The sequence below is a fragment of the Cellulosimicrobium funkei genome (genome assembly GCF_001019615.1).
Classification (GTDB): domain Bacteria; phylum Actinomycetota; class Actinomycetes; order Actinomycetales; family Cellulomonadaceae; genus Cellulosimicrobium; species Cellulosimicrobium cellulans_E.
On record NZ_JNBQ01000003.1, the window covers coordinates 57172 to 112274 of the forward strand.

At 75.1% G+C, this 55103-nt stretch carries 56 protein-coding genes (2 of these 56 only partly in view); 36 read left to right on the top strand and 20 right to left on the bottom strand.

Annotated features, from left to right (window positions below):
• Together FB00_RS04700 and FB00_RS04705 are read right to left on the bottom strand one after the other, a co-directional pair.
• A protein-coding gene (locus FB00_RS04700; protein ID WP_082140998.1) for a sigma-70 family RNA polymerase sigma factor crosses the window boundary here: on the bottom strand, nt 1-23 show its 5' portion. It extends 1048 nt beyond the left edge of the window; the window shows 23 of its 1071 coding nt (coding positions 1-23); it begins with the start codon at nt 21-23; its stop codon lies beyond the left edge, outside the window.
• Nucleotides 24-174: 151 nt separating this feature from the next.
• A complete protein-coding gene (locus FB00_RS04705; protein WP_047231746.1) occupies nt 175-2322 on the bottom strand; it encodes a SpoIIE family protein phosphatase in 2148 nt (715 codons plus the stop codon).
• A gap of 165 nt (nt 2323-2487) precedes the next feature.
• Here FB00_RS04705 and FB00_RS04710 point away from each other — a divergent pair, with 165 nt between their 5' ends.
• Both FB00_RS04710 and FB00_RS04715 read left to right on the top strand, forming a co-directional pair.
• Nucleotides 2488-3249: a SigE family RNA polymerase sigma factor gene (locus FB00_RS04710; protein WP_331386737.1), complete on the top strand. Its 762-nt coding sequence runs from the start codon at nt 2488-2490 to the stop codon at nt 3247-3249.
• Nucleotides 3246-4403, top strand: a complete 1158-nt coding sequence (locus tag FB00_RS04715; protein ID WP_047231747.1) for a hypothetical protein — start codon at nt 3246-3248, stop codon at nt 4401-4403. Before FB00_RS04710 ends, FB00_RS04715 begins: the two co-directional genes overlap by 4 nt.
• Nucleotides 4404-4418: 15 nt before the next feature.
• Here FB00_RS04715 and FB00_RS04720 read toward each other — a convergent pair whose 3' ends face one another.
• The 3 genes from FB00_RS04720 to FB00_RS21925 form a co-directional block, all read right to left on the bottom strand.
• The gene (locus FB00_RS04720; protein WP_047231748.1) at nt 4419-5210 is read right to left on the bottom strand and encodes a 2,3-bisphosphoglycerate-dependent phosphoglycerate mutase; all 792 of its coding nucleotides are present in this window, start codon (nt 5208-5210) and stop codon (nt 4419-4421) included.
• Nucleotides 5211-5215: 5 nt separating this feature from the next.
• Nucleotides 5216-8152 (bottom strand): helix-turn-helix transcriptional regulator, encoded by a 2937-nt coding sequence (locus FB00_RS22960; RefSeq protein ID WP_269429992.1) that lies wholly within the window; start codon nt 8150-8152, stop codon nt 5216-5218.
• Between the two features lie 119 nt (nt 8153-8271).
• Nucleotides 8272-8415 (bottom strand): hypothetical protein, encoded by a 144-nt coding sequence (locus tag FB00_RS21925; RefSeq protein WP_156186302.1) that lies wholly within the window; start codon nt 8413-8415, stop codon nt 8272-8274.
• 237 nt (nt 8416-8652) lie between these two features.
• Between FB00_RS21925 and FB00_RS04730 the strand changes: the two genes are divergently transcribed.
• From FB00_RS04730 to FB00_RS20940, 6 genes are all read left to right on the top strand, one after another.
• Nucleotides 8653-9915 (top strand): GNAT family N-acetyltransferase, encoded by a 1263-nt coding sequence (locus tag FB00_RS04730; protein WP_052877444.1) that lies wholly within the window; start codon nt 8653-8655, stop codon nt 9913-9915.
• A 104-nt stretch (nt 9916-10019) separates the two neighbouring features.
• Nucleotides 10020-10712, top strand: a complete 693-nt coding sequence (locus FB00_RS04735; protein ID WP_231581721.1) for a hypothetical protein — start codon at nt 10020-10022, stop codon at nt 10710-10712.
• Between the two features lie 7 nt (nt 10713-10719).
• The gene (locus FB00_RS04740; protein WP_231581722.1) at nt 10720-11109 is read left to right on the top strand and encodes a UBP-type zinc finger domain-containing protein; all 390 of its coding nucleotides are present in this window, start codon (nt 10720-10722) and stop codon (nt 11107-11109) included.
• Between the two features lie 49 nt (nt 11110-11158).
• A complete protein-coding gene (locus tag FB00_RS04745; RefSeq protein ID WP_047231749.1) occupies nt 11159-11842 on the top strand; it encodes a VIT1/CCC1 transporter family protein in 684 nt (227 codons plus the stop codon).
• 225 nt (nt 11843-12067) lie between these two features.
• Nucleotides 12068-15634 (top strand): LamG-like jellyroll fold domain-containing protein, encoded by a 3567-nt coding sequence (locus FB00_RS04750; RefSeq protein ID WP_082140999.1) that lies wholly within the window; start codon nt 12068-12070, stop codon nt 15632-15634.
• 207 nt (nt 15635-15841) lie between these two features.
• Nucleotides 15842-18193: a GDSL-type esterase/lipase family protein gene (locus FB00_RS20940; protein WP_052877445.1), complete on the top strand. Its 2352-nt coding sequence runs from the start codon at nt 15842-15844 to the stop codon at nt 18191-18193.
• A 91-nt stretch (nt 18194-18284) separates the two neighbouring features.
• On the opposite strand, the gene FB00_RS04760 is transcribed toward FB00_RS20940, so the two are convergent.
• The 4 genes from FB00_RS04760 to FB00_RS04770 form a co-directional block, all read right to left on the bottom strand.
• Nucleotides 18285-18746 carry an ATP-binding protein gene (locus FB00_RS04760; RefSeq protein WP_047231750.1) on the bottom strand — a complete coding sequence of 154 codons (462 nt, stop codon included), beginning with the start codon at nt 18744-18746 and terminating at the stop codon, nt 18285-18287.
• 26 nt (nt 18747-18772) lie between these two features.
• The gene (locus FB00_RS04765; RefSeq protein ID WP_047231751.1) at nt 18773-19042 is read right to left on the bottom strand and encodes a GlsB/YeaQ/YmgE family stress response membrane protein; all 270 of its coding nucleotides are present in this window, start codon (nt 19040-19042) and stop codon (nt 18773-18775) included.
• Between the two features lie 93 nt (nt 19043-19135).
• Nucleotides 19136-19327: a hypothetical protein gene (locus tag FB00_RS21930; protein ID WP_144425397.1), complete on the bottom strand. Its 192-nt coding sequence runs from the start codon at nt 19325-19327 to the stop codon at nt 19136-19138.
• 40 nt (nt 19328-19367) lie between these two features.
• On the bottom strand, nt 19368-19718 hold the full coding sequence (locus FB00_RS04770; protein WP_082141000.1) for an STAS domain-containing protein: 351 nt from the start codon (nt 19716-19718) through the stop codon (nt 19368-19370).
• 200 nt (nt 19719-19918) lie between these two features.
• Between FB00_RS04770 and FB00_RS04775 the strand changes: the two genes are divergently transcribed.
• A complete protein-coding gene (locus FB00_RS04775) occupies nt 19919-20758 on the top strand; it encodes a VOC family protein (protein WP_047231753.1) in 840 nt (279 codons plus the stop codon).
• A 25-nt stretch (nt 20759-20783) separates the two neighbouring features.
• Here FB00_RS04775 and FB00_RS04780 read toward each other — a convergent pair whose 3' ends face one another.
• Nucleotides 20784-21203, bottom strand: coding sequence for a VOC family protein (locus FB00_RS04780; protein WP_047231754.1), 420 nt, complete (start codon nt 21201-21203; stop codon nt 20784-20786).
• A gap of 228 nt (nt 21204-21431) precedes the next feature.
• Between FB00_RS04780 and FB00_RS22275 the strand changes: the two genes are divergently transcribed.
• The 4 genes from FB00_RS22275 to FB00_RS04800 all read left to right on the top strand — a co-directional run bounded on the left by FB00_RS22275 (nt 21432) and on the right by FB00_RS04800 (nt 24484).
• A complete protein-coding gene (locus FB00_RS22275) occupies nt 21432-21773 on the top strand; it encodes an S-adenosylmethionine decarboxylase family protein (protein ID WP_047231755.1) in 342 nt (113 codons plus the stop codon).
• On the top strand, nt 21770-22525 hold the full coding sequence (locus FB00_RS04790) for a DUF4178 domain-containing protein (protein WP_047231756.1): 756 nt from the start codon (nt 21770-21772) through the stop codon (nt 22523-22525). The genes FB00_RS22275 and FB00_RS04790 overlap by 4 nt, the downstream gene beginning before the upstream one ends.
• A 76-nt stretch (nt 22526-22601) precedes the next feature.
• Nucleotides 22602-22835 carry a DUF350 domain-containing protein gene (locus FB00_RS04795; protein WP_047231757.1) on the top strand — a complete coding sequence of 78 codons (234 nt, stop codon included), beginning with the start codon at nt 22602-22604 and terminating at the stop codon, nt 22833-22835.
• A gap of 2 nt (nt 22836-22837) precedes the next feature.
• Complete coding sequence (locus FB00_RS04800) at nt 22838-24484, top strand: polyamine aminopropyltransferase (protein WP_231581723.1); 1647 nt, start codon at nt 22838-22840, stop codon at nt 24482-24484.
• On the opposite strand, the gene FB00_RS04805 is transcribed toward FB00_RS04800, so the two are convergent.
• Nucleotides 24478-25494, bottom strand: a complete 1017-nt coding sequence (locus FB00_RS04805) for an LLM class flavin-dependent oxidoreductase (protein WP_047231758.1) — start codon at nt 25492-25494, stop codon at nt 24478-24480. The genes FB00_RS04800 and FB00_RS04805 overlap by 7 nt on opposite strands.
• 99 nt (nt 25495-25593) lie before the next feature.
• Between FB00_RS04805 and FB00_RS04810 the strand changes: the two genes are divergently transcribed.
• Nucleotides 25594-26757, top strand: coding sequence for a serine hydrolase domain-containing protein (locus tag FB00_RS04810; RefSeq protein ID WP_047231759.1), 1164 nt, complete (start codon nt 25594-25596; stop codon nt 26755-26757).
• Nucleotides 26758-26808: 51 nt separating this feature from the next.
• Here the strand turns inward: FB00_RS04810 and FB00_RS04815 are convergent, their stop codons facing one another.
• On the bottom strand, nt 26809-27240 hold the full coding sequence (locus tag FB00_RS04815; RefSeq protein WP_047231760.1) for a YdeI/OmpD-associated family protein: 432 nt from the start codon (nt 27238-27240) through the stop codon (nt 26809-26811).
• 113 nt (nt 27241-27353) lie between these two features.
• Here FB00_RS04815 and FB00_RS04820 point away from each other — a divergent pair, with 113 nt between their 5' ends.
• From FB00_RS04820 to FB00_RS04860, 10 genes are all read left to right on the top strand, one after another.
• Nucleotides 27354-28088: a DedA family protein gene (locus tag FB00_RS04820; RefSeq protein ID WP_047231761.1), complete on the top strand. Its 735-nt coding sequence runs from the start codon at nt 27354-27356 to the stop codon at nt 28086-28088.
• Nucleotides 28089-28202: 114 nt separating this feature from the next.
• On the top strand, nt 28203-30017 hold the full coding sequence (locus FB00_RS20945) for a bifunctional lysylphosphatidylglycerol flippase/synthetase MprF (RefSeq protein ID WP_052877446.1): 1815 nt from the start codon (nt 28203-28205) through the stop codon (nt 30015-30017).
• Nucleotides 30014-30847 carry a hypothetical protein gene (locus FB00_RS04830; RefSeq protein ID WP_052877447.1) on the top strand — a complete coding sequence of 278 codons (834 nt, stop codon included), beginning with the start codon at nt 30014-30016 and terminating at the stop codon, nt 30845-30847. Before FB00_RS20945 ends, FB00_RS04830 begins: the two co-directional genes overlap by 4 nt.
• 94 nt (nt 30848-30941) lie before the next feature.
• Nucleotides 30942-32189 carry a MalY/PatB family protein gene (locus FB00_RS04835; RefSeq protein ID WP_047231762.1) on the top strand — a complete coding sequence of 416 codons (1248 nt, stop codon included), beginning with the start codon at nt 30942-30944 and terminating at the stop codon, nt 32187-32189.
• 100 nt (nt 32190-32289) lie between these two features.
• Entirely contained in the window at nt 32290-32580 is a 291-nt protein-coding gene (locus FB00_RS04840) for a DUF1905 domain-containing protein (protein ID WP_047231763.1), read from the top strand.
• A gap of 185 nt (nt 32581-32765) precedes the next feature.
• Nucleotides 32766-34265 (top strand): hypothetical protein, encoded by a 1500-nt coding sequence (locus tag FB00_RS04845; protein ID WP_047231764.1) that lies wholly within the window; start codon nt 32766-32768, stop codon nt 34263-34265.
• The gene (locus FB00_RS04850; protein WP_047231765.1) at nt 34262-34936 is read left to right on the top strand and encodes a hypothetical protein; all 675 of its coding nucleotides are present in this window, start codon (nt 34262-34264) and stop codon (nt 34934-34936) included. The genes FB00_RS04845 and FB00_RS04850 overlap by 4 nt, the downstream gene beginning before the upstream one ends.
• A gap of 143 nt (nt 34937-35079) precedes the next feature.
• On the top strand, nt 35080-37071 hold the full coding sequence (locus tag FB00_RS04855) for a penicillin-binding transpeptidase domain-containing protein (protein WP_231581724.1): 1992 nt from the start codon (nt 35080-35082) through the stop codon (nt 37069-37071).
• Nucleotides 37072-37215: 144 nt separating this feature from the next.
• Nucleotides 37216-37287: a putative leader peptide gene (locus FB00_RS23195; RefSeq protein WP_369799778.1), complete on the top strand. Its 72-nt coding sequence runs from the start codon at nt 37216-37218 to the stop codon at nt 37285-37287.
• Between the two features lie 400 nt (nt 37288-37687).
• Nucleotides 37688-39031 (top strand): dicarboxylate/amino acid:cation symporter, encoded by a 1344-nt coding sequence (locus tag FB00_RS04860; RefSeq protein ID WP_419865516.1) that lies wholly within the window; start codon nt 37688-37690, stop codon nt 39029-39031.
• A gap of 83 nt (nt 39032-39114) precedes the next feature.
• On the opposite strand, the gene FB00_RS04865 is transcribed toward FB00_RS04860, so the two are convergent.
• The 3 genes from FB00_RS04865 to FB00_RS04875 form a co-directional block, all read right to left on the bottom strand.
• On the bottom strand, nt 39115-39426 hold the full coding sequence (locus tag FB00_RS04865; protein ID WP_047231767.1) for an SHOCT domain-containing protein: 312 nt from the start codon (nt 39424-39426) through the stop codon (nt 39115-39117).
• A 160-nt stretch (nt 39427-39586) separates the two neighbouring features.
• Nucleotides 39587-40252, bottom strand: a complete 666-nt coding sequence (locus FB00_RS04870; RefSeq protein WP_047231768.1) for a response regulator — start codon at nt 40250-40252, stop codon at nt 39587-39589.
• On the bottom strand, nt 40249-41580 hold the full coding sequence (locus FB00_RS04875; protein WP_052877448.1) for a sensor histidine kinase: 1332 nt from the start codon (nt 41578-41580) through the stop codon (nt 40249-40251). The genes FB00_RS04870 and FB00_RS04875 overlap by 4 nt, the downstream gene beginning before the upstream one ends.
• A 204-nt stretch (nt 41581-41784) precedes the next feature.
• On the opposite strand from FB00_RS04875, the gene FB00_RS04880 reads away from it, so the two are divergent.
• From FB00_RS04880 to FB00_RS04890, 3 genes are all read left to right on the top strand, one after another.
• Nucleotides 41785-42384, top strand: a complete 600-nt coding sequence (locus FB00_RS04880; protein WP_047231769.1) for a carboxymuconolactone decarboxylase family protein — start codon at nt 41785-41787, stop codon at nt 42382-42384.
• Complete coding sequence (locus tag FB00_RS04885) at nt 42381-43253, top strand: RNA polymerase sigma-70 factor (protein ID WP_047231770.1); 873 nt, start codon at nt 42381-42383, stop codon at nt 43251-43253. The genes FB00_RS04880 and FB00_RS04885 overlap by 4 nt, the downstream gene beginning before the upstream one ends.
• Nucleotides 43254-43317: 64 nt before the next feature.
• Nucleotides 43318-43923, top strand: coding sequence for a VanZ family protein (locus tag FB00_RS04890; RefSeq protein WP_047231771.1), 606 nt, complete (start codon nt 43318-43320; stop codon nt 43921-43923).
• Nucleotides 43924-43932: 9 nt separating this feature from the next.
• On the opposite strand, the gene FB00_RS04895 is transcribed toward FB00_RS04890, so the two are convergent.
• From FB00_RS04895 to FB00_RS04905, 3 genes are all read right to left on the bottom strand, one after another.
• The gene (locus FB00_RS04895) at nt 43933-44415 is read right to left on the bottom strand and encodes an SRPBCC family protein (protein WP_047231772.1); all 483 of its coding nucleotides are present in this window, start codon (nt 44413-44415) and stop codon (nt 43933-43935) included.
• A 133-nt stretch (nt 44416-44548) separates the two neighbouring features.
• The gene (locus FB00_RS04900) at nt 44549-45010 is read right to left on the bottom strand and encodes a hypothetical protein (protein ID WP_144425402.1); all 462 of its coding nucleotides are present in this window, start codon (nt 45008-45010) and stop codon (nt 44549-44551) included.
• A 135-nt stretch (nt 45011-45145) separates the two neighbouring features.
• A complete protein-coding gene (locus FB00_RS04905) occupies nt 45146-46075 on the bottom strand; it encodes a quinone oxidoreductase family protein (protein WP_047231774.1) in 930 nt (309 codons plus the stop codon).
• 189 nt (nt 46076-46264) lie between these two features.
• Here FB00_RS04905 and FB00_RS04910 point away from each other — a divergent pair, with 189 nt between their 5' ends.
• Complete coding sequence (locus FB00_RS04910; protein WP_047231775.1) at nt 46265-46645, top strand: TraR/DksA family transcriptional regulator; 381 nt, start codon at nt 46265-46267, stop codon at nt 46643-46645.
• A gap of 3 nt (nt 46646-46648) precedes the next feature.
• Here FB00_RS04910 and FB00_RS04915 read toward each other — a convergent pair whose 3' ends face one another.
• Both FB00_RS04915 and FB00_RS04920 read right to left on the bottom strand, forming a co-directional pair.
• Complete coding sequence (locus FB00_RS04915; RefSeq protein ID WP_047231776.1) at nt 46649-47068, bottom strand: hypothetical protein; 420 nt, start codon at nt 47066-47068, stop codon at nt 46649-46651.
• A gap of 133 nt (nt 47069-47201) precedes the next feature.
• A complete protein-coding gene (locus FB00_RS04920) occupies nt 47202-48476 on the bottom strand; it encodes an amidohydrolase (protein WP_047231777.1) in 1275 nt (424 codons plus the stop codon).
• A gap of 87 nt (nt 48477-48563) precedes the next feature.
• On the opposite strand from FB00_RS04920, the gene FB00_RS04925 reads away from it, so the two are divergent.
• The 8 genes from FB00_RS04925 to FB00_RS04960 all read left to right on the top strand — a co-directional run.
• A complete protein-coding gene (locus FB00_RS04925; protein ID WP_156186303.1) occupies nt 48564-49166 on the top strand; it encodes a hypothetical protein in 603 nt (200 codons plus the stop codon).
• A gap of 41 nt (nt 49167-49207) precedes the next feature.
• The gene (locus tag FB00_RS04930) at nt 49208-49903 is read left to right on the top strand and encodes a Pr6Pr family membrane protein (protein ID WP_064316452.1); all 696 of its coding nucleotides are present in this window, start codon (nt 49208-49210) and stop codon (nt 49901-49903) included.
• A gap of 10 nt (nt 49904-49913) precedes the next feature.
• A complete protein-coding gene (locus FB00_RS04935) occupies nt 49914-50609 on the top strand; it encodes a hypothetical protein (RefSeq protein WP_047231964.1) in 696 nt (231 codons plus the stop codon).
• Nucleotides 50610-50697: 88 nt separating this feature from the next.
• Nucleotides 50698-51432: a copper resistance CopC family protein gene (locus tag FB00_RS04940; RefSeq protein ID WP_052877450.1), complete on the top strand. Its 735-nt coding sequence runs from the start codon at nt 50698-50700 to the stop codon at nt 51430-51432.
• Nucleotides 51433-51520: 88 nt separating this feature from the next.
• Nucleotides 51521-52057: a hypothetical protein gene (locus tag FB00_RS04945; protein ID WP_156186304.1), complete on the top strand. Its 537-nt coding sequence runs from the start codon at nt 51521-51523 to the stop codon at nt 52055-52057.
• Between the two features lie 167 nt (nt 52058-52224).
• Entirely contained in the window at nt 52225-52971 is a 747-nt protein-coding gene (locus FB00_RS04950; RefSeq protein WP_047231780.1) for a YcnI family protein, read from the top strand.
• A gap of 3 nt (nt 52972-52974) precedes the next feature.
• Nucleotides 52975-54702 carry a copper resistance protein CopC gene (locus FB00_RS04955; RefSeq protein WP_047231781.1) on the top strand — a complete coding sequence of 576 codons (1728 nt, stop codon included), beginning with the start codon at nt 52975-52977 and terminating at the stop codon, nt 54700-54702.
• Nucleotides 54699-55103: the 5' portion of a DUF1775 domain-containing protein gene (locus FB00_RS04960; RefSeq protein WP_047231782.1), read on the top strand. The gene runs 210 nt beyond the window's last position; the window shows 405 of its 615 coding nt (coding positions 1-405); the start codon lies at nt 54699-54701; its stop codon lies off the right edge, out of view. The genes FB00_RS04955 and FB00_RS04960 overlap by 4 nt, the downstream gene beginning before the upstream one ends.

Genomic DNA, 55103 nt, shown 5'->3' on the forward strand with positions numbered 1-55103 from the left:
GTGGGGGTGGCGAGGTCGGTCATGGTGCTGCCTCTCAGGACTCGATGGTCTCGACGTTCGCGAGGGGTGCCTGCGGGTGGACGCGAGATGCTGCGATCACGCGCACGGGACCAGGGGAGTGGTCCATCTCACACACGCTACCGCTGCCCTCCGACACGGCACAGGGGAGGGAGATCAGTCGTCGAGGTCGAGCTCGAACCACACGGTCTTGCCCGGGGCGCCGTCGAGGGCGTCGACGCCCCAGCGCGACGCGCAGCGCTCGAGGAACTGCACGCCCCGGCCGCCCGTCTCGTCCGGGCGGGGGGAGCGGAGCCGGGGGAGCACGGCCGAGCCGTCCCGCACCGCGACGCGCAGGACGCGGTGCCCCACCTCCAGCTCGGCCTCGACCGGGGCCGCGCCGTGCTGCACCGCGTTGGTCAGCACCTCGCTCGTGAGGAGCATGGCGATGCGGCGGACCGACGGGGCGACGTCGCAGCTCTCGAGGACGTCGTCCACCCAGCGGCGGGCGGGTCCGATCGCCGACGACACGTGCTCGACCTGCCGCGTCAGGACCGACGGCCGACCCGGGCCGGGTGGGCGCGCGACCGTGTGTCGCACGCGCAGCGCGAGGAGGGCGACGTCGTCGCGCTGGTCGGACACGAGCCGGCGCACGAGCGCGTCGGGGAGCGCGGACGTCGTGGTGGCCGTGTGCTCGGCGAGGGCGGCACGCACGGCGGCGAGCCGCTCCGCGTACGAGGTGCCGCGCCGCTCGACGAGGCCGTCGGTGTAGAGGAGGAGCGTGTCGCCGTGCGCGAGGTGGGCGCGGTGGTCGTGCCGCGTGGTCCCCGGCAGCACGCCGAGCATGAGGTCGGCGGGCGCGTCGAGGGTCTCCACGCTGCCGTCGGCGCGCAGCACGAGCGGAGCGGGGTGCCCGGCGTTGGACCACGTGACCTCGAACCCGTGCGGGGTGCGGTCGAGCCGCACGACCACCGCCGTCCCGCTGGAGTGCAGCGCGAGACCGCGGTTGGCCCGGTCCAGGAGCCGGAGCAGGACGGCGGGCGGCTCGTCCTGGCACCACGCGAACGTGCGCAGCATGGAGCGCAGCTGGCCCATCTGCGCCGCGGCCCGCATGTCGTGGCCGGTGACGTCGCCGATCATGAGGACGCACGCGTCGTCGTCGAGCACCACCGCGTCGTACCAGTCGCCGCCGACCTGGTCGGTGCGGGTCGCCGACGCGTAGGTCGCCGCCAGCTCCGCGTTGCGCACCGACGGGAGCTCGGTGAGCATCGCCGCCTGGAGCGTCGTCGCGACGCGGTGGCGCTCCTCCAGGAGCCGGACCCGGTCGAGCGCGTGCGCGACGTACGACGCGATCGCCGTCTTCGTCTGGACCGCGTCGTCGTCGAACTCGCGCGCCGCCTCCCAGGCCAGGGTGACGACGCCGAGCAGCCGTTCACCCGCGAGCACCGGCAGGAACGCGCGGGCCTCGACGTCGTCGGCCGCGATGAGGGCCGCGGCCTCGGGCAGCCGCGCGGCGTACTGGGCGTGGTCGTGGAAGAACAGGGGCTCGCGCGTGCGGGCGGCGATCGACGCGCCCCGCTCCGCGTCGACGCGCATCCGGCGGAACGATGCCGGGACGCCAGGCTCCAGGTGGTCCAGCGTCGTGTACTCGAGCCGGGTGCCGCTCGCGTCGAGCACGGCGAGGCCCGCGTAGCGCGCGCCGATCCCCGTGCCGACCGCCGAGAGCCGCTCGGCGACGTCGCGCACGGAGGTCGCGGCGGCGAACGACTCGGAGAGCTCCAGCAGGAGGCGGGACCGCCGGTTGGCCGCGAGCGCGACGCGCTGCATGCGCTTCGCCCGCGCCCGGGCGAGCCGGAGCCGCAGCTCGGAGGTGCACGCGGACGCGAGGTCGGCGAGGGTCGCGAGGTCCTCGTCGGACCAGGGGCGCGGCCGCCCGTCGAACGCGCACAGCGACCCGACGGCCTTGCCGTGCGGGTCGAAGATCGGGAAGCCGGCGTAGGACACGACGCCGATGTCGTCGACCGCGCGGAGCGAGGCGAGGTGCGGGACGACCCGTGCGTCCTCGACCACGAGCGGTCGCGCGTCGCTCGTGACGAACTGGCAGAACGTGTGGCTCAGGGGCGTGCGGCGCTCGGACTGGTACGGCTCGGGCAGACCGAGCGCGCCGGGCAGCACCGCCTCGTCGTCGAGGACCAGCGTGACCAGAGCCGACGGCACCCCCAGCTGCCGACGCACGAGGCGCGCGAACCGGTCGAACGACTCGTCCGCCACCGGCTCGGCGAGCCCCGCCTGCGCGAGCTCGTGGATCGCCTGGGCGTCGGTCATGGTCCAGTATCACCAGGACGAGGCCGGTCAAACAGTGCAAGCCGCGCCAGCCGGGCGCGGGGACGGGGTGAAATCGGGTAGAAGGGAACGTCGCGTGGGGATGCTGCGTGTACCGCTCGTGACACCACGACACGACGGCGGGCGCGGACCGCGAGGGGCGGCGACGTGACGGCGACAGGTTCGGCCGGCCCCGTCGGACGGACCGGGAGGCTCGAGCTGCTGCTCGACGTCGCAGCCGACCCTGACCGGGACGACGACCGGGACGGTGGGGCCGACGAGCCGGACGACTCGTCCGTGGTCGAGATCGACCTCGTCGCCCGGCGCACGCGCGACGAGGAGTTCTCCGCGTTCATGCGCGACGCCCGCGACCCCCTGCACCGCATGGCGTACCTGCTCTGCGGGGACCGGCACCGGGCCGAGGAGCTCACGCAGCACGCGCTCGAGCGGACGTACCGCGCGTGGACGCGGGCCCGCGACCGCGACCCGCTCGCCTACGCCCGCCGCGTGCTGGCCAACCTCCGCGTCGACACGTGGCGCCGCACGCGGCGGGAGGTGCTCGCCGGGCCCGACGAGCTCACGCAGGCGGAGGGTGTCCGACGACCGGGCCGTCCCGCCGCCGGGGACCGGACGGGCGACGTCGACGACCGCGACGCGGTCGTGCGGGCGCTCCTGACGCTCCCGATGAAGCAGCGCCGCGTCGTCGTGCTGCGGCACCTGCTCGACCTCAGCGAGAGCGAGGTCGCCGCCGAGCTCGGCATCCCGGTCGGCACCGTGAAGTCGACGGCCTCCCGGGGCCTCGCCCGTCTCCGGGAGCTGCTCGGCGCGCCCGACGGCGCCGCTCCCGGCCCGACCGCGCCGACGACCCCGACCTCCCCGACGACCCAGACCTCCCCGACCGCCCGGACCTCCGGAAGGACACCCCGATGAGCCCCGCGAACGGACGCCCGGCGCCCACCCCGCCCGAGGACGACTTCCTCGCCCGGCTGCGGCGCACGGCCGACGACGCCGTCCCGCCCTCGACGCTCGACCTCGACGTGGTCCTCCGGTCCAGCCGCCGCGGCGTGCAGCGGCGCCGGTCGCTCGCCGGCGTCGCGGGCGTCGTCGCGCTGGGGCTCGTCGGCACGGGCGTCGTGACGGCGGGCGGCCCGGACGGGCTCCGCGACCTCGCGCGCGAGGTCGTCACCGGGTCGCCCGGGTATGAGGTCGTCACGGCGGAGGCCACGCTCGTCGACGTCGCGCCGGGCGTCGTCGCGGTCTCCGAGCCCGCGACGTACCTGCGCGACGACGGCACGTACGTCCTCGACCTCGGCCTGCCCGCGTGGGACGGCGGCGACCGGTTCCTCGTGGAGGTCGGCGTCGTGAACGACCTGGGCCACCTCTCGACCGACGTCACGCTCCGTGCGGGCGACGACGGCGACCTCGCCGCGCTGCGCGCCGGGCGGTCCGCGGGCACGGTGATCGACGACGGCGGGCGTGCTGTCGTCGTCGACCCGGAGAGCGGCCGGACGATGGTGGTGGGCGTCGAGCCCGGCAACACCGTGGCCGGCGACCTGAAACAGACGTTCGTCGGTCTGACGGCGGACATCGCGGACGAGAGCGGCGGCCGGGCCACGTCGCTGGAGCTCCCCACCGCGCAGGTCGTCGACGGGCCGACCGTCGTCCTCGACGTGTACGCGGCCCTGCTGGACGCGGACGAGCAGAGCGCTGCCCAGGTACGAGGGGTCATGTCGTACGGCACCAACACGCAGTGGACCGTCACGTGCGAGGCTCTCCGGCCGGACGAGGCGGACGAGCTGGCGTGCGCGGTGCGGTACGACGACGCCACCGGGCTCGTGGAGGTCGACCGGGACTACCCCACGCCGGTGGACGACCCGGTGCTCGACATGCTGCGCGTGGAGGCGGTCGGCATCGACCTCCCCTCGGGCGACGTCGGGCTGTTCGACGCGTGCCTCGCGGGCCGTGGTGTGCCCGACGGCTCGACGACGCTCGACCTCAGACCGTGGAGCGAGGGGCCGCAGGGCGATGCCTGGCGGCGTTGCGCGCTCGACCTCCTGGAGCTGCCGACGTTCATGGAGCGGTGAGGGGCCACCGACTGGTCAGGTGCCCCCGCGGGCCCGGAGGTCCGTGATGGCGTGCTCGGCGCCGTGCGCGTCGAGATAGGTGCCGCCGCGGACCTCGGGGACGAGCGCGGCGTCCGGCCCCGCCGTGAAGCGGTGGACGAGCGGGTGCCCGGTGGGCACGTCGAGGTCCTGGACCTCCTCGGGCGTGAGGTCGTCCACGAGCACGGAGAGCGCGCGCAGCGAGTTGCCGTGCCCGACGACCAGGACCGCCTCGCCCCGGGAGAGCGCCGTGCGGGTCGCGGCCCAGAAGGGGCGCAGCCGCTCGACGACGTCGGCCAGCGACTCGGCGTCCGGGCGCAGGGCGGCGCGCGCGCCGTCGGGCAGGCGCAGCAGCGTGTCGTCGACGAGCGGGCGCGCGGGGTCGTCCGCCGCGAGCGGCGGCGGTCGGTGGAGGTACGAGCGGCGGTAGCGCCAGTAGGCCGCCTCGCCGTAGTCGCGGCGGACGACGTCGCGCGGCTTGTCCGTGAAGGCGCCGTAGTGGCGCTCGACGAGGCGCCACTCGACGGCGAGCGGGGGCGGGCCGGGCAGCGCGTCGGCGACGATCGCGGCCGTCGTCGAGGCGCGCACGAGCGGGGACGTCGTGACGCGGCGCGGAGCCAGCGCGGGCTCGCGCGCGACGGCGTCGGCGAGCAGCCGTGCCGCGCGCCCTGCCTCGGCGACCCCGACGTCGGAGAGCGGCACGTCCAGGAGACCGGTGAACCGGTCGCCCGCGTTGAACGTGCTCTGCCCGTGACGCACGAGCACGAGCGTGCCGGGCGAGGAACCCACGCGCGTCAGACCTCGAGCAGCCCGCGCTGGTGCGCGAGCGAGACGGCCTCGGCCCGCCCGGACGCGCCGAGCTTGGCCAGGACGTTGGACACGTGCACGCTCACCGTCTTCGCGGAGATGAACAGGCGCTCGCCGATCTGCCGGTTGGTCAGGCCCTGGGCCACGAGCAGCAGGACCTCCTCCTCACGCTCGGTGAGGACCGCCGTCGTGGACCGGCGGACCCCGGGCAGGTCGAGCCGGCCGCGGCGCCCGAGCGCGCGCACCGCGTCGGCGAGCGGGGCCGCACCCATCGCCTCGGCCTCCTCGAGCGCCTGCGCCGCCTCGATCTCGGCCGCGTTGCGGTCGCCCGCGCCGAGCAGGGACTGGGCCCAGCGGAAGCGTGAGCGCGCGACCTCGTACCGGTAGCCGTAGTCGAAGAGGCGTGTCGTCTCCTCCCACAGCGCCGGGTCGTCCTCGCCCGTGAGCCGCGAGTGCTCGGCCGCGGCACGCGCGAGCCAGGCGCGACCCTCGGGCCCGAGGCGACCGCCGCGCGGTCGGCCGCGCTCCGCCGTCGTGCGCGCCGCCTCCAGCAGCTCGTCGCCGCGCGCGACGAGCGCCGCGACCTGCCCGGCACCGGCCGCGCCCTGAAGACGTGCCGCCTCCGCGGCGTCGGCGAGCGCGGCGAGCGCGAGCGCCGAGATCCAGATGCGGCCCAGGAAGTAGTCGCTCCACGTGCGACCCAGGTGGTCCACGAGCTCGACGGCGAGCGCGACCGCCTCCTCGTCGCGCCCCGCCCACGTCAGGGCGTCGATCGAGCAGCCACCGGAGATGAGCGCGATCTGCCCGTCCCGGAACCAGTCCCGCCGCAGGGCCGTGCCGCGCGCGAGCGCGTCGGCGTCACCCCGCGCCACGGCCGCGTAGAGCTGCACGCAGGAGAGCTGCGGGGCCGACCCCTCCGGCATGGTCTCGCCCGTGGTCTCGGTGGGCGTGAGGTCACCGAGCACGTAGCGCACGAGGTCGCGGAACAGGCGCAGCTCCACGCCGTACGCGCTCCAGCCGAGCCCGGTCGCGCGCGCCCGGTCGAGGCCGTCGGCCGTCACCCGCAGCGCCTCGTCGATGCGACCCGCGTAGTAGCGGTTCGCCGCGATGTTGTACCAGCAGCGGAGCTCGGTGAGGATGTCGCCCGCCTCGACGGCGCGCTCCCGGGCCTGGGCGAGCAGCACCGCGGCCCGGTCGTCGTCCGCGACCTCGAGGATCGCCATCGTGGTGAGCACGTCGGCCTCGACGTCGGGGGCGTCGAGCCGGTGCGCGACGTCCAGGGCCTGCGCGGCGACCTCCGCGGCGAGCTCGTCGAGGTCGGCGTTCATCGCGGCGCGCGCCCGCATCGCGAGCGTCCACGCGCGGTCGAGCGACGGCGGCTCCTCCGGGAGCACGGCCAGCGCGGCCTCGGTGTGGGCGAGGGTCTCCTCGACCTCCTCCGTGCCGAGCAGGTAGCGGGACAGCACGTGGCGCAGCGACGCCTGGCGCATCGGGTCGCTCGCCGTGCCCTCGACGACCTTGCGGGCGAGCGCGACCGCGCGGTCCGGCTCGCCCGCGCGGCTCGCCGCCCCTGCCGCGGCGAGCGCGACGGTGACGCGGTCCTCGTTCAGGAGGGACGCGGCGTCGGGCACCGCCTGCCACAGCGCGAGCACCTGCTCGAGGTGCCGCAGCTCCTCCGCGGGCGCGAGCACGCGCGCGGCCTTGCGGGCGGCGGCGCGCGACGCCGTCAGAGCGGCCGGGAGGTCGTGCGCGGCGAGCGCGTGGTGCGCGCGCAGCGCGGGGGAGCCGAGCGCGGGGTCGTCGTCGAGCGCGGCGAGGTACGCGCGGTGCACGCCCACGCGCTCGCCCGGCAGCAGGTCGGACGCGACCGCCTCGGCGAGCAGCGCGTGACGGAACACGACCGTGTCGCGCGCGCCGTCGCCCTCGACCGCGAGGACGTGGTGCGCGATCGCCTCGCGCAGCGCCGCGTCGAACGAGCGCCCGGTGGCCGTCTCGCCGTCGGCGGCGTCCCGTGCGAGCGCGGCGCGCAGGAGCGGCTCGCTCACCTGCCGCCCGGACACCGACGCGACCCGGACGAGGTGCTGCACGGCCGGGTCGAGCACCTCGAGGCGGGCGCGCAGGACGTCCGCGAGGGACCAGGGCAGCTCGTCGTCGAGGCCCGACTCGACGAGCTCCTCGGCGAAGTACGCGTTGCCCTCGGAGCGCGTCCGGACGGACTCGAACGCGTCGGGCAGCAGGGGAGCGCCCGCGAGCGCGGTGGTGAACTCGCGCAGCTCGCCCTCGGTGAAGGGGGAGAGCTGCACGTGCTCGACGCGCGGGTGGCGCAGCAGCTCCGCGAGCACGGGGCGCAGAGGGTGGCGGCGGTGCAGGTCGTCCGCGCGGTAGCTCGCGACGACGAGCACGTGCTCCGCCCGCAGGCGCGCGACCACGAAGCGCAGGACGTCGCGGCTCGACGGGTCCGCCCAGTGCAGGTCCTCGACGACGAGCACGAGCGGGGCCTCGGCCGTCCCCGACGCGGCGAGCGCGGCCGCGACGCTCTCGAAGAGCTGGAGGCGTTCGCCCTGGCTCTGCTCGTCGTCCGCCGGCGTGCCGGCGTCGAGCAGGCGCGCGAGCGCGGGCCGTGCGGCCACGGTCTCGTCGACCGCGGGGTGCTGGCTGCGCAGCGTCGTCAGCGCCTCGGAGAAGGGGAGGTAGGGGAGGCCGACCTCGCCCAGGTCGACGCAGTGGCTCCAGACGACGGTCGCGCCGCTCCCGGCGGCCAGCTCGGCCGCGCGCGTGAGGAGGCGGGTCTTGCCGACCCCGGCGTCGGCGCCCACGAGCACCACCCCGGGCTCGCCCCGGCGCGCGCGCTCGACCGCCGCGGAGAGCGCGTCGAGCTCGGCGGCGCGGGCCACGAAGGGCGCGCGCGAGGAGGGGCGTGGCACGGCTCCCATCCTCGCAGCGTGCACCGACACGTGACCAGCGGATAGACCACGGGAGACCGCGCCGGACACGACGACGCCGCCGACGAGAGGGTTCTCGTCGACGGCGTCGGGCGGCGCGGTCACCGCGCCGGGCGGTCGTGGCGCTGACGGCGTCCCCGCCACCAGTGCAGCAGCGAGGGCTCGTCGTGCCGGAAGTCGTCACGCAGTCGCTGCGTGCGGTAGGTGAGATCCGCCTCGAAGGTCGGATCGAACTGTGCGCTCATGGTCGTCCCCGTCTCTGCAGGCACCCTGCCTGTCCGACACTCACGTTCGTCCTGAGCACCGGGCCGTCGCATCGGACGACCGCGCACGGTTCGGGGGAGGGTGCCTTAGGCGGTGCCCGCCCGGGACCCTGAGGCGTCTGAGGTGGGTCGTCGCGACTAAGGCACCCGGACCGCCCGTCGACGCTCGCGCCCGAAATCCGGTGGACGGCATCGACCCGTGGGGACTATCACCGGGGCATGACGACCCTCGCGCCCTCCTCGTTCGACGTCCGTCCGCTGAGGCAGGAGGACCGCGACCCGGCCCTGGACGTGGTGTGGCGGGCCTTCGGGTGGGGGTACCGGCAGGACACCGCCGACGACGTCTTCACCGGCCGGTCGATCGAGGCCGACCGCACGCTCGTCGCCGTCGACGGCCCGCGCAGCGAGGTCGTCGGGACCGCGAGCGCCTACTCGCTGCGGATGACGATGCCCGGCGGGGGTCTGCTGCCCGTCGCGGGAGTGTGGATGGTGACCGTCGCCCCGACGCACCGCCGTCGCGGGGTCATGACGGCGATGATGCGCCGCCAGCTCGTCGACCTCGCGGCCGGGGGCGAGGCCGTGGCCGCGCTCTGGGCGACGGAGGCGGGCGTGTACGGACGCTACGGCTACGGGATCGCGTCGTGGCGCCAGCCCATCGAGGTCGACCTCTCGCGCGCCGCGTTCACGCCGCACGCGCGGGACCTCGCGGCACGGTCGTCGGCCCGCCTGCACCTGAGGTCCCTGGACGACGCCCTGCCGCACCTGGCCGCCGTCCACGACGACCTGCTGGGCTCGCGGCCCGGGACGCTCGCGCGCGACGCGGACCGCTGGCATTTCCTCCTCGGTGGTGGCGACGGAAGGGCGCCGGCCGAGATCGTCGTCGCGGTCGGCCCCGACGGGCCCACCGGGTACGCGGCGTACCGGGTCCGCGAGGGGAAGCCCGGGCTGGTACCGGCAGGCGTCGTCGCCGTCCAGGAGGTGAGCGCCACGGACCCGGCCACCCACGCCCAGCTCTGGCGCTACCTGCTCGACCTCGACCTCACGAGCACGCTGACGTGCGAGTCGCGCCCCGTGCCGGACCCGCTGGCCCACCTGCTCGCCGACCACCGGCGGATGCACGCGCGCCTCGACGAGGCCCTGTGGGTCCGGGTCGTCGACGTCGAGCGCGCGCTGGCCGCGCGTGCCTTCGCCGCGCCCGTCGACGTCGTCCTCGAGGTCACCGACGACGTGGTCCCCGCCAACGCCGGGCGGTGGCACGTCGTCATCGGCGAGGCGGGCGGCACCGCCGTCGTGCGCCGGACCGACGCGCGGCCCGACCTCTCGCTGGAAGTCGGCGACCTGGGAGCGGCCCACCTGGGCGCCACGCCGCTGCACGTCCTCGCGCTGGCCGGGCGCGTCGTCGAGCACACGCCCGGCGCGGTCGCCGCCGCGTCGGCGGCCTGGTCGTGGTCACCGACCGCGCACACCGCGGAGATCTTCTGAGCCGTCCCGTCCGCCGGACGTGACCGGGGTCACTCCTCCCGTTGCCAACGGCCGGGGCCCGGCGCAGACTGGACGGAGGACCGGACCCGCCTGGGGGTGACCTCGTGACCGACACCTACGACATGCTGCCGATGCTGGGCCGTGGCAAGCACCGCAACCCGAAGAAGGGTGCGTGCTTCATGGAGCTCGCGTCCTACCTCGCTGGGGAGCGGTGGAGCGACCATCCACGGTGCACGCACCCGCTGCTCGCGATGCTCGCGCGCGCGGTGAACGACCTCACGGTCGACCCGGAGCGCCCCAAGCTCGCGCCGCTCATCCCGTCCGTCATCGGGCTGACGAGCGACGACCCGCACTGGGACGTGCGCATCGCGCTGCGCGCCGCGGTGGCCGCGCTGCCGATCGCCCCGGCGGACCGGCAGCAGACGCTCGCCGTCGCGATCATCGGGGCGGAGAAGATGCTCGACGTCCTCGACGACCGCCCGGCAGGCACGCTGAGCGCCGAGTCGGCGGACGCGCTCGCGAGCTGCCCGCGCACGGCGCGCTGGGCGCAGCGGTTCTGCGAGGGTGCACGGCTGCGGCCGAGCCGGTTCGTGCGCGACGCCGCGCCGAGCATCATCTCCGCGGCGGTGCAGGGCATCGCCGAGGCGTGCGTGCCGGACCCGGACGAGCGCCTGCGCGCGCTGCTCGCCGCGACGATCGACGACTGCCGGGCCTGGGACGACGCCGAGCCCGCACCGGCGCTCGACCCCGAGTCGTGGGCCCCCGTCGTGCGGCCCTCCGCCGTCGGGACCCGGTGAGCCGCCGGTGAGCGTCACGGGGGACGGGCTCGACGAGAGCCTGGGCGCGCAGCTCTGGGCCGCCGTCGACCCGGCGGTCCCGCCCAGCGGGACGGGCTGCGCCGAGTGCGACGCGGCCGGCGGGTGGTGGGTCCACCTGCGCCGCTGCGCGACGTGCGGCCACGTGGGGTGCTGCGACACGTCGCCGGCCCAGCACGCGACGGCGCACTTCCAGGAGACCGGTCACCGGCTCATGCGCTCGTTCGAGCCCGGCGAGGACTGGTACTGGGACTACGAGACGTCGCAGGTGCTCGACGGCCCGCACCTCGCCGCGCCGCTCTCGCGCCCGCCGGAGCAGGGCTCGCCCGCACCGGCCGACCGGGTGCCGTCCGACTGGACGTCCCTCATCCACCGCTGACCCCTGCCCGCTGCCCTGCCATCCGGGTCACCGGCGGAGGGAGGTCGGCGTGAGCGCCACGCTCCGGGAGCGCGTGCTCGCGCGGGTGCGCGAGACGTCGTGGGCGATCGACGCGAACGACGGCATCATCTCGACCGCGGGTCTGCTCCAGGGCTTCGCCGGCGCCGGCGCGGGCGACCGCCTGCTCCTGTTCGCGGCCGTGGCCGCGCTCATCGCCGGCGGGCTGAGCGCGGGCGGCGCGAAGTGGGCGGAGGTCGCGGCGGAGCGCGAGGAGCAGCTCCGCATCGCGGCGGACGAGCGCGCCGAGCTCGACGCCGACCCGCAGGCCGAGCTCGACGAGCTCACCGCGTACTGGGAGGGGCGTGGGCTGTCACCGGAGCTCGCGCGCGAGGTCGCCGTCCAGCTCAGCGAGCGGGACGCGCTCGGCGCCCAGCTCGACTCCGAGCACGGCCTCGAGGAGATCATGACGCGGTCGGCACCCGCGTACGGCGGGCTCGAGACCGCGCTCGCCTTCATGGTCGGCGCGGCGATCCCGCTCGCGATCACGTTCCTCGCACCGGTGGCGATCGAGACGAGCGCGATCCTCGTGGCGGTCGTGGTCTCGCTCGCGCTGACGTCGCTCGTCGCTGCGGGGGTGGGCCGGATCTCGGCCCTCCGGATGCTCGCGCGCACGCTCGTCGTCGGGCTCGGCACCATGGCGGCCAGCTATGTCGCGGGCCTCGTCTTCTTCTGACCACCGCCTCCCGACGATGTGGTGTGCTGTTACCTGTTGTTTTTTTCTGGTGGAAGTTGTTTGATTCTGGGGAGACGTCGTGCGGTGCGCCAAGGAGGGTGACCGCCGGACACGGGTGCCCGGTATGCCGCCGCGTCGGAGCAGTCCCTGGATTCACTCGACGAGGAGGAAGCACGGATGCAGTCCATGACAGCGGTAGCACCCCCCCGGGGCAGACCGGCGAGGATGGTCGCGGCGGCGCTGGCCGCCGCGCTCACGGTCCCCCTGGCCGTGGCGACGGCGGTCGGGGCGACCGCGGCGCCGGCGGCCACGACCACGGACGAGGCGGGCGCGCAGGACGTGGCGGCCCAGGACCTCGCGCTCGACAACGGCCTCAAGGGCGAGTACTTCCTGTCCGGCGGCCCCGGCTGGCCGCTCACGGATCTCAAGGCCACGATCCCCGACCAGCGGATCGAGTTCCCCAACCTGGTCCCGACGTTCGCCGACCTCACCGGCCGTGGCGAGCGCACGTCCGCGCGTTGGACGGGCAAGATCACGCCCGACTTCAGCGAGGCGTACACGTTCTCCGCGATCGGCGACAACGGCTTCCGGCTGTGGATCGACGACAAGCTCGTCATCGACCACTGGGTCGACGACTGGGACGTCGAGCAGACCTCCGCCCCGGTCCAGCTCCAGGCGGGCCAGGAGTACTCGTTCCGCATGGAGATGTTCCAGAACACGGGTGGCGCGCACCTCCGGTTGCGGTGGCAGAGCCCCTCGCAGCAACGTGAGATCGTGCCGACCGACGCGTTCACCTACCCCGACGACTTCGTCGTCTTCCCCGCCCAGGCCGCGCTCGAGAGCGACGGTACGAGCCTCAACGTGACGTTCCAGGGCGCAGCGGGCGGTGTCGACGAGAGCCTCGTCGACCACCTCAAGGTCCAGGTGGACCAGCTCGCGTGGCCCGTCGCGCAGGTCGCGGCGCAGGGCGACGTCCTGGGCATCACGCTCGCCGAGCCCGTGGACCGTGCGTCGACCGCCCGCCTGGTCTACGACGGCGAGGGCGACCTCACCGTCGGCGGGGAGAAGGTCGGCTCGCTCAACCTGCCGGTCACCAACGGGTCCGAGTTCCGGATCCAGACCCCGTGGGCAGACGACTTCGACCCCACCAACCCCCTGCCGGAGTACCCGCGCCCGCAGCTCACGCGCGACGCGTGGCAGAACCTCAACGGCGTCTGGCAGTTCGAGGCGGCGGAGTCCGACGACGCCGTGCCGAGCGGCCGCGACCTCGACGAGGAGATCGTCGTCCCGTACGCGGTCGAGTCCGCGCTGTCCGGCATCGAGCGCCGCGAGGACGACATGTTCTACCGCCGCACGTTCGAGGTGCCGCAGGACTGGGCGGTCGGGAGCGACAACCGGCTGCGCGTCAACTTCGGCGCGGTCGACTACGTCGCCACCGTGTACGTCAACGGCACCGAGGTCGGCACCCACCGCGGCGGGTACGAGTCGTTCTCCGTGGACGTCACCGACGCGCTCGTCGAGGGCACCGAGCAGGAGCTCGTGGTGCGCGCCGTCGACACGACGGACGGCAGCAACCAGGCCGTCGGCAAGCAGACGCTCAACCCGGGCGGCATCTTCTACACCCCGACGTCGGGCATCTGGCAGACGGTGTGGATGGAGCCGGTCCCGACCGCGGCGATCGACGCCGTCGTCACGACGCCCGACGTCGAGGCGGGCGTGCTCGCGGTGACCGCGCAGTCGGCCTCCGCGTCCGACGACGCCGAGGTGACCGCCGTCGTGCGGGACGCCGAGGGTGCCGAGGTCGGTACCGTCACCGGCGCCGCGAACGAGCTGCTCGCGGTCGAGATCCCGGACGCGCACCTGTGGTCGCCCGAGGACCCGTACCTCTACGACGTCGACGTCACGCTCACCGACGGCGGCTCTACCGACACGGTGGCCTCCTACGCGGGCATGCGCTCGATCGAGGTCGCCGAGGTGGACGGCGTCCAGCGCATCCTGCTCAACGGCGAGAAGACGTTCCTCATGTCGACGCTCGACCAGGGCTACTGGCCCGACGGCATCTACACGCCGGCGTCCGACGAGGCCTACGTGTTCGACCTCCAGGCCCACAAGGACCTCGGGTTCAACACGGTGCGCAAGCACATCAAGGTCGAGCCGGCCCGCTGGTACTACCACGCCGACACGCTGGGCCTCATGGTCTGGCAGGACATCCCCAGCGGCTGGTTCAACAACGGCGACACGAACCCGGCGTCCCGCGTCTTCTGGGAGCAGGAGATGAAGGACATCATCGACCAGCACCGCTCGGTGCCGTCGATCGTCGGGTGGGTCACCTTCAACGAGGGCTGGGGCGAGTGGAACCTCGCCGACACGGCGCGGATCGGCAACGTGATCGACGAGTACGACCCGAGCCGCATCCTCAACACGCACTCCGGCTACAACTGCTGCGCGTCCAAGGGTGACTCCAAGACGGGCGACATCATCGACTGGCACCAGTACACCGGCCCGGCCCTGCCGAAGCCGGACGCCACGCGCGCCGCGATCGACGGCGAGCACGGCGGCTTCTCGATGAGCGTTCCGGGCCACATGTGGCCGGGCGTGTCCGCCAACCCGTACGGCGGCGTCGCGAACAGCGAGGCGCTGACCGACGCGTACGTGCAGAACACGGAGAAGCTCGTGCGGCCGGCGCAGTGCTACCTGTCCGGCTCGGTGTACACGGAGATCTCCGACGTCGAGAACGAGCTCAACGGCTTCTGGACGTACGACCGCCGCGTGCTCAAGATGGACGCCGCGCGCGTCAAGGACGTCAACGAGCGGGTCGTCGCGGCGGCGAAGCAGGGCTCCGCGCCCGTCGACCCGGGCACCCCGGGGCTGACCGGCACGGGCCGCTGGTCGTTCGACGAGGGCCAGGGCACCACGGCGGCCGACGGCGTGGGCGACCACGCGGCGACGGGCACGGGCACCTGGGTCGCCGGTCACGGCGACCGCGGGTCCGCGATCAAGCTCAACGGCACGAACCAGTCGTTCACGACCGAGGGGCCCGTCGTCGACACGACCGGCTCGTACACGATCTCGGCGTGGGCGCAGCTCGACAAGACGCCCGGCGGCGCGTGGTCGACGATCGTCGGCCAGGACTCGTCGCTCGGCTCGAGCGCGTTCTACCTCCAGTACGGCGGCGGCGGCCGGTGGGCCTTCTCCTACGAGGGGGAGCCGCGCGCGGAGTACGTCGTGCAGCCCGTGCTGGGCGACTGGTACCACGTCGTGGGCGTCCGCGACGCGGCCGACCAGAAGCTCAAGCTCTACGTCAACGGCGAGCTCGTCGGCCAGTCCGACGTGTGCGGCGGCACCACGCCGTCCGGCCCGCTGACGATCGGGCGCGGGCAGTGGAGCGGCAACCCCGTCGACTACTGGCCGGGCACGATCGACGACGTGCGCGTCTTCGACCGTGCGCTGTCCGACGCCGAGGTCGCCCAGGTCTACGCCGGCGACGACGGTGAGGAGCCGACGCTCGACGTGGCCGTCACGGCCGACTCGCGCTGCCTCGCGGGCAAGGTGTACGTGGCGGTGCGCGCGACGAACGGAGAGGACGTCCCCGTAGACGTCACGCTCGCCACGCCGTTCGGGACCAAGGCGTTCTCCGCCGTGGCCCCGGGGGCGAACGCGTACCAGTCGTTCGCGGTGCGCGGCACGTCCGTCGAGGCGGGCGAGGCGACCGTCACCGCGTCGGCCACGGTCGACGGCGAGCAGGTCTCCACGGAGGTCGTCGCGCCGTACGACGCGACCACCTGCGGCTGACCGGTACCGCCGAGCCCGGGGTCGCTCCTCGCCCGCACGTCGGGGCGGGGAGCGACCCCGGGCTCGTCGTGCTCGCAGCCGACGATGCCGTGAACCGGATCGCGGCAACTTCTGGCACCTCCTGGTGTCGGGCGACACCCTCTGACAGTTTCGCGAGGGACGCCCCGCCACGACGGGCGCGTGGCTGGCTCGACGAGGAGGACCGCCATGGACGTGCACGGTAGGACGGGCGACGGACGCACGGGACGCAAGAAGGTCCGCGTCCGGCGGATCGCGGGGGCGCTCGTCGCCGCGCTGCTCGCGCTGGCCGGGGCGCCGTCAGGTGCCGCCGTCGCGGCGCACGAGAGCTCGTCGCGTGCCCTCGCGTCCGCGGCCGAGGACGCGGGGTGGGTCGGGGCGTGGGGCACCGCCCTCGCGCGGTCCGGGGGTTCGTGCGCCCCGTGCACGATCCGGAGCACGGCGCACCTGAGCATCGAGGGGTCCGCGGTGCGCGTCACCGTGTCGAACGCGGTGGGCGAGATCCCGCTCGTCGTCGGGCGTACGACGGTGTCGCTGCCGTCCTCCCCGAACGGCGCGGGCGCGCTGCCCGGGTCGGTCCGGGAAGTGACGTTCGGCGGGCAGGCGTCCGTGACCGTGCCCGTCGGCGAGGTCGTGCGCTCCGACGCGGTCGTGCTCGACGTCGAGCACGGCACCGACCTTCAGGTCTCGACCTACCTGCCGCAGGCAGGTACGCGCATCGGCGTGCACGCCGCGGCGCACCACACGTCGTACTGGGCGACAGGCCCGGACCAGGCCGGGACCACCGACGCCGCACCGTTCACGAACAGCAGCTCGTCCGGGTACGTCGTGTCCGCGGTGGAGGTCGCCGGCTCGGGCGCAGCAGGGACGCTCGTGGCGTTCGGCGACTCGATCACCGACGGCTCGGGCTCGACCTTCGCGGGCAACGACCGGTGGGTGGACCGGCTCGCGGCCCGCATGGACGCCTACCCGCCGGCCGCGCGCCTCGGCGTCGTCAACGCCGGGATCGGCGGCAACCGCCTGCTCGTCGACCAGGTGGACAGCGGGCTGGCGGGCCCGAACCGCTTCGCTCGCGACGCGCTCGCGCACGACCCGACGACGATCCTGGTGCTTCTCGGCATCAACGACGTCTGGCGGGCTGCGCAGGAGCCCGAGGACGACGAGGTCACCACCCGGCGGGTGATTGATGCGCTGACGGACCTCGCCGACCAGGCGCACGCTGACGGCGTACGGATCGTGGGCGGCACCCTTCCGCCGTTCAAGGGGTGGCCGCAGTTCGGTCCGGAGCCGGAGGCCGTGCGGCAGGCGGTCAACGGATGGATCCGCACGACGACGGTGCTCGACGCCGTCGTCGACCTCGACGTCGCCGTACGCGACCCTGCGGACCCGACCCGGTTGCGTCCCGACTACGACTCCGGCGACGGGCTGCACCCGGGGCCGGCGGGATACCGGGCGATGGCTGCGGCGATCGACGTCGCCGACCTGCTGCCCGCGGAGCGCACGGGCACGGTCGCTCTCGACACCCCGCCCCGGGTCCCAGCGACCGGACCCACGACGGTCCGGGCCACGGTGACCCCCTCTCGGGACGTCGCCGACGCCGAGGTGCGGCTCGGCGCGCCGGTCGGCTGGGAGGTCGTCGAACCAGCGCGGAACCTCGGGACGCTCGCCGCGGGCGAGCAGGTGACGGTCGCGTGGGAGGTCGTGCGGGCTCCCGGTAGCGCCGCCCGCGGCGAGCTCGTGGCCGACACGCTGCTGGACGGGGCGGCGACCTCGGCGAGCGCCCAGGTCGACGTCGTCGGCGCGGGCCTGCGGGGTGAGTACTTCGCGTCGGAGGGCCCGGCGTGGGTGTTCGAGGACCTGCGGACCACCGTCGTCGACCGGACCGTCGACTTCCCTCGCTTCTTGCCCTGGCTCGCCGATCGCGCGGGCCGGACCGAAGGCGCCGCGGTCCGGTGGACGGGGACTCTCACGCCCGAGGTCGGCGGCGACTACACGCTGTGGGTGCGCGTCGACGACGGTGGGCGGCTCTGGCTCGACGACGAGCTGCTGGTCGACCGCTGGGTCGACGGGTCGCGCGAGGCCGCGTCCCGCGTGCTCGCGCTGGAAGCCGGCCGGTCGTACGCCGTGCGCTTCGAGACCTACCAGAACGCGGGCAACGCGCGCGCGGTCCTGGGCTGGGAGAGCGCGGCGACGGGCAAGGAGGTCGTGCCCGCGCTCGCCCTCGCGCCGCCGTCCGACGGCGGGGAGCCGACGCTCGACGTGACGGTCACCGCGCAGGCGCGCTGCCTCGCGGGCACGGTGTACGTGGCCGTGCGCGCGACGAACGGCGAGGACGCCCCGGTGGACGTCACGCTCGCCACGCCGTTCGGGACCAAGGCGTTCTCCGCCGTGGCCCCGGGGGCGAACGCGTACCAGTCGTTCGCGGTGCGCGGCACGTCCGTCGAGGCGGGCGAGGCGACCGTCACCGCGTCGGCCACGGTCGACGGCGAGCAGGTCTCCACGGAGGTCGTCGCGCCGTACGACGCGACCACCTGCGGCTGACCGGCACGCGCTGACAGCAGACGCCAGGCCCGTCTCGTCCGGTTCTCCGGACGAGGCGGGCCTGGCGTCGTGTCGTGCAGGAGGCCGTCGGTCAGGCGGCGAACGTCGCCCAGACGGTCTTGACGGTCTCGGTGCGGTACCACCCGACGTCCAGCGAGAGCTGGCGCGCCATGTGGAGACCGACGCCGCCGGCGCCCGGGATGCGACGCCCGGCGTAGACCGGCTCGTGCGAGACGTCGTGGTCGGCGACCTCGAGGAGGAACCGGTCGTCGGTCCGAGCGAGCCGCACGATCGTCGGCGGCAGCCCGTGACGCAGTGCGTTGGTCGCGAGCTCCGACGCGATGAGGACGAGCGTGTCGGGGGTGGCGGACAGCCGCCCGGTCGTGGCCACGCCCTCCGCCTCCAGGGCCTGGACCACTCCGGAACGCAGGGCCGAGAGCCCCTCGGTCGTGCTCAGCACCCACTCCCGGACGGGGCGGTAGCCCGCGGGCGGGTGGGAGGTGGTGAGCTCGTCGTCGTCGGTCGGGACGGCGATGGTCGGCAGGTCGTCCATGAAGTCCCCCGGTCGGTCGGTGCCCGTCAGGCGTTGCGTCGGTTCCCCTTGGTGACCGCGCCGTAGATCCCGAGCGTGATCAGCGAGCCGAGGATCGCGAGGAGCCAGGTCCGGAAGTCGCCCAGGTCACCCAGCGGCGTACCGAAGAACACCGAGCCGAGCCACCCACCGAGCAGCGCCCCGAGGATGCCCAGCAGGATCGTGATGATCAGCGAGCCCGTCTGCTTTCCCGGCAGCACCGCACGCGCGATGAGACCGGCGACGAGACCGAGGACGATGTACGCGAGCCAACCCATGGATTTCTCCCTTTTGTCTGCTGTGCGAGTTTTGCCCCCAGGACCGTCAGCATGGCAGGGTCCGGCCGGGCTCGCACGCGGACGGCCCCGCCGTCACGACGCGTCGGGAAGGCCCGTCGCCACGGGCGGCTGGCCGGCGGTCGTGCGGAGGGAGTCGAGCCAGCGGTCGAACTCCGCGGCGATCTCGTCCGGGTGCATGCGCAGCGTCTCGGCGGGGCTGCGAGACTCGCGCCCGGCGACGTACAGCTGTCGGACCATCTCGGTCGTGGGTGTCCACGCTCTCATCGGGTGTCCTGTCCAGGGTGGCGGGAGGGGGACGCGCTGCTCAGCCGGCAGAGCGCTCGAGCGGAGGCTCCGGGTCCGGGGCGTCCGTGGCGGTCTCGACGAGCTCGACGAGATCGAGCGCCCCGCTGAACTCGAGCAGCTGGAGCACGTGCCCCGGCGTGCGCAGGAGCCGGGGACGGTACCCCGTCCGCGTCCCCATGAGGACGAGGTGGAGGCCGCCGGAGTCCATGAACGTGACCCGCGAGAGGTCGATGGTCCACGGCCGGTGGCCGATCGTCGCGGCGAGGCGCTCCTTGACCGCGTGGGCGACGGAGAAGTCGATCTCTCCCCACATCACCCAGTGCCGCGCGTCGTCCTCGATCTGGACGCCTCCGGTCACTCCGTCCTCCATGGTGGAAGGTCTCCCGTCTCGTGAGCGGGACGACGATACGTGCCACTCGTTCCGCTCGCTCCCTGGGACGCTTGCCGCCCGCCCGACGCCCGGGCGGGCGCTCGCGGGCCACGGGCCACGGGTGCGAGCCGATGCCCTCGGTGCCACGCTGGTGCGGTCGCCTGCTCGCTCACCTCCGACGCCGAGCCGATGGAGCCACGATGGTCACGCAGCGCACGTACCCGCACGGCGTCCCGTGCTGGGTCGAGGTCGAGACGCGCGACGTCGGCGCGACGGCCGCGTTCTACGGGGAGCTCTTCGGGTGGCGGTTCGTCGAGCAGCCCCCGCGCGGGGGCACGAGGTACGTCGTCGCATCCCTCGACGGCACCGACGGGACGGCGGTCGCCGCGGTCGCGGGCGTGACCGGCCTCGACACCGCCCGCTGGGTCACCTCCGTCGCGGTCGACGACGTCGACACCGCCGCCGGTCGCGTCGTCGCCCTCGGCGGCGCGGTCCTCGAGCCTCCCGCCGACGTGGGGCCGGCCGACCAGCCTGACGGTCGCGCCGCGACGGTGCGCGACCCGCAGGGGGTCGAGAGCCGGCTGTGGCAGGCGGGCTCCCGTCCCGGCGCGCAGCGCGTCAACGAGCCCGGCACGTGGAACTTCAGCAACGTCCTCACGCCCGACCCTGCGACCGCGCTCGCCTTCTACGGCGCGCTGCTCGGGTGGGAGGTCGACCCCGACCTCGCAGCCGGGATGGCCCGCGTGCCCGGCTACGGCGACCACCTCGCGCGGACGTCCGACCCGGGCATCCACGAGCGCCAGGAGGGCTTCGCCCCGCCCGGTTTCGCGGACGCCGTCGCCGGGATCGTGCCCGACGACGGCCCGGCACGCTGGTCCGTCGCGTTCGCCGTCGCGGACCGGGACGCCGCGGTCGACGCCGCCCGGGACGCGGGAGCGACCGTGCTCGCGACGACGGAAGACCCGTGGGCGCGACACGCGACCGTGCGCGACCCGCAGGGCGCCGGCCTGACCCTCTCCGAGTTCGCGCCGCAGGCCTGAGGGCGACCGGACCGGCGCGCCCCGGTCAGGGCGCCGCGTCGCCGGCGACGTTCACCAGCCACCCGACCCCGAACCGGTCGGTGAGCATGCCGAACTCGTCTCCCCACGGCGCCGTCTCCATCGCCATGACCTCCTTCGCGCCGTCGGACAGCGCGGCGAACCACGCGCGGAGGCGCTCGCGGTCGTCGGGACCGCCGAACAGCGCGACCGACGCGTGGTCCGTGAGCGTCGTCCCCGGCGGCACGTCCGACGCCATGAGCGTCCCGACGCCCTCGATCGGGAGCTGGGAGTGCATCACCTTCTTCGCCTGCGCCGGGTCGTCCACCGGGCCGATCGAGTCGTAGGTGCTGATGTCCGGCGCGACGCCGAACACGGTGCCGTAGAACTCGACGGCCTCACGGGCGTCGCCGTCGAAGTTCAGGTAGGGGCTGAGCTGCACGGCCATGATGGCCTCCTCGTCGAGATGGACCTGACTCCTGTGTGGACGGCCCGGCACGGCCGGACTGAGCGGTCCCCGCCACCGTCGACCTCGGGTCTCGCGTCGCGGAGGCGCCGGCCGGCGGGCGGCGCCCGTCGGCTAGGGTGTGCGCGGCCCGACGGCGCGGCCACCGGACCGCGGGCGGCTCACCCGCGTGCGGCCCACGGACCGAGGAGCGCGACAGGGGGACCGGGCGTGCAGCGCAACCTCGTCCACGTCTTCGACGTGACGGGCGCGGACCCCGCGCTGCTCGACGACGACCCGACCGTCCGCGGGTGCCTCGACGCGATCGTCCGGCACGCGGGCATGACGCCGCTCGGCGAGGCGTCGCACCGGTTCGAGCCCCAGGGCACGAGCGTCGTGATCCTGCTCGCCGAGTCGCACCTCGCCGTGCACACGTGGCCCGAGCTCGGGACCGCCTACCTGACCCTCACGACCTGCCGGGCCCCGGCGTCCGCCACCTTCACGGACGACGTGCGCGCCCTGCTCGCCGACGCGCTGGGCGCGGCCGACGTCGCCGTGCGGAGCCTCGTGTGAGCCGGACGCGCCCCCGGCTCGCGCTGCGCGTGGGCGAGGACCTCGTCGGCACGTCGCCCCACCGCGCGACGCCGCGCGCCGTCGCCGTCCTGTCGACCGTGCACGGCGGCACGACGTTCACGTGGGAGGAGTGGCAGCTCCTCGCCCACGACGGCTCGGACGTCTGGATCGAGTACGACCACGACACGCGCGACGTCACGCTCCTGCACCCGACCGAGGCGTGGCCTCCGGTCGTCGACCTCTCGGCGCTGCACACCGGGCGCACCCTCGGCCTGCGCCTCGACGGGCGGCAGTACTCGCTCGTCGTGCGCGAGCGCGGGACGGGCCGGGTCGAGCACGTCGAGGGGCAGTTCGCCGAGCCGTTCGTCGTGGGGCAGCAGGTCGAGTACGTCGACCTCTCGGCCCACGGGACGGTCGTCTCGATCGAGCGCACGACCGGCCCGCTCGGCCCCGTGACCGCCGTGTACCGCGGCCGGCGCATCGACGTCGCGGAGCAGCGTCGCCTGTTCGGGCGCCGGGTCGCGCCGCGCACGCTCCCCGGGGGCCGGTTCGTGGCCTTCGCGGTCGCCGCCGTCGTGCTCGTCGGGCTCGCCGCCTCGTGCACGGCGCGCGCCGCGACGGGTGACGGCTCGTGCACGCCCCGGACCGTCGAGACCGTCGCACCGTCCGGCGAGGTGACCACCACCGAGCAGGACGGCACGTGCGTGCGCCGCACCGTCTACGGCGGCGGGGGCGGCGGGCTCGGCAAGTGACCCGCTCGCCCGTCGAACCCCTCGTCGAACCCGTACGCCCGACCGCCCGTCCCACGACCTGACCCCGGGAGACACCGTGATCGCAACCGCCGCCGCCCCGCTGGCGTTCCTCTGGTCCTTCTTCTCGACCATCCTGTACTCGGCGCTCGGCATCGTCCTGCTGCTGGTCACGCTCGTGGTCGCGAACAAGGTGTTCCGGCTCAACCTCCACCGCGAGCTCGTCGACGAGCACAACGTCGCGTTCGGCGTGATGATCGCGGGCCTCGCCGTCGCGATCGGCCTCATCATCGCGGGGACGATCAGCTCCTGACCGTGCTCGACCAGCAGGAGCTCCCGCCCGGCCGCCCGCCCGAGACCGCCGCGGACGACTCGGGCGCCGCCGCGCCCCCGGCCGGGCGGACCGGCCGCACACGCCCGATGGACCGGCCGACGGTCTTCGCCGCCGCGCTGCTCGTCGCCGTCGGCGGCCTCGTCTACGAGCTCATCCTCGGGACGGCGGCTTCGTACCTGTTCGGCGACTCCGTCGTCGCGTTCTCCGTCGCGACGGGGCTCACGCTGTTCGGCATGGGCCTCGGCTCGCTCCTCGCGCCGCGGCTCCAGCGCACCGCGGGGCTGAGCTTCGTGCGCAACGAGCTCGTGCTCTCGCTCCTGGGCGGCACGTCCGTGCTCGCCCTGTTCTGGGCGTACGCCCAGACCGAGCTCGCGTGGGTCGTGTTCGTCGTGCTCTCGCTCGCGATCGGCACGGCGATCGGTGTCGAGATCCCGCTGCTCGTCGCGGTCCTCAAGGAGCGGGGGAGCGAGGGGTCCGTCTCGCTGCTGTCGAAGGTGCTCGCGCTCGACTACTTCGGGGCGCTCGCGGCGTCCCTGCTGTTCCCGTTCCTCCTGCTGCCGTACCTCGGGCTCGTCCGCACCGCGTTCGCGGTCGCGGTGCTCAACGTCGCCGTCGCGGCGTTCATGCTCGCGCGCATGGGCCACCCGCCGCGGTGGACCGCGCTCGCCGCCGGGACGCTCGTCGTCCTCCTCGCCGGGTTCGCCGCGTCGTCATGGCTCGAGACGCGCATCAGCGCGGGCATGTACCAGGACCCGGTCGTGGCGCAGGAGCGCAGCGCGTACCAGCAGGTCGTCGTCACCGAGTACCGCGGCGACACCCGCCTGTACCTGGACAACCAGCTCCAGTTCTCCTCCGTCGACGAGGCCCGCTACCACGAGACCCTCGCGCACGCGGCGATGACGTCCGTCGCCGCGCCCGCGTCCGTCGCGATCCTCGGCGGCGGCGACGGGCTCCTCGCGCGCGAGGTGCTGCGGTACGAGTCGGTGCAGGAGGTCACGCTCGTCGACCTCGACCCCGCGGTGACCGACCTCGCGCGCGACAACCGGCTCCTCACCGACCTCAACGGGCACGCGCTCGACGACCCGCGCGTGAGCGTCGTCAACGCCGACGCCTTCCGGTGGGTCGAGGACACGCCTCGGACGTTCGACGTCGTGCTGGTCGACCTCGTCGACCCGTCGACCGAGCGCGTCGCCAAGCTGTACTCGCAGGAGTTCTACGGCATGGTCGCGGCGCACCTGCGGCCGGGCGGGGCGTTCGCGACCCAGGCGACGTCCACCTACTTCACGCCCGACGCGTTCTGGCAGGTCGTGTCCACCGTCCGCGCCGCAGCACCGGACCGAGCCGTCGTGCCGCTCACGGTCAACGTCCCGTCGTTCGGCGAGTGGGGCTTCGCGCTCTCCCTCGCGCCGGGCGGGGCTGCACCCGGGGCCGGGGAGCCCGACGACGTCCCCGGGCTCTTCGCGCGCACGCCGCTCCCCGAGGGCCTGCGGTTCCACGACGCGGCGTCGCTCGCCGCGACCACGCACCTGCCCGCCGACAACCCGCCGCGCGACCTGCCGCCGTCGACCCTGCTGTCCCCGACCGTGCAGCGCACGTACCAGGAGGACATGCGCGCCTGGCGCTACTGAGCGGTGTGCGCCACCGCCTCCAGCGCGTCGAGCGCCGCGAACGGGTCGTCCGGGCGGGCCGGGTCGGGGCTCGTCGCGACGAGCACGACGCTCGACACCCCGCCCGCGCCGAGCTCGTCGAGCCGGGCGCGGAAGGCATCGGGCGGACCGACGACGGCAAGCGCGTCGACCCACGCGTCCGGCATCGCGGCGGCGAAGGCCTCGGGGGTGTCGCTCGCGTCGCGCAGGGCGCGGAAGTCGGCGGCGAACGGCAGCGGGTCGATCTGCGCCGACCAGTCGGCCTCGCCCAGGACGGCGAGGTGCGGCCGGACGATCGTGCGGGCGGTCGCGACGTCGTCGTGCACCGCGCCGATGGCGAAGGCGACGACGCGGTGCTCGGGCGGGGCCGCGTCGCCGGCGCTCGCGCGCCCCGCGTCGATCGCGGTGCGCGCGACGGCCAGGTACTCCGGGGTCACGGGCATGTCGAGGATCGTCCCGTCGGCGACGCGGCCCGAGACCTCGAGCGAGCGCGGGCCGCGCACCCCGGCGAGCACTGGCGGCGGCGAGGCGGGCGGCGCGTGCAGCGCGACCTCGTCGATCGTGACGTACCGGCCCGAGACGGAGACGCGCTCGCCGTGCAGCAGCGCGCGCACGGCCGACGTCGTCTCCTCGAGCATCGCGAGCGGGCTCGCGGGCCAGACGCCGATCTGCCGCATCCACGCGGGCATGCCGTGCCCGAGCCCCAGGTGCAGACGGCCGGGGTGCAGGGCGGCGAGGGTCGCGGCCTCCATCGCGGCGGTCGACGGCGCGCGCGTCGCGGCGGGGAGGATCCCGATGCCGACGGTGAGGCGCTGCGTCGCGGCGAGGACGGTCGCGGCCTGCGCGATCCCGCCGTGGAACGTCAGGTCCTCGACGACCCACACCTCGTCGAGGCCCACCTCCTCGGCGCGGCGCGCGAACGGCACGATCTGGTCGGCGGGGAGCTCGCGCGGCAGGATCACGCCGAGCGCGGGGGTCGTCGAGGTCGCCATACGGCGACCGTACTCTGACAGCGCTCCCACCTGCGAGGTCGCCCGGGACGGGCCGCAAAGTCCTGGCGGTCGGCGCAGCGCGGCGCCTACCGTCGGGGCATGACCGCGCTCGACGACGCCGCCCTCTCCGCCCTCGACACGCGCCTGCGGGCGGCGGCCGACGCCGACGCGTTCTCCGGCGTCGTGCGGATCGAGCGCGACGGCCACCCGCTGTTCGAGCGCGCGTACGGCGTCGCGTCGCGCCGGTGGGGCGTCCCCGTCCGCACGAGCACGCGGTTCGACGTCGCGTCCGTGACCAAGCTCTTCACCGCCGTCGCGGTGCTCCAGCAGGTCGGGGAGGGGCGGCTCGGGCTCGACGACCGCATCCACGACCACGTCGACCTCGCGGGCACGACGATCCCGAGGGGGGTGACGGTCCGGCACCTGCTCACGCACACCTCGGGCATCGCGGACGACGCCGACGAGGAGGCCGGCGAGTCGTACGAGGCGCTGTGGGTCGACCGGCCGAGCTACTCCGTGACGCGCACGGCCGACTTCCTGCCCGGCTTCGTCCACAAGGAGCCGAACTTCCCGCCGGGGGAGGGGTGCCGGTACTGCAACGTCGGGTTCGTCCTCGCGGGCCTCGCGCTGGAGAAGGTCGCCGGGACGACCTACCGCGAGTACGTCCGCGAGCACGTCTTCGCGCGGGCGGGCATGGACCGCTCCGGGTTCTTCCGCATGGACGAGGCCGAGCCCGACGTCGCGGAGGGTTGGGAGCCGGTCCACGAGGGCCCGGACGACGAGGGGCCCGTCACCGGCTGGCGGCAGAACATCTACTCCTACCCGCCCGTCGGCTCGCCCGACGGCGGAGCGCACGTCACCGCGCGCGACCTCGCACGGTTCTGGTCCGCGGTCCGCGGCGGTGAGCTGCTGCCGCCCGACCTCACGCGCGCGTTCCTCACGCCGCAGGTCAAGCACGACGACGGCGACACGGACGAGACCGACGACAAGGACGCTGAGGGGGTCGAGCGCGCGGCGAGCGTGCACTACGGGTTCGGGCTCGAGTTCGAGCTCCTCGCCGACGGGTCCGTGCGCTCCGCGTACAAGGAGGGCATCAACACCGGGTCGAGCGCGATGCTGCGCCACTACCCGGACGCGGGCGGACCCATCCCGGACGGTCTCCCGCCGGCCGGGGCGCCCGGGGTGACGGTCGTCGTCGTGTCCAACGGCGAGGCGGGCGCCTGGGGCCCGGTGCGGCAGATCGACGCGCTCGTCCGCGGCTGACCGGGCCGGTCGGCTGACGGGGTGACGGGCAGCGCGCGGCACAGACGCCGTTCACGAGAGCGCCGCGACCGCCTTCTCGATGCGGCGCTGCCGGGTCTCGGCGGCCTTCGCCGACGCCACCGGCTCCACGATCGCTCGCTGCCGCGAGAACGAGAGGGCGTCGAACGACTCCCGTGCGCCGGCGTCGTCGAGCGCGCGGGCGAGGTCGTCCGGGACGTCGACCGTGCGCGGCGCGTCGTCGACCTCGAGGTCGACCTCCACCTCGTCCCCCGCCGCGACCCCCGCCGCCTCCCGGTTGGCCGCGCTCAGCGAGACGACGAACTGACCCCGGTAGAACACGAGCGAGGAGCGGTAGCTGTGGTCGCCGATCGTCACGAGGACCGGGACCTTGCGCCCCCGCCCGAAGGACAGCGCGACGTCCTCCGGGACGGGCAGGCCCGTCGTCGTGCCGCCGCTCGCCTCGACCGTCGTGGTGATCCGCATGCGCTCCTCCTCCGGGCCGGCCGGGCGATCCCGGCGCTCCCCCACGAGACCTCCACACGCTCTCGAACTCATCGGCCCTCGGGCACCCGGTCGCTCGCCTAGGCTCGTGAACCATGCCCTCCGGACTCTCCGCCGCCCTCTCGGCCGCCCTGCCCGCCGCGTCGACGGCGGAGCCCGCGCTCGACGGCGTGGCGGGTTGGGCCGTGAACCTCATGGAGACGCTCGGCCCGGTCGGCGCCGCCATCGCGATCGCGCTCGAGAACCTGTTCCCGCCCCTGCCGAGCGAGATCATCCTGCCGCTCGCGGGCTTCACCGCGAGCCAGGGCAGCTTCGGGCTTGTCGAGGCGATCGTCTGGACGACGGCCGGGTCGATCGTCGGGGCCCTCGCGCTCTACGCCGTGGGAGCGATCATCGGGCGCGAGCGCACGCGCTGGATCGCGGAGCGGCTGCCGCTCGTCAAGGTCGCGGACGTCGACCGCACCGAGCAGTTCTTCCTCAAGCACGGTGGCGCGACGGTCTTCTTCGGCCGCTTCATCCCGATCTTCCGTAGCCTCATCTCGATCCCGGCCGGGGTCGAGCGCATGCCGCTGTGGAAGTTCACCGCGCTCACCGCCGCGGGCAGCGCGGTGTGGAACACGATCTTCGTCTACGCCGGGTACGCGCTCGGCGAGCAGTGGCACGTCGTGGAGGAGTACGCCAGCGTGCTGCAGAAGGTCGTCATCGCGGTCGTCGCGGCCGCGGTGGTGTGGTTCGTCGTCACGCGCGTCTGGCGTTGGGTGCACGACGACGAGCGGCCCGCCCACGCGCGCGGCGGACGGTCGTCGTCGCCCGCGCGCGACGACGCCTGATCCTCCCCGCCGACTGATGGATCCGGTGCCTGGCCTCTCGGGGCTCGCGACGTCGTCGCGTCCCGGGAGCCGGCCGCCCGCGCGCTCAGGCCGGGCCTGGCGGATGATCGGAGCGTGCCCGACGAGACCCCCCGCCCGAGCGCGCCGCCGAGCCAGTCCCCGAGCGCGTCGTCCGGCGCGTCACGGTCCGCGCCGCACGCCGCGCTCGTCGCGACCGGTCGACACTCCCCGCTCGCGGCCCAGCGACACCGCGTCCGCGTGCGCCGGGTCGCCGCGACCGTCGTCGTGGTGCTGGCGGTCCTCTCGCTCGTGGGCCTCGTGGCGCGGCGGTTGTGGGTTCGGCTCTCGCTCTACCAAGACCTGATCCCGGGGCTCGAGGCGGGCAGCCACGCGTCGAGCATCCTGCTCGTCGCGGTGGTCCTGTTCCTCACGGCGCGCGGGCTGCGGAACGGGCACCGGCTGTCCTGGCTCGTCACGTGCGTGGTGCTGGGGGTCACGGCCGTCGCCCACCTCCTGCACCACCGTCACGCCCTGCCGGCCGTCGTGGTGCTGCTCGCCGTTGGGTGGCTCCTCACGCAGTGGCGCGCGTTCCCGGTGCTGCCGACGCGGCGCGCGGTGCGCCGGGCGGTGCTGCTCCTCGTCGCGATCGGCGTCGCGCTCGTCCTGGTCGTCGTGGGCGTCGCCGTCGTGCTCGCGGCGCGCGACGCGGGCGACGCCGAGCTGGAGAGCGCGGCGCGCGCGCTCGCCGCGGTCGCGACGGTGCTCAACCTCGTGCTCGTGGTGCTCGTGCTCTGGTGGCTGCTCTCGCCGCGGTCGCCCAAGCCCGCGACGCCCGCCGAGCACGTCGCCGAGCGCGAGAAGGCGCGCGCCGTCGTGGCCGCCCACGGGGGCGGCACGCTCGACTACTTCGCGCTGCGCGACGACAAGGACTGGTTCTTCGTCGGCCACGGCGTCGTCGCGCACTCGGTGCGCAACGGCGTGTGCCTCGTCTCGCCCGACCCGGTGTGCCCGGCCGACGAGCGCGAGCTCGTCTGGGCCGAGTTCCTCGACCACGTGGGGCGCAACGGGTGGAAGGTCGCGGTCGTCGCGGCGGGGGAGCCGTGGCTGCCCGTGTACGAGGCGTCGGGTCTGCTCCCGGCCTACCTCGGCGACGAGGCGACCGTCGACTGCCCGTCGTTCTCCCTTGAGGGCAAGGCCCACAAGTCGCTGCGCCAGGCCGTGAACCGCGTCGCGCGCGCCGGCTACACGACGACGTTCCACGACCCCACGGCCCTCGACCCCACGCTGCGCGACGAGATCTCCGCGATGAGCGACGAGTCCCGGCGCGGCGAGGACGAGCGCGGGTTCTCCATGACGCTCTCGCGCCTGTTCGACCCGCACGACGCCGGGCTCATGCTCTCCGTCACCCGGTCCTCCGAGGGGCGCGTGGACGCGTTCTGCCAGTGGGTGCCCGCGAGCGACATCGACGGCTGGTCGCTCGACGTCATGCGCCGCCGCCTCGACGTGCCCGACCTGCCGAACGGCCTCGTGGACGCGACGATCGTCGCGACGATCGCGGAGCTCGTCGCGCGGGGGCAGCGTGGGCTGGGGCTCAACTTCGCCGTCCTGCGCGAGCTCATGGAGGGCGAGCGCGACTCGCGGCTCGACCAGCTCGTGCGGCCGGTCGTCAAGAAGTTCTCCGAGGGCACGCAGGTGGAGACGCTCGCGACGTTCAACGACAAGTTCGACCCGGGCTGGACGCGCCGCTACGTCGTCCTCGACTCGGCGGAGCAGGCCGCCGCGCAGTCGCTCGTCATGGCCGGGGCGGAGGGCGTCACGGAGATCCCCGTGATCGGCCGGTTCCTGCGCGGGGTGGGCGCCGCGCCGACGGAGGCCGCTCCTGCCGCGCCGACGGCCGCACCCGCGGCACCCGCGGACGAGGCCTCGTGATCCTGTCCCTGCTCGCCGCCGTCACGGCGAGCGTCCTGTACGCGGTGAGCACGATCATGCAGGCGGTCGCGACGCGTCGGGCGCACGGCCTCGCGGCCGTCGCGCAGCCGCTCGTCATCGGCGGGCTCCTGGTCGACGGCGTCGCGTGGCTCCTCTCGCTCCTCGCCCTCGACCACCTGCCGCTGTTCGTCGTGCAGGCCGTCGTCGCGGCGTCGCTGGTCGTCGTCGTCCTGCTCGCGCGGCTCGTGCTCGGCGCGACGCTGCGCCGCACGGACCTCGTGGCGATGGGCGTCGTGGTGGCCGGGCTCGTCGTGCTCGCGCTCGCCGCGGGGGAGCAGCCCGCGACGCACCCGCCGGCGGGTTTCGCGACCTGGGTCAACGTCGCCGGGGCCGCCGTCGCTGTGGGCACCGCCGCCGCCTACCGGCGCGGGCACCCCGTCCTCCTCGCCGTGCTCGGCGGCCTGGGCTACTCCGTCGCCGCCGTCGCCGCGCGCGGCGCCCACGCGTCCGGTGACCTGCTCGACACGGTGCTCCAGCCGCTGGCGATCGCGATCGTCCTCGGCGGTGTCGCGGGCGCGCTCGCGTACCTGCGCGCGCTCGAGCGCGGTGCGGTGGGCACGGTCGCCGCGACCGTGTCCGTCCTCGAGGTGCTCGTGCCGGGCATCGTCGGGCTCGCCGTGCTCGGCGACGTCGTGCGGTCGGGCTGGGTCGCCCCCGCGGCGGTCGCGACGCTCGCCGCGGTGGGCGGCTGCGTCGTCCTCGCGACGAGCCCGGCGAACGCCGCCGCGGAGGAGCCGGCCCCCGCTGCCGCGACCCCGGGGACGACCTAGGGTGGGCCGGGTCGACCCGCCGAACCCGGGGTCGCTCCCACCCGGGCGACTTGCTGAGGAGCCGTCCCGGGTTCGGCACCGAGGGAGGAGCACGATGCGCACACCCCTGGACGTCCTCACGCTCGACGAGCTGCGGCGTCGGACGTCGGTGAAGTGGCGGGCGTTCGAGCCTGACGTGCTGCCGCTGTTCGTCGCGGAGATGGACGTCGCGCCGTGCGAGGCCGTGGTCGACGCCGTGACGGCGGCGCTGCGCGCGGGCGACACGGGGTACGACGTCGGCACCACCTACGGCGAGGCGTACGCGCGGTTCGCGGCGCGACGGTGGGGCTGGTCGTTCGACGCGTCGACGTCGCGCACGCTCCCCGACGTGATGCTCGCGATCGTCGAGGTGCTGCGCGTGCTCACGGCCCCGGGGGACGCGGTCGTCGTGAACCCGCCGGTCTACCCGCCGTTCTACGGCTTCACCGCGAACGAGGGACGGCGCGTCGTCGACGCGCCGCTGGGCACCGACGGGCGGCTCGACCTCGACGCGCTCGAGCGCGCGTTCGCCGACGCGACGGGCGTCGCCGCGAACGGGCGCGGCCCCGGGAGCGGGCGCCGCGCCGTCTGGCTCGTGTGCAACCCGCAGAACCCCACCGGCACGACCCACACGCCCGCCGAGCTCGAGGCGGGGCTCGCGCTCGCCGCCCGGTACGGGGTGCGCGTCGTCGCGGACGAGATCCACGCGCCCCTCACCCGCCCCGGGCTCGACGGGCGCCCGGCGACGACCCACACGCCGCTCCTCGCCGTCCCGGGATCGGAGCAGGCCGTGGCGATCGTCTCCGCGTCCAAGGCCTGGAACCTCCCGGGCCTCAAGGCTGCGGCGGCCGTCGGGGGACCGGCCGTCGCCGACGACCTGCGCCGGATCCCGGAGGAGGCGAGCCACGGCGTGCAGCACGTGTCCGTGATCGCGCACGTCGCCGCGCTCGACCACGGCGAGGCATGGCTCGACGCCGTCCTCGCGGGCGTCGAGCGCAACGCGTGGCTCCTCGCCGACCTCCTCGGGGAGCACCTGCCGGAGGTCGGCTACCGCCCCGGCGAGGCGACGTACCTCGCGTGGCTCGACTGTCGAAGGATCGACGGCGCTGCGACGGGCGTCGACCCGGTCGCCGGTGCCGCCGACCCGGCGCCCGCGAAGGACCCGCGCGGCTGGTTCCTCGACCGGGCGCGGGTCGCGCTGGAGGACGGGCGCCGGTTCGGCCCCGGCGGAGAGGGGCACGTGCGCCTCAACCTCGCGACCGGCGTCGACGTCCTCACGGAGGCGGTCGAGCGCATGGGGGAGTCGGTGCGCGCGGCGGTCTGAGCGCGACGTGCCGGCCGTCGAGACGCAACCGCCCGATGACTCCGCGCCGGCCGACCGGTCGGCATACCGACCGACGACCCACCACCCTCCGGAGGACCGCATGCCGTTCGACCCCGTCGCCCTCGACCGCACGTTCACCGCGCCCGTCGGCGTCGACGTCAAGGGCGACACCTGGCCCTGCGTCGAGGTGCCCGACGCGCGAGACCTCTTCGGCTCGCTCCGGTCCGTCCGGGTCGACGCGACCGTCGACGGCGTGCCGCTGCGGAACGTCGGGCTGATGCCCACCGGCTCCGGCGGCCTGATGCTGTCGCTCAACGCGGCCGTGCGCAAGCGCCTCGGCAAGGACGTCGGCGACACGGTCACCGTCCGTCTCGAGCGCCGCCTGAGCTGAGGCAAGGCCGCCCCGGCCACGCCCCGCACGGCGCCGACCCAGCGGGTCGCCGGGTCGCACGGGATGGGCAGTGCTCCCCATCGCGGCGAACGTCCGTGCCGCGTAGCGTCGGCGTGCGACCGTCCAGACGCGGCTGTCGACACGTGCGCGTGAGAGGACACGCGCAGGTGCGGGGAGGAGACGGCATGAGCGGCATGTGGGGCGCCGACGTCCAGGCGCTGCGCGCGCTCGCGTCGAGCCTGCGGTCGGGCGCCGACGCGCTGCGGTCCCACCGCGCGCAGGTGACGTCCGTCGTCGACGCCGCGACCCGCTGGGAGGGCCCCGACGCCGCGGAGTTCCGCAGCGACTGGGCCGCGAGCCTCGGCCCCTCGCTCGCCACCACCGCGACCCTCCTCGACACCGCGGCGGACCAGCTCGCCGCCGACGCGGACCAGCAAGAGTCCGCGAGCAGCGACGGCGGTGGCGCCCCGGGTGGACCGGGCGGCGGTCCGACGTCGGGCCCCGGCGGCCAGCAGCCGACCGTCCCCACACCGACCCCCGGCGAGTACGCCGCGATGGACGCGAGCGAGCGCGCGGAGTGGCTCGAGAACGCGACGGACGCCCAGGTCGCCGCGCTCTACGCGCAGCTCGTGCGGCTCGGCGTCGACCCCGACTCCCCGGGGTTCTCCGACCTCGCCGTCGCGCACTGGACCCGCGTCGCCGCCGCCGAGGCGGGCTTCGACTTCGCCGACTGGGACCCGTCCGCCGGGGCGTCGGCCAACCGCGAGATCATCGAGGGCGTCTACACGTACTACGGCGAGCTCTACCTCGACAACCCGTGGATGCAGTGGGCCGGCATGGCCGCGATGATCGGGCCGTCGTTCGCCGCCGGATTCTTCGACCTCGACATGATGCGGCAGCTCGCGCAGGGCGTCGCGAGCGGCGCCCAGGCGCTCCCGCCCGGCGTCGACCGCGCGGCGCTCGAGGCGATCGCGACCATGTCCGACGCCGAGCTCGGGTTCTACGAGAACCAGTTCCTGTCGATGCAGCGCGAGATCTTCGTCGACCAGGCCGTCATGCACGAGGCGTACCTGAACGGCGGCATGGAGGAGATGGAGCGGCTGCTCGAGGCCGGCGTCATCGACGACGCCGCGTACCAGGCCTGGGCGGACATCGAGGCCGGGCGGGGCGGCGACGCGCAGGCGCTCGCGGACGGCAACACCGCGCTGCTGTGGCGCGAGCAGAACCAGATCATCGCGGACGACTGGCAGACCATGCGCGGCCACCCCGTCACGGGCGAGGCGTTCACCTACCTCATGACGCTCGTCGGCGAGCCGTCCATCCCGGGCGCGGGCACGTACGCGCAGTACGACCCCTTCACGGTGAGCGTCGAGACGCCCGGCCCGGAGAACCTCGGCATCCCGTTCACGGGCATCTCGTTCGACAACCCCGTCCAGGGGACCGTGACGGTCGAGACGCCGCTCCCGGGCGGCAACATCGCCGACCAGGGGACCCGCTGGGAGTACATCTCGAACGACACGCTGCCCGCGTACCAGCAGCTCGTCACGCAGCACCCGGACCAGGCCGCGCAGATCATCGGCACCGACGTGTCCGACCGGATCGACGACTACCGGCTCACGAACCCCGCCCGCATCGGCCGCATCCTTGACAGACTGACCGAGTGGGACGTGGACGTGGACCAGTGAGCCGGCTCGGAGCGGGCGGGCGGCGACGGGCGGCGCGGGCCGCGGTCGTCCTGCTCGCCGGGTCGCTCGCCCTGGCGGGGTGCACGGTGACGTTCGGCGACCCGGACGACGCGACCACGGCCCCGGGCGGGACGAGCACGGCGCCCGGCGGGGCGTCGTCGGGCGGCGAGGCCGGGACGACGACGATCGACGACATCGAGAGGGGCGAGCCCATGCGCTGGGACGTGAGCAGGCCGATCACCGCGGAGTCCGTGGGGCTGGGCGAGTCGCAGGCCGTCGTGCAGGTGCCCGACGGCGCGGCGCAGGTCGAGCTGACCCTCCCCGACGGGACGTGGTCGACGACGGCCGAGGAGCTGACGATCCAGCCGCGCCGCGGCTACGTGAGCACGATCAACGTGTTCCGCACCCTGTCCGGCGGGCAGGCGGTCCACGACCAGCTCGTCTCCGACGCCGAGGTCCTCGGCTTCCCCCGCTCCCAGGTCGACCGCTGGCTCGACGAGCTGCCCGCGTCGCTCGACGCGTCGCGCGCGGGTGGGACGCGCGAGCGGACCGGGATCAACGGCTCCAACGGCGACGTCGTGACCTCCGTGCAGATCAGTCACGAGCCCGGCCCGGGCGGCGACGAGAGCATCCGCCTCTGGTACGCGATCAGCCCGGTCACCCCGGACTGAGGCTGCCCCGCGGTCGCGGCCGCCGGGCAGGACGTGAAGAAGCCGGGGACGAACCGGGCCGGTTCGTCCCGAGCGTCCGGGACGTCCGGGGGGTGGGGTAGCGTCCCTCCCGTCCCGAACGGCACGGAGCAGGGGAGCAGCGAGTGAGCAGCGTCGCGCACGACCACGGCCGGACGACCACGCAGGGCCGGCCGCGGGTCCGGCACCGGGCCGTGCGCTGGGCGAGCGCCGCGGCGCTCGCCCCCGTCCTGGCCCTGCCGCTCGCGGCCTGCACGCCCGACCGGCCGGAGGCGCAGGACGCGGCGGACGCGCTCGCGCACGCGATCCAGGCGGGCGACGTGAGCGGGCTGGAGTTCCGCAACGGCGCGGCCACGGACGTCCAGGGCCACCTCGAGGCCGTGCTCGAGCCGCTCGCGCCGTACGAGCGCACGGTCGAGGTCTCGCAGGTGGACGTCGTCGAGGAGGGTGACGACGCGGGCGACCGCGCGACGGCGACGCTCGCCTACCGCTGGGAGGTCGCGGGCGAGCAGGCCTGGGAGTACACGACGACGGCCGAGCTGTCGTTCGCGGAGGCGGCCGACGGGGAGGACGGGCCCGGGGCGTGGGACGTCGTGTGGGAGCCGGACGTGCTCGTCCCCGAGCTCGGCCAGGGCGACCGGATCGCGGTGAACCGCGTGCCCGCCGTGCGCGCGGGCATCCTCGGTGCCGACGACGTCCCGATCGTCCAGGACCGGCCGGTGTACCGCATCGGCGTCGACAAGACGCTCGTCGCCTCGGGCGCGTGGGACCGCGCAGCACGGGAGCTCGCCGCGGTCGTCGGGCTCGACCCCGAGGAGTACGCGCAGCGCGTCGCCGGGGCGGGGGAGAAGGCGTTCGTCGAGGCGATCACGGTGCGCACCGAGGACACCGCGGGCGTGGACGTCGACGCGGCGCGCGGCGTCGACGGGGTCCGCGTGGTCGACGACGAGCTGCCGCTCGCCCCGACGCGCGAGTTCGCGCGCCCCATCCTCGGGCGCGTGGGGGACGCGACGGCGGAGATCGTCGAGGAGTCCGAGGGGGCGGTCGCCGCGGGCGACCAGGTCGGTCTCTCGGGCCTCCAGCGCCAGTACGACGAGCAGCTCCGCGGTGTCCCGGGCCTGTCGATCGAGGTCGTGCCGGGCGAGGGCGACGCGGAGGGGGAGACGACGGAGGTCTTCGCGGTCGACCCGGTGGACGGCATCCCGCTCAGCACGACCCTCCGGCCGGACATGCAGGTCGCGGCCGAGGCGGTGCTGGCGGGGCAGGGACCGAGCGCGATCGTCGCGATCCAGCCCTCGACGGGCGCGGTGCTGGCCGCGGCGAGCTCGACGGCGGGCGAAGGGCTCTCGACCGCGACGACCGGACAGTACGCGCCGGGCTCGACGTTCAAGGTCGCGACGACGCTCGCGATGCTGCGCGCGGGGCTCACGCCCGACACGACGGTCGCGTGCCCGCCCACGATCTCCGTGGACGGCCGCGAGTTCCAGAACGTCCCGGGCTACCCGACGGCGGCCCTCGGCGACGTGCCGCTGCGCACCGCGTTCGCCAACTCGTGCAACACCGCGATGATCGGGCAGCGGGACACGGTGACGCAGCAGGCGCTGCACGACGCCGCGGCGTCGCTCGGGCTGGGCGTCGAGTCCGAGCTGGGGGCGCCCGCGTTCTTCGGCGACGTCCCGACCGACTCGCAGGGCACCGAGCACGCGGCGTCGATGATCGGGCAGGGCAAGGTCCAGGCCTCGCCGCTCGCGATGGCGACGGTCGCGGCGAGCGTCGCCGCCGGGCACACGGTGTCCCCCGTCATGGTCCACCCGGACGTGCAGACCGTCGCCGACGAGGAGCCTGCGGGCACCCTCACGGAGGAGGAGGCGACGACGCTGCGCGGCCTCATGCGCGCCGTCGTCACCGAGGGCTCGGCGTCCGTCCTCCAGGACCTCCCGGGCGAGCCGGGCGCCAAGACGGGCACGGCCCAGTACGGCGACGGCAGCCAGTCCCACGCGTGGATGATCGCGACCCAGGGCGACCTCGCGGTGGCGGTGTTCGTCGAGACGGGCGACGGCGGCGCCGTCACCGCGGGCCCGCTGATGCACGCGTTCCTCGACGCGCCGAACGGCTGATCGTCGCTCTCCTCCGGCGTCCGGAATAGGACCGGGCGCCGGGTGGTTGACCACGAACGGGTATGATCGGTTGCCGCGGGCGTCGATCTGCCCGCCTCGTCAGCGAGAACCCACCGTTCCGGGAGAACCTTCGTGTTCGTCAGCGTGCCTGCCTGGCAGCTCACCCAGCGCCGCGACGTCGACCTTCGTCGAGTCGCCAGCGCGCTGTGTCGCTGACCCCCCGTCGCCGCTGACGCCTCTCCGCCTCCGCACACCCGTCAGGACCCCGGGTCGCCTCGCGACCTGAGCCGCTGACGCGCGTGGCGCGCCCTCGCCGTCGGGCCGCAGGTCACCTCTGTGCCCTGCATCCCGCCCCGGGCCGCGCTGCTGCCGGCGCCCCGCGACGACGTCCCGAGCCCCTCTCCCGAGAGCGGGCGCTCGTGCGCCCGCGTCACCCCCCGAAAGGTCCCCTGTGTCCTCGACCCCCTCGTCGGCCGTCTCGAAGGCCGACCCGCAGCAGGCGAGCCAGGCCCCGGCCTCGGCGCCCGCGAAGAAGAAGCGCCGGTTCCCCTCGTTCAGCGTCCAGATCCTGCTCGGCCTCGCGGTCGGCGTCGGCCTCGGTGCGGTCGCCCTCGCCATGGGTCCGCAGGACGCGGCCGGCGAGGTCCCCAACGGCCTGACGACGACGCTCGACACGATCGGCTCGTCGTTCGTCACGCTGCTCAAGGCCGTCGTGCCGCCGCTCATCTTCACCGCGATCGTCGCGTCGATCGCGAACCTGCGCACCGTCACCAACGCCGCGCGCCTCGCGGGCCAGACGCTCCTGTGGTTCGCCATCACCGCGGCGATCTCCGTGGCCGTCGGCATCGGCCTGGGCCTGCTGTTCCAGCCGGGCAACCGCGCGTCGGTCTCGCTCGACGCGGCGTCCGAGCCGGGCCGCACCGGCACGTGGCTCGACTTCCTCAACGGCCTCATCCCGGGCAACGTCCTGGGCCTCGGCGCGAGCACGCAGGTCGAGGTGAGCGACGCCGGCGCGAGCGCCAGCACGTCGGTGAACTTCAACGTCCTGCAGATCCTCGTCGTCGCGCTGGTCATCGGCATCGCGGCGCTCAAGTCGGGCAAGAAGGCGGACCCGTTCCTCGCGTTCAACCGCTCCGCGCTCGCGATCGTGCAGAAGGTCCTGTGGTGGATCATCCGCCTCGCACCGATCGGCACCGCCGGCCTCATCGGCTACGCCATCGCGGCGTACGGCTGGACGTCGCTCGCGTCGCTCGCATGGTTCGCCGTCGCGATCTACGTCGGCCTCGCGGTCGTGCTGTTCGTCGTCTACCCGATCCTCCTGCGCACCAACGGCCTGAAGGTCTCGAGCTACTTCAAGGGCGCCTGGCCCGCGATCCAGCTCGCGTTCGTCTCGCGCTCCTCGATCGGCACGCTGCCCGTGACGCAGCGCGTCACCGAGCGCAACCTCGGCGTCCCGAGCGAGTACGCGTCGTTCGCCGTGCCGCTGGCCGCGACCACCAAGATGGACGGTTGCGCCTCGATCTACCCGGCCATCTCGGCGATCTTCGTCGCGCAGATCTTCGGCATCGACCTGTCGATCACCGACTACCTGCTCATCGCGTTCGTGTCCGTCGTCGGCTCCGCCGCGACCGCGGGTCTCACCGGCGCGATCGTCATGCTGACCCTCACGCTCTCGACCGTGGGCCTGCCGCTCGCGGGAGTGGGTCTGCTGCTCGCGATCGACCCGATCCTCGACATGGGCCGCACCGCGGTGAACGTCGCGGGCCAGGCGCTCGTGCCGACCATCGTGGCCAAGCGCGAGGGCATCCTCGACCTCGAGCAGTACGAGGCCGCCACGGCCGAGGACCTCTTCGTGGACGAGGACGACGACGCGTCGTCCGAGCCGACCACCGAGGCCACGTCCGAGGCCACGAAGGCCGCGCCGTCGGGCGCGAAGGAGCCGGTAGGCGCCCCCGCCTGACGCCGAACACGCGCTCACGCGCTGTCGAACACGACATGGGTGCCGTTATCCACGGGATAACGGCACCCATGTCGTTCTCGGCGTCAGGGCTGGGGGCGATCCTCGCGCAGGACCGTGAGGCGCGAGCGGTACTCCTGCTCGTCGATCTCGCCGCGCGCGTACCGCTCGCCGAGGATCGCGACCGGGTCAGGGCCCGCCGTCCGCCACGCGCCGGGGCCGCCCGGGCCCCAGCCGCGACGCGCGCGGCGGGCGATCAGGAAGATCACGGACGCGAACAGCAGGAACCACAGCAGGGGGAAGACGAACCACCACGGCCCGGGCCCCCAGCCGGCGTGCGCGACGTGCGCGACGGCCTCCGTGGGGACCACGGCGGCCCCGGTGAGTGCGGTGAGCATGACGACCTCCGGTGTCGGTGCACCCCGCCGGTCGGCGGGGGCGGCCGCCTTCCGGCCGCACCTCCAGGCTTCCCGTCGCCCGACGCCGCGTCGTCACCCGTGCGTGCCGACCTCGCTCGTCCCGTGGTGCCGGTCGGCCCCGTGGCGCCCTGGGAGACGGTCAGCCCGCCCAGCCGGGGCGCACGAGCCCGGACTCGTACGCCGCGACGACGAGCTGCGCGCGGTCGCGCGCACCGACCTTGGCCATGACCCGCGACACGTGCGTCTTCACGGTCGACTCCGACAGGTAGAGCGTCCCCGCGATCTCGTCGTTCGAGAGCCCGCCCGCGACCTCGACGAGCACCTCGCGCTCGCGCGGCGTGAGCTCCTCGACGCCGCGCACCGGCCCGACGGCGCGCGTCGCGTCCGCGACCCGCGACAGCAGGCGGCGGGTCACCGTGGGCGAGAGCAGGGCGTCGCCGCGCGCCGCGACGCGCACCGCCCGGACGAGGTCGACGGGCTCGGTGTCCTTGACGAGGAACCCGCTCGCGCCGCCGCGGATCGCGTCCGTCACGTACTCGTCGAGCTCGAACGTGGTGACGACCACGACGTGCACGTGGGACGCCGCGCGGTCGGCGACGATCCGCCGGGTCGCCTCGAGCCCGTCGAGCCCGGGCATCCGGATGTCCATGAGCACGACGTCGGGCAGGTGCTCCAGCGCGAGCCGGACGGCGTCGTCACCGGTCGCGGCCTCGGCGACGACGCGCATGTCGTCCTCGGAGTCGATGAGCGCACGGAAGCCGCCGCGCACGAGCGCCTGGTCGTCGGCCAGCACGACGTCGATCATGGTGCCTCCTCGCGCCGCGGCGGTCCGTCGTCGGAACGCCGGGTGGTGCTCGGCCGGGGCGTGGCGCCCGGCCAGGGAAAGACTGCCCGCACGCGGAAGCCGCGTCCAGCGGTGGCGGAGCCCGCTCCTGGTCCTGGAGCCGGGCCGGGCACCGGTCCCGCCACGAGCGACCCGTGGGCGCTCTCGACGCGCTCGCGCATGCCGCGCAACCCGTAGCCGGGCTCGGGGTACGACGCCGCTCCCGTGCCGTCGTCGGTGACCGTCACGGTCACGCGGCGCGAGGCGTGGTCCCCGTCCGCACCGGCGTCGCCCAGGTCGGACCGGGACCCGCCGCCCGCGTCGACGGCGACGTGGACGTCGACGTGCGTCGCGCCGTGCGCGTGCCGTCGCACGTTCGTCAGGGCCTCCTGCACCACGCGGTAGACGACCCCGACGAGCCGGTCGGGCAGGTCGGCGGCGGCGGGGTCCACGGCGAGCGCGACCGTGAGCCCGCCTCCCTCCGCCTGTCGCACGAGCCGGGGGAGCGCGGCGAGGTCCCACGTCGGGGCGAGCGGGGCGCCGTCGTCGCTCGTGGGGCCGTCCGCGCGCGACTCGCCTCGGACGACGCCGAGCACGGCCCGGACCTCGTCGAGCGCCTCGGTGCTCGTCGTGCGGATCGCGGTGAGGGCGCTGCGGGCCTGGTCCGGGTCGCGGTCGAGGAGGTGCAGCCCCACGCCGGCCTGCACCGTGATCGCGGAGAGCGAGTGCGCGAGGACGTCGTGGACCTCGCGCGCGATGCGCAGCCGCTCGTCCGCGACGGCCGTACGTTCTCGCTCGGCGCGCGCGACCTGCTCGGCCTCGCGTGCGGCGGCGATGCGGCTGGACCGGTCCCGAATCGCGCCCGCGACGAGCAGCACGACGACCGTCCAGGCCGCTCCGCCCAGGAGCGTCGCCCGCGGCGGGGCGTCGGGACGCAGGGCCGCGGCCGCGACGACGGCACCCGCGAGCAGCACGGCCCCGCCCCAGGCGACGCGACGCCCGCGCTCCGCGGGCCCGCTGAGGAGAACCCCCACGAGCACGCCGACGGGCCCCGCGAGCGCTGGTCCCCACGCGTACCCGGCGACGAGGAAGACGCCGACCGCCGCGACGGACACGAGCACCGCGACGACCGGGCGCGGCACGAGGAGCACGAGCGCGAGCGGCGGCACCAGGAGCAGGGCGACGGCGGCGAGGTCGAGCGGGCGCGCGCCCGGCTGCCCGTGCGTCGCGCCGACCGACCCGGCGACCGAGACCACCGCGAGCACCACGGCGAGGAACGCCCGGGGGCGGCGACGGTCGAGCGGGCCCATGCGTCGCACGCTACGCCGCACCCGGCCGGGCCGCGTCCGACCGGGGTGCCGGCCGCCGTCGTCCCGGGGTACCGCGCGCGGGCTCACCACGCCCCCGAGCGATCCGGTCCGCCCGAGGTGTCACACGCGAGGCCCCGCCGGTGTCTCATGCCCGACACCCCGTCGGCTCGGCACGAGCACGACACCAGACACGCAGGAGGAGACATGACCACACGAGTGCCGCCCACCGAGGTCACCGGGCTCTACGGCTCCCTGGTCAAGCGCGCGACCCGCTCGATGTTCGGCGAGGTGCCGGAGTCGATCGGGGTGCTGTGGCACCACCCCGCGGTCTTCAAGGACCTCATGGGCGTGGGGCGCAAGTCCGAGAAGTGGGACCGCCTGGACCCGAACCTCGCGACGTTCGCGCAGATGGCGTCCGCCGCGACGGTCGGCTGCGAGTTCTGCCTCGACCTCCACTACTTCCGGTCGCGCAACGAGGGCCTGGACGAGGTGAAGGCCCGCGAGGTGCCGCGCTGGCGTGAGTCCGCCGTCTTCACGCCCGTCGAGCGTCGGGTGATGGAGTACGCGGAGGGGATGAGCCAGACCCCGCCCGTGGTGACGGACGAGCTCTCGGCCGCGCTGCTCGACGACCTCGGTCCGGCCGGGCTCGTCGAGCTCTCGGCCCGGGTGGGCCTGATGAACGCCACGGCCCGCTCCAACGTCGCGCTCGGCATCCGGTCCGAGCAGTTCGCGGCGTCGTGCGGCCTGCCGCCCCTCGCTCCTCGGTCCGTCGCGGCGGCGCCGGCCGTAGGGTCGGACGCATGAGCGACGACCCCTTCGTCCGCCACCGCAGCCTGCTCTTCACCGTCGCGTACGAGCTCCTCGGCTCGGCCGCCGACGCGGAGGACGTCGTCCAGGAGACGTGGCTGCGGTGGGCGGACGTCGACCACGCGCAGGTGCGCGACGCGCGCGCCTACCTCGTGCGGATCGTCACGCGGCAGTCGCTCAACCGGCTGCGGACCCTGGCACGGCGCCGGGAGGACTACGTGGGCGAGTGGCTGCCCGAGCCGCTCCTCACGAGCCCCGACGTGGCCGAGGACGTCGAGCTGGCCGAGAGCGTCTCCATGGCGATGCTCACGGTGCTCGAGACGCTCGGCCCCACGGAGCGCGCGGTGTTCGTGCTGCGCGAGGTGTTCGACGTGCCGTTCGACGAGATCGCCGAGGCGGTCGGCAAGTCGCCGGCCGCCGTGCGGCAGGTCGCGCACCGGGCGCGGGACCACGTCGCCGCGCGGCGCCCGCGCGTCCGGGTCGACCGGACCGAGCAGGAACGGGTGGTCGAGCGGTTCCTCGACTCCCTCCTCACGGGCGACCTCCAGGGCCTCCTGGACGTCCTCGCGCCCGACGTCGTCGCGGTGGCCGACGGCGGCGGCCTCGCTCGGGCGGCACGCAGGCCGGTCGTGGGCGCGGACCGGGTCGTCGCGTTCCTGCTCGGCGGGCTGCGCAAGACCGCGGGGGCGCTGAGCGCGTCGGCGGTGTGGCTCAACGGAGCGCCCGCCGTGCGGATCGAGCTCGACGGCGTGCTCGCCGCGGCCGTGTCGGTCACGGTCGAGGACGGGCGGATCACGCGGTTCTACTCGGTCGTCAACCCGAGCAAGCTGGAGCGCGTCGACGCCGAGGCGGCGCTCTCTCGCTAGGCGGCCCAGCGGGCCCGCTGCCCGACGTGCTGCTCGCGCGCTGGTCGCCTGTAGCCTGCGTCCCGTGGCAACGCGCGATCCGTACGTCGGCCCCGGGCTCGTCGAGGAGCACGAGGAGCGCGAGGGCCGCGCGGCCGACGGCGGCGCGCCCGCCCCGGCCCGCCCGGGCCGGACCGCGGAGCGCGTCGTCCTCGGGCTCTACGTCCTGGTGCTCGTGTGGGTCGTGCTGCTCAAGATCCACACCGGCGACCTCGGCGACCTCGTCGGCCGCCGGTCGGTCAACCTGGTCCCGATGGGTGGCACCGCCACCGGCGGCCTCGGCTCCCGAGAGCTCGCCGTCAACGTCCTCGTGTTCGTCCCGCTCGGCGTGCTCGTCCTCCTGGCGGCCCGGCAGCGACGCTTCGCCAGGATGCTCCTGCTCGTCGTCGGGGTGTCGGTCGCCTTCGAGATCGTCCAGTACGTCGTCGGCATCGGGGCCAGCGACGTCACCGACGTCCTCACCAACACCGCCGGCGGCCTCGTCGGCATGGGCGTCGCTTGGCTCGGTCTCCGTCTGCTCGGCGACCGCGCCCAGCGCTGGATCCTCGTCGCCCTCGTCGTCGCGCTCGTCACGTCGGCCGCGGGGTTCTTCACCTGGCTCCAGGTGACGGGCGTCCGGTTCCGGTTGTAGCTCTGCCGTCTATCCGGTCGGCTCGCGCACCGCGGCGAGCACGACGGGGTCGGCGCACCCGCGCGCGAAGCCCGCGATCCGGTGGTCGACGTCGCGCCCGAGCACCCAGGACCCGACGCGCTCCGCGAGCGGGGCGAGCCACCGGGGGCGGCACCGGAACGAGTAGCGCCACGTCGCGCGCGTGCCGCCGGACGGGTCGGGGGCGAACCGCCACCCGCCCGCGAGGTTCTCGAAGAACCAGGACCCGCGGACCATGCGCATCCCGACGTTCGTCGGCGGGTTGTAGGAGACGTACTCGCTCACCATGGACAGCCCGCTGCGGTGCCGGGTGAAGGTGCGCACGCCCTTCGCGGGCGCGGTGGCGCCGTCGAGGAAGTACTGCCGCCGGATGAACGGGTCCCAGCGCAGGCGGACCGTGCCGGTCGTCTGCGAGACGGCGAACGCCGTCGCGGGGTCGACGGGGACCACGAGCGAGGACTCGACCACGGGCATGGTGGGATGCTCCCACGGTCGCCGCGACCCCGCTCCACGCCGAGAGGCCGGGTCATCCGTCACGGGTCACCGGACGCGCGAACGGCCCGCCCCTCGCTGAGGGACGGGCCGCCCGGACCGCGGCGCGGGAAGGTCAGGACGCGAAGGCGTACCCGGCCTCGGTGCACTGCGCGCGGAAGGCGTCGAGGGCCTCCTGCTGCTGCGACGCGTCGATCGTCTCGCCCTGCACGGCAGCCTCGAACGGGGCCTTGATCTCGTTGAGGTTCTCCTGGAGCTCGGGGTCCGCGAAGTTCTGGACCGCGGCGAGGCGCTCGCGCGTGGTGAAGATCGCGGCGGCGGCGGCCTCGTCCTCGGGCGTCTCGAGCAGCGGCGTCGTCTCGGTGACGAGGCGCTCGGCGGAGTACTCACCGCCGTAGAACATGCCGCACGTGGTCGTCACGGCGACGACGGCGGGCGTCACCTCGGGGGACGCCTCGGTCGTGGTCGTGGTCTCGGGGGTCGCCGCGTCGTCGCTCGCCGGGTCGGTCGGCGAGGCGCAGGACGCCAGCAGGAGGGCACAGGAAAGCGCCGCGGTAGCGGCAAGAAACTTACGCATGCTAACGATTTCACACTCTCGTGCACGCGGGGCGCAAGAAGATTCGCGGGCGGCACCCCCAGGAACGGCGGAATCCCGCGGTTCCCGGGGCAACCTTGTGCCCAGCGTCACAACCTTCCGGGACGGAGGTCCCGGTCAGGGGACGTCGAGGACGACCTTGCCCCGGGCGTGCCCGTCGGCGACGAGCTGCAGGGCCTCCGCCGCCTCCGCCAGAGGGAAACGGGCCGAGACCTCGGCCCGGAGCCGTCCGTCCTCCGCGAGCGCGAGCACCTCGTCGAGGGCTCCCTTCGCGTCGACCTTGTCGACGACGCCCGCGGCGCGGGACGCGTCCGACCCGACGATCGTCACCGCGCTCGGCGGGTCGTCCGGGGTGGCGGGCGCCAGGTCCTCGCCCAGCAAGGCGACGGTCGCGGCGACCGTGTCCGCGGAGCCGACGAGGTCCACGACGACGCTCACCTCGTCCAGGCCGTCCGGGAGCGCGCGCACGGCGTCGACGAGCCCGGGCCCGTACGCGACCGGCGTCGCGCCCAGCCCGCGCAGGTAGTCGTGGTTCGCGGGCGACGCCGTCCCGACGACGCGTGCCCCGAGCGCGGTCGCGATCTGCACCGCCGCCGACCCGACGCCGCCGCTCGCGCCGTGCAGGAGCACCACGTCACCCTCGCCGACGTCGGCCTGGACGAGGGCGGAGAACGCGGTCGCCGCGGCGACGGGCAGCACCGCCGCCTGCTCGAAGGGCAGGGACGCGGGCTTGCGCCGGACGTGGTCGGCGCGGACGAGCGAGAGCTCGCGCTGCGCGCCGGCCCCGTGCCAGACGACCTCGTCGCCGGGGGCGAGGTCGGGGACGTCGGGTCCCACGGCGTCGACCACGCCCGCGGCCTCGAACCCCAGCACGCCGGGCACCCGGCCCCCGAACGCGCCGGCGAGCCGCTTGAGGTCCGCGGGGTTGACGCCGACGACCCGGTTCGCGACGCGCACCTGGCCGGGCCCGGGCTCGCCGACGTGCTCGTCGTCGACCCGCAGCGTCTCGGGCCCGCCGAAGGCCTCGAAGACGACGACCGTGCTCATGCAGACCCCCTGTGGTCTCGCCGTCGGACGTCGGTCGCGCGCCGCGGGGGCGAGACCGCGCGGCGGGCCCGGGGGGAGCCGGGCGGTTCCACTCTTCCATCCGCCGACCGCCGCTGTCATGCGCCCAGCACGGTGAGGACTCCCCGTCCGGGACGGTTTCACCCCCTCCGCGACGTTGAGGGGAGCGAGATGACGACACCAGGAGACGCTCGACCACCCGGCCCCGACGATCCCGCGCGCGAGCGCCTGCTCGTCGTGCGCGCGGACGCCGTCGCGCGCCAGGAGGCGCTGCGCGCCGAGGTCGCGGGGATCGTCGAGGCGTCGCGCGACTCGAACGCGGACGACGAGCACGACCCCGACGGCGCGACCATCGCGTTCGAGCGGGCCCAGGTGGACGCGCTCGCTCGCGACGCCGCGGCGCGGGTGGAGGAGGTGGACGCCGCCCTCGCGCGCCTCGACGCGGGCACCTACGGCGTGTGCGAGGCGTGCGGACAGCCGATCGCGGACGGTCGCCTGGAGGCGCGACCGACGGCGCGGACGTGCGTCGGGTGCGCGGTGGTCGCTCGCTGAGGCTCAGCGGTCGGACGCGAAGTCCCCGCCGATCCCCGCCTGGGTCTCGAGCAGGTCGCCGGTGTCGCCGACGATCACCCAGTTCGGCCCGACGAGGGCGGCCTCGCCCTCCGCGGCGGGCGTCTCGGGCAGGAGCGCGAAGTACTCGGCCTCGTCCACGTCGTCGGCGAACACGGCCAGCAGGGTCGTGTCGTCGCACGCCCCCATCTCGGCGTCAGGGGTCCCGGTGTCCTCGGGGACGAACGACAGGCACGTGAGTCCCGCGGTCGTCGCGGACTCGTGGAGCGCGTCGAGGGAGTCGTAGGTGACGTCCTTCTCCCCGGGGCCGGGCCCCGAGCACGCCGCGAGGACACCGCCGACGGCGACGAGGCCGACGAGCGGCCCGGTGGCGCGGCGCGGACGCGAGGGGTCGAGGGTGCGCATGACTCGATGGTCCGCCGTCGTGCCGGGTCGCGCCACGGGAAGCCCGCGCCGGTCCGTCCGCCGCGAGGTCGACCCGCACGGCCGAGATCGACCCTCGGGGGGTCGATCTCGGGCCGCAGGGGTCGATCTCGGGTCAGGCGCGGAAGCGCTCGCCGCGCTCGACGACGCGGCCCGCGCCGCGGCCGTCGTTCGCCTCCCCGTCCCACGTGTAGACCTCGGCGCCCGTGATCAGCACGTGCTCGGCGCGCGACGTCACGTCCAGCGGGTCGCCCGACCACACGACGACGTCGCCGTCGAGGCCCGGGGCGAGCGCGCCGACCCGGTCGTCGAGGCCGAGGAACGCCGCCGGGTTGACGGTGAGCGCCCGCAGCGCGGTCTCGCGGTCCAGGCCCTCCTTCACCGCGAGCGACGCCTGGTGCACGAGGAAGTTGATCGGCACGACGGGGTGGTCGGTCGTGATCGCCACGCGCACGCCGGCGCGCGCCAGCGCCCCGAGGTTCGCGATGTCGCGGTTGCGCAGCTCGATCTTGGAGCGCGAGGTGAACAGGGGGCCGAAGATGACCGGCACGTCGCGCTCGGCGAGCACGTCCGCGACGGCGGCGCCGTCGGTCCCGTGGTTGACCACCAGCTTGTAGCCGAACTCGTCCGCGAGACGCAGCGCCGTCGCGATGTCGTCGGCGCGGTGCGTGTGCTGGTCCCAGTAGAGCTCGCCCGCGAGGACGCGCGCGAGGGTCTCCTTGGCGAGGTCGCGGTCGAACGGCTCGCCCTTCGCCTCCGCGGCGTCGCGCTTCGCGGCGTAGTTCTGGGCGTCGACGAACGCCGCACGGATGACCTTCGCGACCCCGAGGCGCGTGGACGGCGTCTTCTTCTGGTCCCCGTACACGCGCTTGGGGTTCTCGCCGAGCGCCGACTTCACGGAGACCGCCTCGCGGATCACCTGCTCGTCCACCGTGCGGCCGCCCCACGTCTTGATCGCGACGGTCTGGCCGCCGATGGGGTTGCCCGAGCCCGGCTTCACGACGGCGCTCGTCACGCCGCCCACGAGCGCGTCGCGGAACCCCTCGTCCTCGACGTTGATCGCGTCGATCGCGCGCAGGGCCGCGCCGTTCGGGTCGGTCATCTCGTTCGTGTCGTTGCCGGCCCAGCCCTCGGCCTCCTCCATGACGCCCATGTGCGCGTGCGCCTCGACGAAGCCGGGCAGCACCCAGCGGCCCCGCGCGTCGAGCGTGGGGACGCCGTCGGGCACGACGACGTCCGCCCCGACCGCGGTGATGATCCCGTCCTCGACGAGGACGGTCCCGTTCTCGACGGGGTCCGCGGCGACGGGCACGACGTAGCCGTTCACGACGGCGACGCTGCGTCGGGTCGTGCGGGGCTGGTTGCGGGCGGGGGAGGCAGGGTTCGTCATGCCTCCATCATCGCCCGGGGCAAGTGCTCCGCGAACGGTGCCCACCGCGGCGCCCCTAGAGTGGTTCTCCTCGGACAGGGAGCGACGATGACCAGCACGACCAGGACCGTGGCCCGTCGCGCGACGCGCGGGCTGGGGCGCGAGCTCGCGGGCATGCTCGTGATCGCGGCCATCGCGATCGGGGCCGCGCTCGCCGTGGTCGGGGTCTGGAAGTGGTTCACGACGACCCACGACGTCTCCCTGGCGCACGAGCTGAACCGGGACGGCGTCGCCGTCGAGGCGACGGACGCCGTCCTCGTCGTGGAGGGCAAGTCCGGTTCCGACGGCGTCCAGGTCGGCACCGTGACGGCGCGCGTCCCCGGGCTGCCGGACCCCGTGGAGCTCCGCGGGACGGACGGCGCCACGAGCGCGCAGGGCGTCGACCCCGCGGCCGTCGACCCCCCGGTCCACCTCCCCGCGCCGTCGGGCAGCCCGTACGCCGGGGTCTTCGCCGCCGTCCAGGACGCCGACGCGCCGGGGACCGTCATGGCGCGCTCCGACCTCGACCGCGTCGTGGCCGACGGCGCGGAGGACGCCGCGCGCAGCCTGCGGACCGCGCTCGTCGGCCTCGCGTGGGCGGGGCTGTGGAGCCTGGTCGTGTGGGCGGTCGTGGCGCGGCGGCGGCGCACGCTGCGACGCGCGGACCACTAGGCTCCTGAGCGCACCACCGCACCGCGCGCGAAGGAGCTCGCATGCACGTCGTCGTCGGACTGTTCCGGCTGTTCCTCGTCGTCCTCGCCCTCGTCGGGACGCGCGCCATCTGGCGCGACGGAGACATCGAGGGGCTGGTCTACTTCACGAACCAGACGGGCTTCCTCATCGCCGTCGTGCTCGCGTGGGCGGGCGTGGCGTCGCTCCTGCGCCGCCGGCAGCCGCCGGGGTGGCTCAAGGGCGGCGTGACGCTCTTCGCCGCGATCACCGGGCTCGTCGCCAACCTCGTGCTCGCGCCCGAGGACCCCGACGCCCCCGCCGTCTTCCTCGGGCTGACCGACGGCCAGATCGAGCACGAGCTGCTGCCGCTCCTGGTGTTCGTCGACTTCCTCCTGCTCGACGCCCACCGGCGCCTGCGCGGCCTCGACGCCGCGCGCTGGCTCCTGTACCCGCTGGCGTACTTCGCGTTCACGACGATCCGCGGGTTCGTGAGCCCCGGCAGCGAGTACCCGTACGGGTTCGTCGACCTCGACGCGCTGGGGTGGACAGGCCTGCTCGTCAACGTCGTGCTCTACGGGGCCGGCTTCCTCGTGCTCGGCCTCGTCATCGTCGGGATCGACCGGCTCCTGCCCACCGGCCCCCTGATCGGCCGGTACGCGGACCGCTCACCGTCCGCTGCGTCGTCGGAGGCGGCGGGGGCGGCGGGCAGCCCGGACGACGCGCCCGCGTCGCGCTAGGGTGGCCGTCGTGCTCTCCCCGGTCGTCGGTCCGCTGCGCGTCGCCCGCGCCGCGCTCGTGGCGACCCTCGTGCTCGCGCTGACGGCGCTCGCGCACCGCCTCGCCGGGGGCGCCCTCCCGGACCCGCTGGTCCTCGCGGCGCTCGCCGCGTTCACGCTCGCCGGCACGACGGCGGCCGCGCGGCTGCGGTTCACGCCCACCCGCCTCGTCGTGCTTCTCGGCGGCGCCCAGGTCGCGCTGCACCAGGCGCTCGTCGTGCTCGCGCCCGTCGGGTCGTGCGTCCCGGCCGGGGCCACGTCCGGCCACGGCGGGCACGTCGCCTCGGTGGGTGACGTCGTCTGCGCGGCGCCCGTCGGCGCGCCGGTCCCCGTCGACGGCGGGGCGAGCCTCGTGCACCCGGAGCACCTCGCGACGTCGGGCACCGCGGGCCTGTGGATGGTCGTCGCGCACGCGGTGGCGACCGTCGTGCTCGCGCTGGTCCTCGCGCGCGGCGAACGCGCGCTCGAGCGGTTCCTCGCCTGGGTGACGCCGCGCGCCGGCCTCGCGGCGCTCGTCCCCGTCCCTCCCGCCGCCCGCCCGCGCACGCCGCAGGCCCGCACGGTGCGCGTCGCGTCCCTGTGGCGTGCGCGCCGTGCCCCGACGCGTGGACCGCCGACGGCGGTCGGCCCGTCGGGAGCACTGCTGCGCCCCCTCGCCGCGTCCTGACGCGGCCCCCGACGAGGCCGACCCGGTGACGACCGGGCCACGGGGCACCACCGTGCGGCGACCGCCGCGCCTCGACGGAAGAACCCTCATGACCCTCTCCCTGCGCCGACCCCTGTCGGCCCTTCCCGCCCTCCTCGCCCTCCTCGCCGCCGCCGCGCTGGCCCTGGGCCTCACCGCCGCCGTCACGACGCTCACCGCCTCGCCGGCGTCCGCGCACGACCGCATGCTCTCCTCGGACCCTGCCGACGGCGCACAGCTCGCGACGGCCCCGACCGCGATCACGCTGACCTTCAACACCGAGCCGCTCCCCGTCGAGCCGCAGGTCGTGGTCTCGGACTCCGCCGGGACGGTCGTCACGCAGGGCGCTCCGACGATCGAGGGCAGCACCGCGACGCTCGCGCTCGACCCCGCCGTCGCGCTCGGCGGCGACACGTACACGGTCGCATGGCGCGTCGTCTCGTCCGACGGCCACCCCATCGAGGGCACGTTCGCGTTCGCCGTCGCGGCCCAGCCCGAGGCGCCGGTGTCCGAGGAGCCCACGACGGAGGACGAGGCGACGCCGGAGGAGACCGCGACTGAGGACGCCACGACCGACGCGGCGGAGGAGACGTCGCCGGAGTCGTCGGCGTCCCAGGCCACGGACGCCGCCACGGCCGCGGAGGACGGCGGCTCGTCGCTCCTGCCGGTCCTCGTGGGGCTCGGCGCGCTCGTGGTCGCCGCGGCGGTCGTCGTCGTGCTCGTCGTGCGCCGCCGCAGCACCGTGACCGGCGAGGCGACCGACGAGGCGACCGACGAGGGCGCCCCGCACGACCCCGAGGACTGATCGTGCCGGTGCACGCCGTCCTCCCCGGTCCGGGGAGGACGGCGGCCGCCCCTGCCGCGCGCACCCCTCCTGCCGCTAGGGTGCGTCCGTGACGTCGCCCGGAGCAGGGGTGCTCCGCGGCGTGCGGGTGCTGCTGCTCGCCGCCGCGGTCCTCGGGCTGTCCGTCGTCGCGCACGGGCTCGCCGGCGGCACCGACCCCGGTGCCGTCCCGCTGGGCGTCCTCGCCGTCCTCACCGCCGTCGCGGTGCGGCCCCTCACCCGGCGCCAGGTCGGGCTGCCGCGGCTGCTCGGGCTGCTCGGCGCGGGTCAGCTCGTGCTGCACGTCGTCTTCGACCGCTGCGCCGCGCTCTCCCCGGCCGACGCGTCCGCGCACGCCCACGCCGCGTCACCCCTGACGATGCTCGGCGCGCACGCCGTCGCGACGCTCGCCGTCGCGCTCGTCCTGCGGTACGGCGACGCCGTCCTGTGGCGGCTGTGGACGTGGCTCGCGGGGCGCCGGGTCCCCGGCCGCCCGCGCGCCGTCGTCGTCCCCGCGGCGCCGCCCGCCGTCGGCGCGCTGCCGACGGTCCGCGACCTGCTCGTGCGCGGTGCCGCGCCCGGGCGCGGTCCGCCCGCCGTCGCCTGACCCCACCCGGACGCCTCACCGGACACCTCCGCGGCGTCCCGCTCCCGCGCGCCCGCGCGACCCGCGCACCTCCCCGCCCGGCCGGCCGAGCCCGGTCGTCCCGGGGCGTGCCGTCGTGCGCTCGCGCGCCGGGGCCCTCCGTCCTCCTCTCCCCGAAAGGCACCACCATGCGAAAGACCCTGCGCGCCGTCGGCGCCGCCGCCCTGACCACCGGGATCGTCGTCGTCGGCGCGGGCGCCGCGTCCGCCCACGTGACCGTCACGCCGGACACGACCGACGCGGGCGCGTACGCGCTCCTCACCTTCGGCGTCCCGCACGGCTGCGGCGACTCGCCGACCACGAAGGTCTCCATCCAGGTCCCCGAGCAGGTCGTCACCGTGACGCCCACCGTCAACCCCGGCTGGGACGTCGAGAAGGTCATGGCGGCCCTCGACGAGCCGGTCGACGACGGGCACGGCGGCCAGTACACCGAGCGCGTCGCCGAGGTCGTGTACACCGCGAAGGCCCCGCTGCCCGACGGCTACCGCGACGCCCTCGTGCTCTCGCTCAAGCTCCCCGACGCGGCGGGGGACACGCTCGTCTTCCCGACCGTCCAGGAGTGCGCCGAGGGCGAGAGCGCCTGGGTGCAGGTCCCGGCCGACGGCGAGGACGGGCACGACCTCGAGCTGCCCGCGCCGCTTTTCGAGCTGACGGCCGCCGAGGGCGACGGGCACGACGCCCCGGCCGAGACCGTCGCGGACGACGCCGACGCCGCCGCGTCGGACGGCGCGGCAGCCGACGGTGCGGCGTCCGCGGAGCCGGCCGACGGGTCCGACGGCGCGCCCGCCGCGCTCACCTGGACGGCGCTCGTCCTCGCGGCGGCGGGCCTCGTGCTCGGGGCGCTCGGGTTCGTGCGCTCGCGCCCGAAGGCCTGACCGGTGGGCCGCCCCTCGGTGCTGCGCCGGGTGGTGGCCGTCGTCGTCGGTGCCGCGGCCGCGGTCCTGCTCGCGATCCTCGCGAGCGGCCCGGCCGCGGCCCACGCCGTCCTCGTGGGCACGGACCCCCGGGACGGCACCGTCCTCGACGCGCCGCCCGACGCGCTGACCATCACCTTCAACGAGCCCGTCCAGGTCGTGACCGGCGGGACGACGGTCCTCGCCGCCGACGGCTCGCCCGTCGACGTGGACGTCGCCGCGGTCGACGACGCGCTCGTCGTCACCCCGGCCGCGACGCTCGACGACGGCACCTACGTCGTGAGCTGGCGCGTCGTGTCCCTCGACACGCACCCGGTCGCGGGCGCCTTCACGTTCTCGGTGGGCGCACCGAGCGCGACCGCTGTCGAGGCGCGCGTGGCCGAGCCGACGGCGGCGCTCGTCGCCGTGCGCGCGCTCGACCAGGCCGCGGTCTACGCGGGGACGTTCCTCGTCGCGGGGCTCGTCGGGTTCGAGCTGCTCGTGCTGCACGTCTCGCCGGGCGCCGCGCCGGTCCTGCGCCGGCGCCTGCAGCGCGTGCGCCGCGGGGCGCTCGTCGCCGCGGGGGCCGGGATCGTGCTCGGGGTCCCGCTCACCCCGGCCTGGCAGGCCGGCGGCGGGCTGGGGGCGCTCGTCGACCCGGCGACCTGGCGGGCGGGCCTCACGACCGACTCCACGCTGGCCGGGGCGCTCGGCCTCGCCGGGCTGCTCGCCGCGACCCTGCTCGCGCCGCGCGCGGCGCGCGAGACCCGGGCGGCGTGGCCCGCCGGCGTCGTGCTCGGCGCGGCGGCCCTGGCGCTGGGCTCGCTCGTGCTCGTAGGGCACACGCGCACGTTCGGCCCGCCGTGGCTCGTCGTCACGGCGGACGCGCTCCACGTCGTGGCCGGGGCGGTGTGGCTCGGCGGCGTCGTCGGGCTCGCGCTCGTGCTCGCGCCCTCGGCGCGCCTCGACGCGCGGCGGGCGGCGGTCACCGTCGCGCGGTTCTCGGCGCTCGGCGCGTGGGTCGTCCTCGCGCTCGCCGTCACCGGGACCGTCCTCGGGTGGCGCATCCTCGGGACGCTCGACGCGCTCGTGTCGACGGCCTACGGCCAGACCCTGCTCGTCAAGGTCGGCGTCGCGCTGTGCCTCGTCGGCGTCGCGGCCTGGAACCGCTACCGGCTCGTCCCGGCGGTCGTGGCCGACGGCGGTCCGGGCGGGCGAGGCGCCGCGCCGGTGGCTGGGACGACCGGGGCGACCGCGCGCCGTCGGCTCGGCCGGACGGTCGCGGCGGAGGCGGTGCTGCTCGTGCTCGTGCTCGCGGTGACGGGCGTGCTCGTGTCGCGCAGCCCGGTCGCCGCGTCGGACGCGTCCGCCCAGGAGGCCACGGCACCGGCGGTCGAGGTGGTCGAGGCGCTCGGCGACGGGACGCTCCGCGCGCGGGTCACGCCCGGCCGGGTCGGGGTCAACGCGCTCGAGATCGAGCTGCTCGACGTCGACGGGCAGCCCCTGGAGCCCGTCGCCGTGCCCGAGCTCTCCACGACGCTCGCCGACCCCGCGCTCGGCCCCTTCACCCGGCCCCTCACGCAGACCGGGACGGGCGCGTACGAGGCGACGCTCGACCTGCCGATGGCCGGCGACTGGACCCTCCACGTGAGCGTCCGGACGTCCAAGTACGAGAACCCGATCGTCGAGATCCCCGTGGAGGTGTCCTCATGACCCGTCACCACCGGGCCACCCGGCGCGCGTCACGCCTCCTCGCCGTCGCGGTCACCACCGGTGCCCTGGCGGTGCTGGCGGCCGGACCGGCCGCCGCGCACGTGCTCATCGAGACCGTGGAGCCCCACGGCGACGGCACGTCGACGCTCACGTTCACGTTCGACCACGGGTGCGACGGCGAGCCCACCGACGCGCTGCGCGTCACGCTCCCCGAAGGCGTCGAGGCGCTCGCGGCGGGCCAGCCCGACGGGTGGACCTCCGACGTGACGGACGACGCGGTGGCGTGGTCCGGCGAGCCCGTGCCCGACGGCGAGCGCGCGGCCTTCACGCTCGACGTCCGGGTCACGGGCGACGTGGGGCAGGCGTTCGTCTTCCCCGCCGTCCAGGAGTGCCCGTCGGGG

Excerpts from the sequence above, each read along its gene's own strand:
- FB00_RS04705 (WP_047231746.1), bottom strand. The coding sequence starts at position 2,322 with ATGACCGACGCCCAGGCGATCCACGAGCTCGCGCAGGCGGGGCTCGCC.
- FB00_RS04715 (WP_047231747.1), top strand. The coding sequence starts at position 3,246 with ATGAGCCCCGCGAACGGACGCCCGGCGCCCACCCCGCCCGAGGACGAC.
- FB00_RS21925 (WP_156186302.1), bottom strand. The coding sequence starts at position 8,415 with ATGAGCGCACAGTTCGATCCGACCTTCGAGGCGGATCTCACCTACCGC.
- FB00_RS04730 (WP_052877444.1), top strand. The coding sequence starts at position 8,653 with ATGACGACCCTCGCGCCCTCCTCGTTCGACGTCCGTCCGCTGAGGCAG.
- FB00_RS04750 (WP_082140999.1), top strand. The coding sequence starts at position 12,068 with ATGGTCGCGGCGGCGCTGGCCGCCGCGCTCACGGTCCCCCTGGCCGTG.
- FB00_RS20940 (WP_052877445.1), top strand. The coding sequence starts at position 15,842 with ATGGACGTGCACGGTAGGACGGGCGACGGACGCACGGGACGCAAGAAG.
- FB00_RS04760 (WP_047231750.1), bottom strand. The coding sequence starts at position 18,746 with ATGGACGACCTGCCGACCATCGCCGTCCCGACCGACGACGACGAGCTC.
- FB00_RS04765 (WP_047231751.1), bottom strand. The coding sequence starts at position 19,042 with ATGGGTTGGCTCGCGTACATCGTCCTCGGTCTCGTCGCCGGTCTCATC.
- FB00_RS21930 (WP_144425397.1), bottom strand. The coding sequence starts at position 19,327 with ATGAGAGCGTGGACACCCACGACCGAGATGGTCCGACAGCTGTACGTC.
- FB00_RS04770 (WP_082141000.1), bottom strand. The coding sequence starts at position 19,718 with ATGGAGGACGGAGTGACCGGAGGCGTCCAGATCGAGGACGACGCGCGG.
- FB00_RS04775 (WP_047231753.1), top strand. The coding sequence starts at position 19,919 with ATGGTCACGCAGCGCACGTACCCGCACGGCGTCCCGTGCTGGGTCGAG.
- FB00_RS04780 (WP_047231754.1), bottom strand. The coding sequence starts at position 21,203 with ATGGCCGTGCAGCTCAGCCCCTACCTGAACTTCGACGGCGACGCCCGT.
- FB00_RS04805 (WP_047231758.1), bottom strand. The coding sequence starts at position 25,494 with ATGGCGACCTCGACGACCCCCGCGCTCGGCGTGATCCTGCCGCGCGAG.
- FB00_RS04810 (WP_047231759.1), top strand. The coding sequence starts at position 25,594 with ATGACCGCGCTCGACGACGCCGCCCTCTCCGCCCTCGACACGCGCCTG.
- FB00_RS04815 (WP_047231760.1), bottom strand. The coding sequence starts at position 27,240 with ATGCGGATCACCACGACGGTCGAGGCGAGCGGCGGCACGACGACGGGC.
- FB00_RS04820 (WP_047231761.1), top strand. The coding sequence starts at position 27,354 with ATGCCCTCCGGACTCTCCGCCGCCCTCTCGGCCGCCCTGCCCGCCGCG.
- FB00_RS04835 (WP_047231762.1), top strand. The coding sequence starts at position 30,942 with ATGCGCACACCCCTGGACGTCCTCACGCTCGACGAGCTGCGGCGTCGG.
- FB00_RS04840 (WP_047231763.1), top strand. The coding sequence starts at position 32,290 with ATGCCGTTCGACCCCGTCGCCCTCGACCGCACGTTCACCGCGCCCGTC.
- FB00_RS04845 (WP_047231764.1), top strand. The coding sequence starts at position 32,766 with ATGAGCGGCATGTGGGGCGCCGACGTCCAGGCGCTGCGCGCGCTCGCG.
- FB00_RS04860 (WP_419865516.1), top strand. The coding sequence starts at position 37,688 with ATGGGTCCGCAGGACGCGGCCGGCGAGGTCCCCAACGGCCTGACGACG.
- FB00_RS04865 (WP_047231767.1), bottom strand. The coding sequence starts at position 39,426 with ATGCTCACCGCACTCACCGGGGCCGCCGTGGTCCCCACGGAGGCCGTC.
- FB00_RS04870 (WP_047231768.1), bottom strand. The coding sequence starts at position 40,252 with ATGATCGACGTCGTGCTGGCCGACGACCAGGCGCTCGTGCGCGGCGGC.
- FB00_RS04875 (WP_052877448.1), bottom strand. The coding sequence starts at position 41,580 with ATGGGCCCGCTCGACCGTCGCCGCCCCCGGGCGTTCCTCGCCGTGGTG.
- FB00_RS04880 (WP_047231769.1), top strand. The coding sequence starts at position 41,785 with ATGACCACACGAGTGCCGCCCACCGAGGTCACCGGGCTCTACGGCTCC.
- FB00_RS04885 (WP_047231770.1), top strand. The coding sequence starts at position 42,381 with ATGAGCGACGACCCCTTCGTCCGCCACCGCAGCCTGCTCTTCACCGTC.
- FB00_RS04895 (WP_047231772.1), bottom strand. The coding sequence starts at position 44,415 with ATGCCCGTGGTCGAGTCCTCGCTCGTGGTCCCCGTCGACCCCGCGACG.
- FB00_RS04900 (WP_144425402.1), bottom strand. The coding sequence starts at position 45,010 with ATGCGTAAGTTTCTTGCCGCTACCGCGGCGCTTTCCTGTGCCCTCCTG.
- FB00_RS04905 (WP_047231774.1), bottom strand. The coding sequence starts at position 46,075 with ATGAGCACGGTCGTCGTCTTCGAGGCCTTCGGCGGGCCCGAGACGCTG.
- FB00_RS04910 (WP_047231775.1), top strand. The coding sequence starts at position 46,265 with ATGACGACACCAGGAGACGCTCGACCACCCGGCCCCGACGATCCCGCG.
- FB00_RS04915 (WP_047231776.1), bottom strand. The coding sequence starts at position 47,068 with ATGCGCACCCTCGACCCCTCGCGTCCGCGCCGCGCCACCGGGCCGCTC.
- FB00_RS04920 (WP_047231777.1), bottom strand. The coding sequence starts at position 48,476 with ATGACGAACCCTGCCTCCCCCGCCCGCAACCAGCCCCGCACGACCCGA.
- FB00_RS04925 (WP_156186303.1), top strand. The coding sequence starts at position 48,564 with ATGACCAGCACGACCAGGACCGTGGCCCGTCGCGCGACGCGCGGGCTG.
- FB00_RS04930 (WP_064316452.1), top strand. The coding sequence starts at position 49,208 with ATGCACGTCGTCGTCGGACTGTTCCGGCTGTTCCTCGTCGTCCTCGCC.
- FB00_RS04940 (WP_052877450.1), top strand. The coding sequence starts at position 50,698 with ATGACCCTCTCCCTGCGCCGACCCCTGTCGGCCCTTCCCGCCCTCCTC.
- FB00_RS04950 (WP_047231780.1), top strand. The coding sequence starts at position 52,225 with ATGCGAAAGACCCTGCGCGCCGTCGGCGCCGCCGCCCTGACCACCGGG.